The 56,721-nt window shown below is 70.8% G+C and carries 54 protein-coding genes (1 of these 54 only partly in view); 6 read left to right on the forward strand and 48 right to left on the reverse strand.

The window, feature by feature from the left end; translation table 11 throughout:
- The 13 genes from metK to pyrR form a co-directional block, all read right to left on the reverse strand.
- On the reverse strand, positions 1-830 hold an 830-nt coding region (gene metK / locus ACWDZ4_RS17170; RefSeq protein WP_451509223.1), incomplete at its 3' end, for a methionine adenosyltransferase.
- A gap of 253 nt (positions 831-1,083) precedes the next feature.
- The gene (gene coaBC, locus ACWDZ4_RS17175; protein WP_451509224.1) at positions 1,084-2,319 is read right to left on the reverse strand and encodes a bifunctional phosphopantothenoylcysteine decarboxylase/phosphopantothenate--cysteine ligase CoaBC; all 1,236 of its coding nucleotides are present in this window, start codon (positions 2,317-2,319) and stop codon (positions 1,084-1,086) included.
- Between the two features lie 103 nt (positions 2,320-2,422).
- Positions 2,423-2,695, reverse strand: a complete 273-nt coding sequence (gene rpoZ / locus ACWDZ4_RS17180) for a DNA-directed RNA polymerase subunit omega (protein WP_028814064.1) — start codon at positions 2,693-2,695, stop codon at positions 2,423-2,425.
- A 28-nt stretch (positions 2,696-2,723) separates the two neighbouring features.
- Positions 2,724-3,317 carry a guanylate kinase gene (gene gmk / locus ACWDZ4_RS17185; protein ID WP_451509225.1) on the reverse strand — a complete coding sequence of 198 codons (594 nt, stop codon included), beginning with the start codon at positions 3,315-3,317 and terminating at the stop codon, positions 2,724-2,726.
- Positions 3,318-3,356: 39 nt separating this feature from the next.
- The gene (locus tag ACWDZ4_RS17190) at positions 3,357-3,680 is read right to left on the reverse strand and encodes an integration host factor (protein ID WP_451509226.1); all 324 of its coding nucleotides are present in this window, start codon (positions 3,678-3,680) and stop codon (positions 3,357-3,359) included.
- A gap of 303 nt (positions 3,681-3,983) precedes the next feature.
- Positions 3,984-4,823, reverse strand: coding sequence for an orotidine-5'-phosphate decarboxylase (gene pyrF / locus ACWDZ4_RS17195; protein ID WP_451509227.1), 840 nt, complete (start codon positions 4,821-4,823; stop codon positions 3,984-3,986).
- Complete coding sequence (locus tag ACWDZ4_RS17200) at positions 4,820-5,929, reverse strand: quinone-dependent dihydroorotate dehydrogenase (protein ID WP_451509228.1); 1,110 nt, start codon at positions 5,927-5,929, stop codon at positions 4,820-4,822. Before ACWDZ4_RS17200 ends, pyrF begins: the two co-directional genes overlap by 4 nt.
- 84 nt (positions 5,930-6,013) lie before the next feature.
- Positions 6,014-9,325 (reverse strand): carbamoyl-phosphate synthase large subunit, encoded by a 3,312-nt coding sequence (carB, locus tag ACWDZ4_RS17205; protein ID WP_451509229.1) that lies wholly within the window; start codon positions 9,323-9,325, stop codon positions 6,014-6,016.
- On the reverse strand, positions 9,318-10,454 hold the full coding sequence (gene carA / locus ACWDZ4_RS17210) for a glutamine-hydrolyzing carbamoyl-phosphate synthase small subunit (RefSeq protein ID WP_451509230.1): 1,137 nt from the start codon (positions 10,452-10,454) through the stop codon (positions 9,318-9,320). Before carA ends, carB begins: the two co-directional genes overlap by 8 nt.
- A complete protein-coding gene (locus ACWDZ4_RS17215) occupies positions 10,451-11,032 on the reverse strand; it encodes a PH-like domain-containing protein (RefSeq protein WP_451509231.1) in 582 nt (193 codons plus the stop codon). The genes carA and ACWDZ4_RS17215 overlap by 4 nt, the downstream gene beginning before the upstream one ends.
- Positions 11,029-12,324: a dihydroorotase gene (locus ACWDZ4_RS17220; RefSeq protein ID WP_451509232.1), complete on the reverse strand. Its 1,296-nt coding sequence runs from the start codon at positions 12,322-12,324 to the stop codon at positions 11,029-11,031. Before ACWDZ4_RS17220 ends, ACWDZ4_RS17215 begins: the two co-directional genes overlap by 4 nt.
- Before the next feature lie 2 nt (positions 12,325-12,326).
- Complete coding sequence (locus ACWDZ4_RS17225; RefSeq protein WP_451509233.1) at positions 12,327-13,313, reverse strand: aspartate carbamoyltransferase catalytic subunit; 987 nt, start codon at positions 13,311-13,313, stop codon at positions 12,327-12,329.
- A 96-nt stretch (positions 13,314-13,409) separates the two neighbouring features.
- Entirely contained in the window at positions 13,410-13,985 is a 576-nt protein-coding gene (gene pyrR / locus ACWDZ4_RS17230; RefSeq protein ID WP_451509234.1) for a bifunctional pyr operon transcriptional regulator/uracil phosphoribosyltransferase PyrR, read from the reverse strand.
- A 231-nt stretch (positions 13,986-14,216) separates the two neighbouring features.
- Here pyrR and bldD point away from each other — a divergent pair, with 231 nt between their 5' ends.
- The gene (gene bldD, locus ACWDZ4_RS17235; RefSeq protein ID WP_093801867.1) at positions 14,217-14,717 is read left to right on the forward strand and encodes a transcriptional regulator BldD; all 501 of its coding nucleotides are present in this window, start codon (positions 14,217-14,219) and stop codon (positions 14,715-14,717) included.
- A gap of 183 nt (positions 14,718-14,900) precedes the next feature.
- Here bldD and nusB read toward each other — a convergent pair whose 3' ends face one another.
- The 15 genes from nusB to ACWDZ4_RS17310 all read right to left on the reverse strand — a co-directional run bounded on the left by nusB (position 14,901) and on the right by ACWDZ4_RS17310 (position 28,373).
- The gene (gene nusB, locus ACWDZ4_RS17240; protein ID WP_451509235.1) at positions 14,901-15,329 is read right to left on the reverse strand and encodes a transcription antitermination factor NusB; all 429 of its coding nucleotides are present in this window, start codon (positions 15,327-15,329) and stop codon (positions 14,901-14,903) included.
- Between the two features lie 2 nt (positions 15,330-15,331).
- Complete coding sequence (efp, locus tag ACWDZ4_RS17245) at positions 15,332-15,898, reverse strand: elongation factor P (protein WP_344489755.1); 567 nt, start codon at positions 15,896-15,898, stop codon at positions 15,332-15,334.
- 71 nt (positions 15,899-15,969) lie between these two features.
- Positions 15,970-17,076, reverse strand: a complete 1,107-nt coding sequence (locus ACWDZ4_RS17250; RefSeq protein ID WP_451509236.1) for an aminopeptidase P family protein — start codon at positions 17,074-17,076, stop codon at positions 15,970-15,972.
- A 165-nt stretch (positions 17,077-17,241) separates the two neighbouring features.
- Positions 17,242-18,141: a Pro-rich N-terminal domain-containing protein gene (locus tag ACWDZ4_RS17255; protein WP_451509237.1), complete on the reverse strand. Its 900-nt coding sequence runs from the start codon at positions 18,139-18,141 to the stop codon at positions 17,242-17,244.
- Positions 18,142-18,271: 130 nt separating this feature from the next.
- Positions 18,272-18,718: a type II 3-dehydroquinate dehydratase gene (gene aroQ, locus ACWDZ4_RS17260; RefSeq protein ID WP_451509238.1), complete on the reverse strand. Its 447-nt coding sequence runs from the start codon at positions 18,716-18,718 to the stop codon at positions 18,272-18,274.
- Entirely contained in the window at positions 18,715-19,809 is a 1,095-nt protein-coding gene (aroB, locus tag ACWDZ4_RS17265) for a 3-dehydroquinate synthase (RefSeq protein ID WP_451509239.1), read from the reverse strand. The genes aroQ and aroB overlap by 4 nt, the downstream gene beginning before the upstream one ends.
- Positions 19,806-20,288: a shikimate kinase gene (locus ACWDZ4_RS17270; protein ID WP_451509347.1), complete on the reverse strand. Its 483-nt coding sequence runs from the start codon at positions 20,286-20,288 to the stop codon at positions 19,806-19,808. The genes aroB and ACWDZ4_RS17270 overlap by 4 nt, the downstream gene beginning before the upstream one ends.
- Positions 20,289-20,326: 38 nt before the next feature.
- A complete protein-coding gene (gene aroC, locus ACWDZ4_RS17275) occupies positions 20,327-21,511 on the reverse strand; it encodes a chorismate synthase (protein ID WP_451509240.1) in 1,185 nt (394 codons plus the stop codon).
- A gap of 128 nt (positions 21,512-21,639) precedes the next feature.
- Positions 21,640-21,828 carry a hypothetical protein gene (locus ACWDZ4_RS17280; protein ID WP_451509241.1) on the reverse strand — a complete coding sequence of 63 codons (189 nt, stop codon included), beginning with the start codon at positions 21,826-21,828 and terminating at the stop codon, positions 21,640-21,642.
- 42 nt (positions 21,829-21,870) lie between these two features.
- Complete coding sequence (locus tag ACWDZ4_RS17285) at positions 21,871-22,698, reverse strand: shikimate dehydrogenase (RefSeq protein ID WP_451509242.1); 828 nt, start codon at positions 22,696-22,698, stop codon at positions 21,871-21,873.
- Positions 22,695-24,359, reverse strand: coding sequence for an endolytic transglycosylase MltG (mltG, locus tag ACWDZ4_RS17290; protein ID WP_451509243.1), 1,665 nt, complete (start codon positions 24,357-24,359; stop codon positions 22,695-22,697). The genes ACWDZ4_RS17285 and mltG overlap by 4 nt, the downstream gene beginning before the upstream one ends.
- Before the next feature lie 127 nt (positions 24,360-24,486).
- Positions 24,487-24,951 (reverse strand): Holliday junction resolvase RuvX, encoded by a 465-nt coding sequence (ruvX, locus tag ACWDZ4_RS17295; RefSeq protein ID WP_451509244.1) that lies wholly within the window; start codon positions 24,949-24,951, stop codon positions 24,487-24,489.
- The gene (alaS, locus tag ACWDZ4_RS17300; protein ID WP_451509245.1) at positions 24,951-27,620 is read right to left on the reverse strand and encodes an alanine--tRNA ligase; all 2,670 of its coding nucleotides are present in this window, start codon (positions 27,618-27,620) and stop codon (positions 24,951-24,953) included. Before alaS ends, ruvX begins: the two co-directional genes overlap by 1 nt.
- The gene (locus ACWDZ4_RS17305) at positions 27,620-27,931 is read right to left on the reverse strand and encodes a DUF6167 family protein (protein WP_451509246.1); all 312 of its coding nucleotides are present in this window, start codon (positions 27,929-27,931) and stop codon (positions 27,620-27,622) included. The genes alaS and ACWDZ4_RS17305 overlap by 1 nt, the downstream gene beginning before the upstream one ends.
- Positions 27,932-27,938: 7 nt before the next feature.
- Positions 27,939-28,373, reverse strand: a complete 435-nt coding sequence (locus ACWDZ4_RS17310) for a DUF948 domain-containing protein (RefSeq protein WP_093801854.1) — start codon at positions 28,371-28,373, stop codon at positions 27,939-27,941.
- Between the two features lie 148 nt (positions 28,374-28,521).
- Here ACWDZ4_RS17310 and ACWDZ4_RS17315 point away from each other — a divergent pair, with 148 nt between their 5' ends.
- On the forward strand, positions 28,522-30,729 hold the full coding sequence (locus ACWDZ4_RS17315; protein ID WP_451509247.1) for an ATP-binding protein: 2,208 nt from the start codon (positions 28,522-28,524) through the stop codon (positions 30,727-30,729).
- 27 nt (positions 30,730-30,756) lie between these two features.
- Here ACWDZ4_RS17315 and rpsD read toward each other — a convergent pair whose 3' ends face one another.
- Complete coding sequence (rpsD, locus tag ACWDZ4_RS17320) at positions 30,757-31,371, reverse strand: 30S ribosomal protein S4 (RefSeq protein ID WP_028814090.1); 615 nt, start codon at positions 31,369-31,371, stop codon at positions 30,757-30,759.
- A gap of 185 nt (positions 31,372-31,556) precedes the next feature.
- Here rpsD and ACWDZ4_RS17325 point away from each other — a divergent pair, with 185 nt between their 5' ends.
- Positions 31,557-32,246, forward strand: coding sequence for a DUF2470 domain-containing protein (locus ACWDZ4_RS17325; RefSeq protein ID WP_451509248.1), 690 nt, complete (start codon positions 31,557-31,559; stop codon positions 32,244-32,246).
- Between the two features lie 27 nt (positions 32,247-32,273).
- Here the strand turns inward: ACWDZ4_RS17325 and ACWDZ4_RS17330 are convergent, their stop codons facing one another.
- From ACWDZ4_RS17330 to ACWDZ4_RS17345, 4 genes are all read right to left on the reverse strand, one after another.
- Positions 32,274-33,644: a replication-associated recombination protein A gene (locus ACWDZ4_RS17330; protein WP_451509249.1), complete on the reverse strand. Its 1,371-nt coding sequence runs from the start codon at positions 33,642-33,644 to the stop codon at positions 32,274-32,276.
- Between the two features lie 39 nt (positions 33,645-33,683).
- Complete coding sequence (locus ACWDZ4_RS17335) at positions 33,684-34,319, reverse strand: vitamin K epoxide reductase family protein (RefSeq protein WP_451509250.1); 636 nt, start codon at positions 34,317-34,319, stop codon at positions 33,684-33,686.
- 383 nt (positions 34,320-34,702) lie between these two features.
- Positions 34,703-35,965: a histidine--tRNA ligase gene (gene hisS, locus ACWDZ4_RS17340; protein WP_451509251.1), complete on the reverse strand. Its 1,263-nt coding sequence runs from the start codon at positions 35,963-35,965 to the stop codon at positions 34,703-34,705.
- A gap of 13 nt (positions 35,966-35,978) precedes the next feature.
- The gene (locus ACWDZ4_RS17345) at positions 35,979-36,668 is read right to left on the reverse strand and encodes an MBL fold metallo-hydrolase (protein ID WP_344496511.1); all 690 of its coding nucleotides are present in this window, start codon (positions 36,666-36,668) and stop codon (positions 35,979-35,981) included.
- Between the two features lie 161 nt (positions 36,669-36,829).
- Here ACWDZ4_RS17345 and ACWDZ4_RS17350 point away from each other — a divergent pair, with 161 nt between their 5' ends.
- Both ACWDZ4_RS17350 and ACWDZ4_RS17355 read left to right on the forward strand, forming a co-directional pair.
- Positions 36,830-37,639 (forward strand): peptidylprolyl isomerase, encoded by an 810-nt coding sequence (locus ACWDZ4_RS17350; protein ID WP_451509252.1) that lies wholly within the window; start codon positions 36,830-36,832, stop codon positions 37,637-37,639.
- 144 nt (positions 37,640-37,783) lie between these two features.
- Positions 37,784-39,013, forward strand: a complete 1,230-nt coding sequence (locus tag ACWDZ4_RS17355; protein ID WP_451509253.1) for a DUF349 domain-containing protein — start codon at positions 37,784-37,786, stop codon at positions 39,011-39,013.
- Positions 39,014-39,089: 76 nt separating this feature from the next.
- Here ACWDZ4_RS17355 and ACWDZ4_RS17360 read toward each other — a convergent pair whose 3' ends face one another.
- The 15 genes from ACWDZ4_RS17360 to pgsA form a co-directional block, all read right to left on the reverse strand.
- Positions 39,090-41,756, reverse strand: coding sequence for a RelA/SpoT family protein (locus ACWDZ4_RS17360; RefSeq protein WP_451509254.1), 2,667 nt, complete (start codon positions 41,754-41,756; stop codon positions 39,090-39,092).
- A gap of 159 nt (positions 41,757-41,915) precedes the next feature.
- Positions 41,916-42,458: an adenine phosphoribosyltransferase gene (locus ACWDZ4_RS17365; protein WP_451509255.1), complete on the reverse strand. Its 543-nt coding sequence runs from the start codon at positions 42,456-42,458 to the stop codon at positions 41,916-41,918.
- Positions 42,455-43,576 carry a protein translocase subunit SecF gene (secF, locus tag ACWDZ4_RS17370; protein WP_451509256.1) on the reverse strand — a complete coding sequence of 374 codons (1,122 nt, stop codon included), beginning with the start codon at positions 43,574-43,576 and terminating at the stop codon, positions 42,455-42,457. Before secF ends, ACWDZ4_RS17365 begins: the two co-directional genes overlap by 4 nt.
- A 1-nt stretch (position 43,577) precedes the next feature.
- Positions 43,578-45,329 carry a protein translocase subunit SecD gene (gene secD / locus ACWDZ4_RS17375; RefSeq protein WP_451509257.1) on the reverse strand — a complete coding sequence of 584 codons (1,752 nt, stop codon included), beginning with the start codon at positions 45,327-45,329 and terminating at the stop codon, positions 43,578-43,580.
- A 144-nt stretch (positions 45,330-45,473) separates the two neighbouring features.
- Positions 45,474-45,959, reverse strand: a complete 486-nt coding sequence (yajC, locus tag ACWDZ4_RS17380; RefSeq protein WP_451509258.1) for a preprotein translocase subunit YajC — start codon at positions 45,957-45,959, stop codon at positions 45,474-45,476.
- A gap of 165 nt (positions 45,960-46,124) precedes the next feature.
- Positions 46,125-47,204 carry a Holliday junction branch migration DNA helicase RuvB gene (gene ruvB / locus ACWDZ4_RS17385; RefSeq protein ID WP_451509259.1) on the reverse strand — a complete coding sequence of 360 codons (1,080 nt, stop codon included), beginning with the start codon at positions 47,202-47,204 and terminating at the stop codon, positions 46,125-46,127.
- A 16-nt stretch (positions 47,205-47,220) separates the two neighbouring features.
- Positions 47,221-47,850 carry a Holliday junction branch migration protein RuvA gene (ruvA, locus tag ACWDZ4_RS17390; RefSeq protein WP_451509260.1) on the reverse strand — a complete coding sequence of 210 codons (630 nt, stop codon included), beginning with the start codon at positions 47,848-47,850 and terminating at the stop codon, positions 47,221-47,223.
- The gene (gene ruvC / locus ACWDZ4_RS17395) at positions 47,847-48,392 is read right to left on the reverse strand and encodes a crossover junction endodeoxyribonuclease RuvC (RefSeq protein WP_344496492.1); all 546 of its coding nucleotides are present in this window, start codon (positions 48,390-48,392) and stop codon (positions 47,847-47,849) included. The genes ruvA and ruvC overlap by 4 nt, the downstream gene beginning before the upstream one ends.
- Before the next feature lie 157 nt (positions 48,393-48,549).
- Complete coding sequence (locus ACWDZ4_RS17400; protein WP_450259177.1) at positions 48,550-49,302, reverse strand: YebC/PmpR family DNA-binding transcriptional regulator; 753 nt, start codon at positions 49,300-49,302, stop codon at positions 48,550-48,552.
- A gap of 62 nt (positions 49,303-49,364) precedes the next feature.
- Positions 49,365-49,955 carry a pyridoxal 5'-phosphate synthase glutaminase subunit PdxT gene (gene pdxT / locus ACWDZ4_RS17405; protein WP_451509261.1) on the reverse strand — a complete coding sequence of 197 codons (591 nt, stop codon included), beginning with the start codon at positions 49,953-49,955 and terminating at the stop codon, positions 49,365-49,367.
- Positions 49,956-49,963: 8 nt separating this feature from the next.
- Positions 49,964-50,812, reverse strand: a complete 849-nt coding sequence (pdxS, locus tag ACWDZ4_RS17410) for a pyridoxal 5'-phosphate synthase lyase subunit PdxS (RefSeq protein ID WP_425577264.1) — start codon at positions 50,810-50,812, stop codon at positions 49,964-49,966.
- 159 nt (positions 50,813-50,971) lie between these two features.
- Positions 50,972-51,520 carry a hypothetical protein gene (locus ACWDZ4_RS17415; RefSeq protein WP_451509262.1) on the reverse strand — a complete coding sequence of 183 codons (549 nt, stop codon included), beginning with the start codon at positions 51,518-51,520 and terminating at the stop codon, positions 50,972-50,974.
- A gap of 93 nt (positions 51,521-51,613) precedes the next feature.
- Positions 51,614-52,774, reverse strand: a complete 1,161-nt coding sequence (locus ACWDZ4_RS17420; RefSeq protein WP_451509263.1) for a glycosyltransferase family 4 protein — start codon at positions 52,772-52,774, stop codon at positions 51,614-51,616.
- Positions 52,771-53,682, reverse strand: a complete 912-nt coding sequence (locus ACWDZ4_RS17425; RefSeq protein WP_451509264.1) for a phosphatidylinositol mannoside acyltransferase — start codon at positions 53,680-53,682, stop codon at positions 52,771-52,773. Before ACWDZ4_RS17425 ends, ACWDZ4_RS17420 begins: the two co-directional genes overlap by 4 nt.
- The gene (gene pgsA, locus ACWDZ4_RS17430) at positions 53,679-54,341 is read right to left on the reverse strand and encodes a phosphatidylinositol phosphate synthase (protein WP_451509265.1); all 663 of its coding nucleotides are present in this window, start codon (positions 54,339-54,341) and stop codon (positions 53,679-53,681) included. Before pgsA ends, ACWDZ4_RS17425 begins: the two co-directional genes overlap by 4 nt.
- Before the next feature lie 268 nt (positions 54,342-54,609).
- On the opposite strand from pgsA, the gene ACWDZ4_RS17435 reads away from it, so the two are divergent.
- Positions 54,610-56,721, forward strand: the 5' portion of a protein-coding gene (locus tag ACWDZ4_RS17435) for an elongation factor G-like protein EF-G2 (RefSeq protein ID WP_451509266.1). 99 nt of this gene lie beyond the right edge of the window; 2,112 of the gene's 2,211 nt are visible here — the first part of the coding sequence; its start codon is at positions 54,610-54,612; its stop codon lies off the right edge, out of view.

The following is a 56,721-nucleotide window of genomic DNA, read 5'->3' on the forward strand; positions in this document are numbered from 1 at the left end:
CCGCCGTGGCGGGCCATGCCGCCGTACGTGTCGATGATGATCTTGCGGCCGGTGAGGCCGGCGTCACCCATCGGGCCGCCGATCTCGAAGCGCCCGGTCGGGTTGACCAGCAGCCGGTAGCCCTCGGTGTCCAGCTTGATGCCGTCCTCGACAAGACCGTTCAGTACGTGCTCGACGACGAACTCACGGATGTCGGGAGCCAGCAGCGAGTCCAGGTCGATGTCGGAGGCGTGCTGCGAGGAGACCACGACCGTGTCGAGGCGGACCGCCTTGTCGCCGTCGTACTCGATGGTGACCTGGGTCTTGCCGTCGGGCCGCAGGTACGGGATCGTCCCGTTCTTGCGGACCTCGGACAGACGGCGCGACAGGCGGTGCGCGAGGTGGATCGGGAGCGGCATGAGCTCCGGGGTCTCGTCGCACGCGTATCCGAACATCAGGCCCTGGTCGCCCGCGCCCTGCTTGTCGAGCTCGTCCTCATCGCCCTCGACCCGGGTCTCGTAGGCCGTGTCGACACCTTGCGCGATGTCCGGGGACTGCGCGCCGATGGACACCGACACACCGCACGAGGCACCGTCGAAGCCCTTCTTCGAGGAGTCGTAGCCGATCTCGAGGATCTTGTTGCGCACCAGCGTGGGGATGTCCGCGTAGGCCTTGGTGGTCACCTCACCGGCGACGTGCACCAGGCCGGTGGTGATCAAGGTCTCCACGGCGACCCGGGAGGCCGGGTCCTCCCGCAGGAGCGCGTCGAGGATCGTGTCGCTGATCTGGTCAGCGATCTTGTCGGGGTGGCCCTCGGTCACGGACTCCGAGGTGAACAGACGGCGGGACACATCGCTCCCTGGGGTTGCAGCGGCTGCTGGCTGAGCATTGATGGAACGGTCCGGGAGCTGCGCCCGGCGTCGGTCCGCGACCAGTTTATCGGTCACTTCCGGTCGGCGGACCACGTGTCTCGCTTCGTGGGAGCCCTGTGACCAGCGGCACTGCGCTGCGCAGTACGGTCGTCACCCTCCATCACAGGGCAAAATACCGGATTCGCGAGGACATTTGCGGTGTTTTGGGATGCCCGGTGGAACAGGCCGAGAATTAACCGAGTCGACTTGTCACCACGTCCCAGACGGTGTCGGCGAGGGCTTCCTTGGGGCCGTACGGCACCGGGGTCTCGCCGCCGTCGATGTCCAGCACCACGGCTTCGTTCTCCTCGGAGCCGAACGTCTTGCGCTCCCCCACCTCATTGACGACCAGCAGGTCACAGCCCTTGCGGCGCAGCTTCTCCCGGCCGTTGGCGAGGACGTGGTCGGTCTCGGCGGCGAAGCCGACGACCACCTGCCCCGGCTTTCCGCGTTCCGCCGCGATCTCCGCGAGGACGTCGGGGTTGCGGACCAGCTCGACGGCGGCGGGCTCCTGGCCGTCCTTCTTCTTGATCTTCCCCGTGGAGTACGCCGCCGGACGGAAGTCGGCCACGGCGGCCGCCATCACCACCACGTCGGCGTCCGCCGCCGCCTTCAGCACGGCCTCGCGCAGCTGCACCGCCGTTCCGACGCGGACGACGTCGGCGCCCGCCGGATCCGGCAGACCGGTGTTGGCCTCCACGAGCGTGACCCGCGCGCCGCGCGCGACGGCGGTACGGGCCAGGGCGTACCCCTGCTTGCCCGAGGACCGGTTCCCCAGGTAGCGGACCGGGTCGAGCGGCTCGCGCGTACCGCCCGCGCTGATCACGACGTGACGACCGGCGAGGTCGGGCGCGGTCGCGCCGCGCGCGAGCACCCGGCGGCAGACCTCGAAGATCTCGTCCGGGTCGGGCAGCCGGCCCTTGCCCGTGTCCACGCCGGTCAGCCGGCCCACCGCGGGCTCGATGACGACCGCGCCGCGCCGGCGCAGCGTCGCGACGTTCTCCCGGGTGGCCGGGTGCTCCCACATCTCCGTGTGCATCGCGGGCGCGAAGACCACCGGACACCGGGCGGTGAGGAGGGTGTTCGTGAGGAGGTCGTCGGCGAGCCCGTGGGCCGCCCTGGCCAGCATGTCGGCGGTGGCGGGGGCGACCACGACCAGATCGGCGGACTGCCCGATCCGTACGTGCGGCACCTCGTGCACCGACTCCCAGACCTCGGCCGAGACCGGGTTGCCGGAGAGCGCCGACCAGGTGGCGGCGCCGACGAAGTGGAGGGACGCCTCGGTCGGCACGACCCGCACGTCGTGGCCGGATTCGGTCAGCCGCCGCAACAGCTCGCACGCCTTGTACGCGGCGATGCCTCCGCTGACTCCCAGCACGACCTTCGGCCTGGTGGCCTTGTCGTCCGCCTTGCCGTCCGCCTGGTCCACTGCGTCTCCCCGCTCGCTCCGGAATTTACGTCCCTATGACACACCACAGGCCCGGCAGTCGCGCTGCCGGGCCTGTGACGAAAAAGATTCCTGCGCCTGCTGACTACTGCGCCGGGCCCTCAATGGCCTCGGAGGTCAGCAGACCCGCGTTGATCTCGCGCAGGGCGATCGAGAGCGGCTTCTCGTGGACGTGAGTGTCCACCAGAGGACCGACGTACTCGAGCAGACCCTCACCGAGCTGCGAGTAGTACGCGTTGATCTGACGCGCGCGCTTCGCCGCGTAGATCACGAGGCTGTACTTCGAGTCAGTAGCCTCGAGCAGCTCGTCGATCGGCGGGTTGATGATGCCCTCGGGCGTGGAAATGGAAGAGGACACGCTCTACCTTCCGATAAGTGAACAGAGATCAAGCAACTTCCATCAAGGCTAGCAGCTCACGCGCTACATCCTCGACGGAGGTGTTGACAAGGGTGGTGTCGAACTCCGCCTCCGCGGCGAGTTCGATCTTCGCGGCCTCGAGGCGGCGCTCGATGACATCGGGCGCCTCCGTGCCGCGGCCGGTCAGCCTGCGGACCAGCTCGTCCCAGCTGGGCGGGGCCAGGAAGACCAGTTGGGCCTCCGGCATCGACTCACGGACCAGCCGCGCGCCCTGGAGATCGATCTCCAGGAGCACGGGCTCGCCCGCTTCGAGCCGCTCGGACACGGCACGCCGGGGCGTGCCGTAGCGATTGCCGGCGAACTCGGCCCATTCCAGCAGCTCACCGTTGGCGACGAGCTTGTCGAACTCCTCGTCGCTCACGAAGAAGTACTGGATGCCGTGGCGCTCGCCGGGTCGCGGCTTGCGTGTGGTGGCCGACACCGAGAGCCATACCTCGGGGTGGACCTTGCGCATATGGGCGACGACCGTGCTCTTGCCGACCCCGGAGGGGCCGGAGAGCACGGTCAGCCGCGGACGTACGTCCGGGGGCACGGGGGTCGTCCCCCGGGATGTTGCAGCCATGGATGCGATTATCCAGGTTCTCGGGGGTGCCCGAGAACGTCAGGCGGAGCCGCCGCCGAACTCGCGCTCCAAAGAGGCGATCTGGTTGGAGCCGAGACCGCGCACACGACGGCTCTCGGAGATGCCGAGCCGCTCCATGATCTGCTTGGCCCGGACCTTGCCCACGCCCGGCAGAGACTCGAGAAGGGCGGAGACCTTCATCTTGCCGACGACGTCATTCTCCTGTCCCTGCTTGATGACCTCGTGGAGCGAGGCGCCGGAGTGCTTGAGTCGATTCTTGACCTCGGCCCGCTCCCGGCGAGCCGCGGCGGCCTTTTCGAGCGCGGCTGCGCGCTGTTCAGGGGTAAGGGGCGGAAGAGCCACGCCTACGTCACCTCGGATGTCGAACTGTCGGATACGGACCGGTGAGGAAGCTGGTCGCTCCACACCAGGCGAACAACGAACAGCGGGTCGCGAACGACAAGCTGCACGTTTGCTCTCGACGGAGACTAGCGGCCTGGGCCGCTCCAGTCAGCGAGTAGCGACGAAAAGTCCTGGTCAGCCTCGGTCGAGTACGGCATAACAGACATAACACCCTGGTTTTGGGTCAGGATTCCGTCAACATGGACCGTCCGCATGACGGAAGCCGTCGCGCGGGCGGGGTGTCGGCGCCGTGCGGGCGTCCCGTCACGCCCCCGAGACCGCCACCCTGACCTCGTCGGCGAAGCGCGAAGCGGACTCTCGCAGTCCGGAAACATCCGGACCGAAGCGGAGCACACCACGGCTCACACTCGGTACGACGTTGCCGACGGCCGCCCCGAAGACGCCCGGCAGGTCCGCAGGCGTCGCGCCCTGCGCGCCGATGCCCGGAGCCAGCAGCGGACCGTTGATGGCGAGATCCGCTCCCGCGTCGCCGAGCGTCGCGCCGACCACCGCGCCGACCGACCCGAGCGGCTCGGCGCCCTCGTTCTCGGCCGCCATGTGGTCGAGCATCAGCTGCGCGAGCGACCGGCCGTCGGCGGTGGTGGCCCGCTGGACCTCGGCGCCCTCCGGGTTCGACGTCAGGGCGAGCACGAACACGCCCGCCCCGCCGGCCCTGGCCGCGTCCAGCGCCGGACGCAGCGATTCGAAGCCGAGGTACGGCGAGACCGTGACGGCGTCCGAGAAGAGCGGCGAGTCCTTGTCCAGGTACGTCGCGGCGTACGCGCCCATGGTCGAACCGATGTCGCCGCGCTTGGCGTCCATCAGCACCAGCGCGCCGGCCGCCCTGGCCTCCTCGACCGCCTTCTCCAGTACGGCGATGCCGCGCGAGCCGAAGCGCTCGAAGAACGCCGACTGCGGCTTGAGTACGGCGACCCGGTCGGCCAGGGCCTCGACGACCGTGCGGGTGAAGGTCTCCAGGCCGCGGATGTCGTCGTTCAGGCCCCAGGAGCTCAGCAGCGAGGCGTGCGGGTCGATGCCGACGCAGAGCGGGCCGCGGGTGTCCATGGCGTGGCGCAGGCGGGCGCCGAAGGGGGCGAGGGTCACTTGGAGGTCTCCCGGGTCTCGGCGCCGACGGCGTCGGCGAGCGTGGCGTACGGGCTGGCCGCGAGGCGGGCCGCCAGGCCCCGGTGGATCGCGCGGCCCCAGAACGGACCCTCGTAGATGAACGCGCTGTAGCCCTGCACGAGCGTGGCGCCCGCGAGGATGCGCTCCCAGGCGTCGTCGGCGTTCTGGATGCCTCCGACGCCGACCAGGGTGATCCGGTCGCCCACGCGCGCGTACAGGCGGCGCAGGACCTCCAGGGAGCGGGCCTTGACGGGCGCTCCGGACAGTCCGCCGGTCTCCTTGACGAGGGCCGGGTCGGACTTCAGACCGAGGCCCTCGCGGGCGATGGTGGTGTTGGTGGCGATGATGCCGTCCAGGCCGAGCTCCAGCGCCAGGTCGGCGACGGCGTCGACGTCCTCGTCGGCCAGGTCGGGCGCGATCTTGACGAGGAGGGGGACGCGGCGGCCGGTGACCGTACGGTCGGCCGCCTCGCGTACGGCGGTCAGCAGCGGGCGCAGCGACTCGGTGGCCTGGAGGTTGCGCAGCCCCGGGGTGTTCGGGGAGGAGACATTCACCACCAGGTAGTCGGCGTGGGCGGCGAGGCGCTCGGTGGAGGTGACGTAGTCGGCGACGGCCTCCTCCTCCGGCACGACCTTGGTCTTGCCGATGTTGACGCCGACGACGGTCCTGAAGACGGGGTTGCGGGCCGCCAGGCGGGCCGCCACGGCTTCGGAGCCCTCGTTGTTGAACCCCATGCGGTTGATGAGCGCGCGGTCCTTCACCAGGCGGAAGAGGCGCTTCTTGGGGTTGCCGGGCTGCGGCTGGGCGGTGACCGTACCGATCTCGATGTGGTCGAAGCCGAGCATCGACATGCCGTCGATCGCGACGGCGTTCTTGTCGAAGCCGGCGGCGAGGCCGAACGGGCCGTGCATGCGCAGGCCGAGCGCCTCGGTGCGCAGCGCGGCGTGACGCGGCGCGAGGACGGCGGCGAGGAAGGTGCGCAGGACCGGGACGCGGGCCGCGAGGCGGATCCAGCGGAAGGCCGTGTAGTGGGCCCGCTCGGGGTCCATGCGCTTGAAGACGAGGTCGAAGAAGAGTCTGTACATGGGTGCTTTCCTCGGGACGGCCGGGAGGGCTGGGCTCATGAAGAGGGGGACACCGCATCCGGTGTCCCCCTCCTGTGCCGACTGCTAGACCTCGCGGGCCGCGGTCAGGTGCTGCGCGTGTTCCTGGAGGGAACGCACGCCCACGTCGCCGTGGGTCAGCGCGTCGATGCCCTGGACGGCGGCCGCGAGGGCCTGGACCGTCGTGAGGCAGGGGACGCTGCGGGCCACGGCGGCCGTACGGATTTCGTAGCCGTCGAGGCGGCCGCCGGTGCCGTACGGCGTGTTCACGATGAGGTCGACCTCGCCGTCGTGGATGAGCTGGACGATCGTCCGCTCGCCCTGCGGGCCCTGGCCCTCGCTCTGCTTGCGCACGACGGTGGCGTTGATGCCGTTGCGCTTGAGCACCTCGGCGGTGCCGGAGGTGGCGAGCAGCTCGAAGCCGTGGGCGACCAGCTCGCGCGCCGGGAAGATCATCGAGCGCTTGTCGCGGTTGGCGACCGAGATGAACGCGCGGCCCTTCGTCGGCAGCGGACCGTACGCGCCGGCCTGCGACTTGGCGTACGCCGTGCCGAAGACCGAGTCGATGCCCATGACCTCACCGGTGGAGCGCATCTCCGGGCCGAGGACGGTGTCCACGCCGCGGCCCTGGATGTCGCGGAAGCGGCTCCACGGCATCACGGCCTCCTTGACGGAGATCGGCGCGTCGAGCGGCAGCGTGCCGCCGTCGCCGGTCTTCGGCAGCATGCCCTCCGCGCGCAGCTCGGCGACGGTCGCGCCCAGCGAGATGCGGGCGGCGGCCTTCGCGAGCGGCACCGCGGTCGCCTTCGAGGTGAAGGGGACGGTGCGCGAGGCGCGCGGGTTGGCTTCCAGGACGTAGAGGATGTCGCCGGCCATCGCGAACTGGATGTTGATCAGTCCGCGTACGCCGACGCCCTTGGCGATGGCCTCGGTGGAGATCCGCAGCCGCTTGATGTCGAAGCCGCCGAGGGTGATCGGGGGCAGCGCGCAGGCGGAGTCGCCGGAGTGGATGCCGGCCTCCTCGATGTGCTCCATGACGCCGCCGAGGTAGAGCTCGGTGCCGTCGTAGAGCGCGTCGACATCGATCTCGATCGCGTCGTCGAGGAAGCGGTCGACCAGGACCGGCCGGGTGGGGCTGATCTCGGTGGACTCGGCGATGTACGAGGCCAGGCGGGTCTCGTCGTACACGATCTCCATGCCGCGTCCGCCGAGCACGTACGACGGGCGTACGAGGACCGGGTAGCCGATCTCGTCGGCGATGGCCTTGGCCTCGTCGAAGGTGGTCGCGGTGCCGTGCTTGGGGGCGGGCAGTCCGGCCTCGGCGAGGACGCGGCCGAACGCGCCGCGGTCCTCGGCGGCGTGGATGGCCTCCGGCGGGGTGCCGACTACGGGTACGCCGTTGTCCTTGAGCGCCTGGGCGAGGCCCAGCGGGGTCTGGCCGCCGAGCTGGACGATGACGCCCGCGACCGGGCCCGCGAGGGTCTCGGCGTGGACGATCTCCAGCACGTCCTCGAGCGTGAGGGGCTCGAAGTACAGGCGGTCGGAGGTGTCGTAGTCGGTGGAGACGGTCTCCGGGTTGCAGTTGACCATCACGGTCTCGTAGCCCGCGTCGCTGAGCGCGAAGGAGGCGTGGACGCAGGAGTAGTCGAACTCGATGCCCTGGCCGATGCGGTTCGGGCCGGAGCCGAGGATGATCACCGCGGGCTTCTCGCGGGGCGCGACCTCGGACTCCTCGTCGTACGAGGAGTAGAAGTACGGCGTCTTCGCGGCGAACTCGGCGGCGCAGGTGTCGACGGTCTTGTAGACCGGGCGTACTCCGAGCGCGTGCCGGACCTCGCGTACGACGTCCTCGCGCAGCCCGCGGATCTCGGCGATCTGGACGTCGGAGAAACCGTGCCGCTTCGCTTCGGCGAGCAGCACGGGGTCGAGCTTGTCGGCGGCGGCGAGCTCGTCCGCGTACTCCTTGATCAGGAACATCTGGTCGACGAACCACGGGTCGATCTTCGTGGCGTCGAAGACCTCCTCGGGGGTGGCGCCGGCCCGGATGGCCTGCATGACGGTGTTGATGCGGCCGTCGGTGGGGACCTTGGCGATCTCCAGGAGGCCGGCCTTGTCGCCCGGGTCGCCGGTGAAGGCGAACTGGCTGCCCTTCTTCTCCAGCGAGCGCAGGGCCTTCTGGAGCGCCTCGGTGAAGTTGCGGCCGATGGCCATGGCCTCGCCCACCGACTTCATGGTGGTGGTGAGGGTGGCGTCGGCGAGCGGGAACTTCTCGAAGGCGAAGCGGGGCACCTTGACGACGACGTAGTCGAGCGTGGGCTCGAAGGACGCCGGGGTCTTCTCGGTGATGTCGTTCGGGATCTCGTCCAGCGTGTAGCCGACGGCGAGACGGGCGGCGATCTTGGCGATCGGGAAGCCGGTCGCCTTGGAGGCGAGCGCCGAGGAGCGCGAGACGCGCGGGTTCATCTCGATGACGATGATGCGGCCGTCGTCGGGGTTGACGGCGAACTGGATGTTGCAGCCGCCGGTGTCGACGCCGACCTCGCGGATGATCGCGATGCCGACGTCGCGCAGCCGCTGGTACTCGCGGTCGGTCAGCGTCATCGCGGGGGCCACGGTGATCGAGTCACCGGTGTGCACACCCATCGGGTCGAAGTTCTCGATGGAGCAGACGACCACGACGTTGTCGTTCTTGTCGCGCATCAGCTCCAGCTCGTACTCCTTCCAGCCGAGGATGGACTCCTCCAGGAGCACCTCGGTGGTCGGCGAGAGGGTGAGGCCCTGCCCGGCGATGCGGCGCAACTCGTCCTCGTTGTGCGCGAAGCCGGAGCCGGCGCCGCCCATGGTGAAGGAGGGGCGTACGACGACGGGGTAGCCGCCGAGCGTGTCGACGCCCGCGAGGACGTCGTCCATGGAGTGGCAGATGACCGAGCGGGCGGACTCGCCGTAACCGATCTTGGCCTTGACGGCCTCGACGACGCCCTTGAACAGGTCGCGGTCCTCGCCCTTGTGGATGGCCTCGACGTTGGCGCCGATCAGTTCGACGCCGTACTTCTCCAGCACACCCTGCTCGTGCATGGAGATCGCGGTGTTGAGCGCGGTCTGGCCGCCCAGGGTCGGCAGCAGCGCGTCGGGGCGCTCCTTGGCGATGATCTTCTCGACGAACTCCGGGGTGATCGGCTCGACGTACGTGGCGTCGGCGATCTCCGGGTCGGTCATGATCGTCGCCGGGTTGGAGTTGACCAGGATGACGCGCAGGCCCTCGGCCTTGAGGACGCGGCAGGCCTGCGTGCCGGAGTAGTCGAACTCCGCGGCCTGGCCGATGACGATCGGACCGGAGCCGATGACCAGGACGGACTGGATATCGGTGCGCTTAGGCACGCTGGCCCTCCATGAGCTGTACGAAGCGGTCGAACAGGTACGCGGCGTCGTGCGGGCCCGCGGCCGCCTCGGGGTGGTACTGGACGCTGAAGGCCGGCTGGTCGAGCAGCTGGAGGCCCTCGACCACGTCGTCGTTCAGGCAGACGTGGGACACCTCGGCGCGCCCGTACGGGGTCTCGGAGACCTTGTCGAGCGGGGCGTCGACGGCGAAGCCGTGGTTGTGCGCGGTGACCTCGACCTTGCCGGTCGTGCGGTCCTGCACGGGCTGGTTGATGCCGCGGTGGCCGTACTTCAGCTTGTACGTGCCGAAGCCGAGCGCGCGGCCCAGGATCTGGTTGCCGAAGCAGATGCCGAAGAGCGGCGTCCTGCGCGCGAGGACGTCCTTGATGACGGTGAGGTCGACCGTGGACGGGTCACCGGGGCCGTTGGAGAGGAACACCCCGTCGGGGGCGACGGCGTACACGTCCTCGGCCGTGGCGGTGGCCGGCAGGACGTGCACCTCGATGCCGCGCTCGGCCATGCGGTGCGGGGTCATGCCCTTGATGCCGAGGTCGATCGCGGCGACGGTGAACTTCTTCTCACCGATCGCGGGGACGACGTACGGCTCTTCGGTGGCGACCTCGGCGGCGAGCGCGGCGCCCACCATCTGGGGTGCTTCCTTCACGCGGGCGAGCAGCGTCTCCTCGTCGGCGAGGGCGTCGCCGGAGAAGATGCCGACGCGCATCGCGCCGCGCTCGCGCAGGTGGCGGGTGAGCGCGCGGGTGTCGATGGAGCTGATGCCCACGATGCCCTGGTCGACGAGCTGCTCGTCGAGGGAGCGGCTGGAGCGCCAGTTGGAGGGGACGCGGGCGGGGTCGCGCACGACGTACCCGGCGACCCAGATCTTCTTCGACTCGTCGTCCTCGTCGTTCACGCCGGTGTTGCCGACGTGCGGAGCCGTCATCACGACGACCTGACGGTGGTACGAGGGGTCGGTGAGGGTCTCCTGGTAGCCGGTCATGCCGGTGTTGAACACCGCCTCGCCGAAGGTCTCCCCCACGGCCCCGTAGGCGCGGCCGCGGAACGTGCGGCCGTCCTCCAGGACGAGTACGGCGGGAGCCTTGGCGGCTCCCCGGGTGGAGAGGGTCATCGTGCGGTGCCTTCCGTCGAAATGCGTGTCATGGAGTTGATGGCCTCGACCCAGGCCGTGTGTTCGGCCGCGCGGTCGGAGCGGAAGCCGGAGTCGATCTGCTTCTCGCCGTGTTGCCAGGTGACGACCAGCAGGCCGCCCTCGGCGAGGACCTTGCCGGCGATGCCCTTGTCGAGCCTGGCCTCGCGCAGCGCCGCCGCGGGGACGAAGAAGTCGGCCGCCCCGGGGCGTACGACCTCCAGGCCCGCGTCGGTGAGCGTCAGCTCGGCCCTGCTGCGCGTACCGAGACCGTGGGCCACGATCCGGTCGAGCCACTGCCCGGCGGTCGTCGAGCCGTGGTAGCGGCCGCTCATGCTCAGCTTCGCCTCGCCGAGGGCCCGGGGCGCGGCGGGCAGCTCGGGCAGATCCGACTGGAGGACGGCGCGCCACTTCCAGCCCTGGCGCATCAGCCAGTACATGAGCACGACGAAGAGCAGCAGCCCGACGACCCAGCCGACGCGGGCGGCCACGTCGGTCACTTCGGCGGACTTCCGCTCCGCGGCGGCGGCCTCGGCGGCCAGATGGATGAAAGGTGTCACGCCAGATTCCCGTCGACGACCGTTGCGCGGCCCCGCAGCCAGGTGTGGGTGACGCGTCCCGGCAGCTCACGGCCCTCGTAGGGGGTGTTGCGGCTGCGGGAGGCGAAGCCCGAGGGGTCCACTGCTCCACGGTAAGCCGGATCGACCAGCGTGAGGTTGGCGGGCTCGCCTGCCGAGACGGGACGGCCGTGGCCCTCCAGCCGGCCGATGGCCGCCGGGCGGAAGGACATGCGGTCGGCGACGCCCGCCCAGTCCAGCAGGCCGGTGTCGACCATCGTCTGCTGGACGACGGACAGGGCGGTCTCCAGACCGACCATGCCCATGGCCGCCGCGGCCCACTCGCAGTCCTTGTCCTCGTGCGGGTGCGGGGCGTGGTCGGTGGCGACGCAGTCGATGGTGCCGTCGGCGAGCGCCTCGCGCAGGGCGGTGACGTCGGCCTCGGTGCGCAGCGGCGGGTTCACCTTGTAGACGGGGTTGTACGTACGGACCAGCTCGTCCGTGAGCAGCAGGTGGTGCGGGGTGACCTCGGCGGTGACGTTCCAGCCCTTGGACTTGGCCCAGCGGACGATCTCCACCGAGCCGGCCGTGGACAGGTGGCAGATGTGCACGCGCGAGCCGACGTGGGCGGCGAGGAGGACGTCGCGGGCGATGATCGACTCCTCGGCGACGGCCGGCCAGCCGCCGAGTCCCAGCTCGGAGGAGACGATGCCCTCGTTCATCTGGGCGCCCTCGGTGAGGCGGGGCTCCTGGGCGTGCTGGGCGACGACGCCGTCGAACGCCTTCACGTACTCCAGCGCGCGGCGCATGATCACGGCGTCGTCGACGCACTTGCCGTCGTCGGAGAAGACCTTCACGCCCGCGGCGGAGTCGTGCATGGCGCCGAGCTCGGCGAGCTGCTTGCCCTCCAGGCCGACGGTGACGGCGCCGACGGGCTGCACGTCGCAGTAGCCGGACTCCTTGCCGAGGCGCCAGACCTGCTCGACGACGCCGGCGGTGTCGGCGACCGGGAAGGTGTTCGCCATGGCGTGGACGGCGGTGAAGCCGCCGACCGCGGCGGCCTTCGTACCGGTCAGGACGGTCTCGGAGTCCTCGCGGCCGGGCTCGCGCAGGTGGGTGTGCAGGTCGACGAGGCCGGGCAGCAGGACCTTGCCCTCGGCCTCCACGACGGTCGCGCCCTCGGCGCTCAGGCCGGTGCCGACCGCCTCGATGGTCTCGCCGTCGATCAGGACGTCCTGCGGCTCGCCGCCCAGCACCCTCGCACCGCGGAGCAGAATCTTCGTCGTCTCACTCATGGTTACTTGCTCTCCTCGGTGCGCGCGGGGGTGGGGCTGATGGCGGACTCGTTGCCGCCCAGAAGCAGGTACAGGACGGCCATCCGGGTCGAGACGCCGTTGGCGACCTGCTCGACGGCCGTGCAGCGGGCGGAGTCCGCGACCTGCGCGGTGATCTCCATGCCCCGGTTCATCGGGCCGGGGTGCATGACGATGGCGTGCTCGGGCATCCGGGCCATCCGGTCGCCGTCCAGGCCGTAGCGGCGCGAGTACTCGCGCTCGGTCGGGAAGAAGGCGGCGTTCATCCGTTCGCGCTGCACACGCAGCATCATCACCGCGTCGGACTTCGGCAGCACCTTGTCGAGGTCGTACGAGACCTCGCAGGGCCACTGCTCGACGCCGATCGGGACCAGCGTGGGCGGCGCGACGAGCGTCACCTCGGCGCCGAGGGTGTGCAGCAGGTGGACGTTGGAGCGGGCGACCCGGCTGTGCAGTACGTCGCCGACGATCGTGATCCGGCGGCCGTCGAGGTCACGCCCGATGCCGGCGTCGGCCCCGACGAGCCTGCGGCGCATCGTGAAGGCGTCGAGCAGCGCCTGGGTGGGGTGCTCGTGCGTACCGTCGCCCGCGTTGACGACCGCGCCGTCGATCCAGCCGGAGGTCGCGAGGCGGTAAGGGGCGCCGGAGGCGCCGTGCCGGATGACGACGGCGTCGGCGCCCATCGCCTCCAGGGTGAGCGCGGTGTCTTTGAGCGACTCGCCCTTGGAGACGGACGAGCCCTTCGCGGAGAAGTTGATGACGTCGGCGGAGAGGCGCTTGGCGGCGGCCTCGAAGGAGATGCGGGTGCGGGTCGAGTCCTCGAAGAAGAGGTTGACGACCGTACGTCCGCGCAGGGTCGGCAGCTTCTTGATCGGCCGGTCCGCGACGCGGGCCATCTCCTCGGCGGTGTCGAGGATCAGTACGGCGTCGTCGCGGGTGAGGTCGGCGGCCGAGATGAGGTGACGCTTCATCTGGTGCTCCGTGGTTCGTGAGGGGCGCGTGTGTGGAGGCGGGCAGGAGGGCAGGCCGGCGCGCGGACCCGGCGCGCGGGTCCGTACGGGTGGGCGCTACTGCTCGCCGGCCGGAGCGGTCTGGCGGAGACCGAGCAGCACGGCGTCGCGGCCGTCCTCCTCGGAGAGCTGGACCTTGACCGCCTCCCGCAACGACGTGGGGAGGTTCTTGCCGACGTAGTCGGCGCGGATCGGCAGTTCGCGGTGGCCGCGGTCGACGAGGACCGCGAGCTGTACGGCGCGGGGGCGGCCGATGTCGCCCAGGGCGTCCAGCGCGGCCCGGATCGTACGGCCGGAGAACAGCACGTCGTCGACGAGGACGACGAGCCGGCCCTCGATGCCGTCACCGGGGATCTCCGTACGCGCGAGGGCACGCGCGGGGCGCATGCGCAGGTCGTCGCGGTACATGGTGATGTCGAGGGAGCCGACCGGGATCGTGCGGCCGGTGATCTGTTCGAGCCTGGCGGCCAGCCTGCGGGCCAGGAAGACGCCGCGGGTGGGAATGCCGAGGAGCACCACGTCGTCGGCGCCCTTGGCGCGCTCGACGATCTCGTGGGCGATGCGGGTCAGTACCCGCTCGATGTCAGGGCCCTCGAGTACAGGGCGCGGAGCATCGGAATTCACCGTGTCCATTGGAAACGGACCTCCTTCTCCGCCTCACGGGACGGACCTTAAAGGACGTCGGAATTGCGCCACCCACGGTACCAGCAGTATTCGACCGGCCTTGCCGGACCCCCCGCGTAGGCGGTCTGGACCCATTCGGCTTGACGCACCCAAGTAACGCTGCGTAACCTCACAGTGAGTTACCAAGTGAGACCAGCCGCGCGGCGGAGCCGCACGTCGTCACAGCGTCCGGGGAGCCATATGTCCAGCGAATACGCAAAACAGCTCGGGGCCAAGCTCCGTGCCATCCGCACCCAGCAGGGCCTTTCTCTCCACGGTGTCGAGGAGAAGTCCCAGGGCCGCTGGAAGGCCGTCGTGGTCGGATCGTACGAGCGCGGCGACCGTGCCGTGACCGTGCAGCGCCTCGCCGAGCTGGCGGACTTCTACGGCGTCCCGGTGCAGGAGCTCCTGCCCGGTACGACGCCCGGCGGCGCCGCCGAGCCGCCGCCGAAGCTCCGCCTGGACCTGGAGCGCCTCGCCCACGTCCCGGCCGAGAAGGCCGGCCCGCTCCAGCGCTACGCCGCGACGATCCAGTCGCAGCGCGGCGACTACAACGGCAAGGTCCTGTCGATCCGCCAGGACGACCTGCGCACCCTGGCCGTCATCTACGACCAGTCGCCTTCTGTCCTGACCGAGCAGCTGATCAGCTGGGGCGTGCTCGACGCGGACGCGCGCCGTGCGGTCGCCCACGAGGACGCCTGAGGCCGGGCAGCGCCAGCAGAAACGTAACGCCGGGAACGGCGGAAGCTTTCAGGTTTCCGCCGTTCCCGGCGTTTTTCTCGCATGTCGAGCGGCGACCGCGACGAAAGGGCCCGCAGTACGCCCAGAAGCGTGCTGCGGGCCCTTTCGGCCGTTGAATAAATCCCGGCCCGGGAGAGACCGAGCCTATCCGCGACGCAGATTCGGCTTGAGGTCCTTGAAACGGCCGAGGAGGCCGTTCACGAAGGACGGGGACTCCTCCGTGGAGAACTCCTTGGCGAGTTGCACCGCCTCGTCGATCACCACCGCGTCGGGCGTCTCGTCCATCCACACCAGCTCGTACGTGCCGAGCCGCAGGATGTTCCGGTCGACGACCGGCATCCTGTCGATCTCCCAGTCGACCGCGTACGTCGCGATGAGGTCCTCGATGCGGTCCGCGTATACGGCGTACCCCTCGACGAGCTGCATCGTGTACTCGCTGACCGGCGGCTGGCGGGTGTCGGTCCTGGCGTGCCGCATCCAGTCCGCGAGGACCGTCTGCACGGGCTCGCCGCGCTGGTCGGCCTCGAAGAGGATCTGGAAGGCGCGCTTGCGCGCCGTGTTCCGGGCAGCCACGGTTAGCTGTTCACCCGGCCGAGGTAATCGCTCGTGCGGGTGTCGACCTTGATCTTCTCACCGGTGGTGATGAAGAGCGGGACCTGGATCTCGTGGCCGGTCTCCAGCTTCGCCGGCTTGGTGCCGCCGGTGGAGCGGTCGCCCTGGACGCCCGGGTCGGTGTGCTCGATGGTGAGCTCGACCGCGGCCGGGAGCTCGACGTAGAGCACCTCGCCCTCGTGCTGGGCGACGGAGGCGGTGAAGCCCTCGATCAGGAAGTTGGCGGCGTCGCCGACGGACTTGCGGTCGACCATGAGCTGGTCGTATGTGTCCATGTCCATGAAGACGAAGTACTCGCCGTCCATGTACGAGAACTGCATGTCACGGCGGTCAATGGTGGCCGTCTCGACCTTGACGCCGGCGTTGAAGGTCTTGTCGACGACCTTGCCGGACAGCACGTTCTTGAGCTTGGTGCGCACGAAGGCAGGGCCCTTGCCGGGCTTGACGTGCTGGAACTCGACGACGGACCAGAGCTGGCCCCCGTCGAGCTTGAGCACCATGCCGTTCTTGAGGTCGTTCGTGGAAGCCACGGTTGCGGAATCTCCTGGACTGAAGGCTGGTGGGGCTGCGGTGACCTCGGGGGTCGCGCTGCGGCTGACGGCTACAGCGCGAGCAGCTCCTTGGTCGTGATGGTGAGTAGCTCGGGTCCGCCGTCCGCCTCGGGGCGCACGACGAGCGTGTCATCGATCCGGACACCGCCCCGGCCCGGGAGGTGGACCCCCGGTCCGACGGTGACCGGCACACAAGCGTCCAGTTTACCCATGGTCCCAGGTGCCAGCTGCGGGTCCTCCTCCATTTCGAGCCCGACACCGTGCCCGGTCCGCGGTGCGAGGCCCTCGCCGTGGCCCGCCGCGGCCAGCACCTGACGTGCCGCACGGTCGACTTCGCGGTACTCGGCGCCGGGCACGAGGGCCTCCCGGCCGGCCCGCTGAGCGGCGAATACGACGTCGTACAGCTCGATCTGCCAGTCGGCGGGCGTCGTACCGATGACGAAGGTACGGCCGATCTCGCAGCGGTAGCCGCGGTAGTTGGCGCCGAGGCAGACGGAGAGAAAATCACCTTCCTCGACCCGCCGGTCCGACGGCCGGTGCCTGCGCAGGCCCGAGTTCGGCCCGGTGGCCACCGAGGTGGCAAAGGCGGACCCGTCCGCGCCGTGGTCGACCAGACGGCGTTCGAGCTCCAGCGCGAGGTGCCGTTCCGTGCGGCCGACCAGGATCGATTCGAGCAGCTCGCCCAGGGCCTGGTCGGTGATCTCGGCCGCGATCCGCAGGCACGCGATCTCCTCCTCGTCCTTGACGATCCGCAGTTGCTCGACGGCGCCGGCGAGGTCGCCCAGGCGCAGTCGCGGCGCGACCGAGCCGAGTGCCCGGTGCCTGGCGACGGTCAGGTGGTGCTCCTCGACGGCGAGGGACTCCGCGCCGGCCGCCGTGGCCATCCCGGCCGCCGCGACGACGGCGTCGCCGTCCGGCTCCGGCAGGACCGTGGTCCGCAGCTGCTCGTCGGGGCGGCCGTCCGCGGGGTCGGCGACCGGCGTACGGGGGCAGATCAGCACGTCCTCGTCCGGCCCGAGCAGCAGCACGGCGCCGGGCGGCGCCCCGCCCGCGAGGTAGCGGACATTGGCGGGGCGGGAGACCAGTGCGGCGCCGCTGCCGGCAGCGGCGCACCGGTCGCGCAGCCGTCCGCGGCGGACCGCATACAGCTCTGACATGTTTCGAGCGTACGAGCGGAGCGGCCGTCCGGCCGTTTCAGCGCGTCCGACCGGGCGGCGCGGCGGCTCGGCGCGGCGGCTCGGCGGTGCGACTCGACGGCACGGCTCGACGGCACGGCGCGGCCGTGCGGGGGCGTCCGGCTGTCGCGCGGCGCCGCCCGGGGCCTACCAGGCCGGCGGGCTGGCTATGGAGCGGGCCAGCACCTCGTCCAGTACGCGGGCCGTGGTCTCCACGTCGTACTGCGAGTTGTCGATGATCGGCAGCCCCGAGCCGTACCAGCCGGCCATCCGGCCGTGGATACGGGCGACCTCCTCGTCCGACAGGCGCCGGTTGCCGCTGCGCTGGGCGTTGCGCTCCAGCACGATCTCCAGGCCGGGGAGGATGACCACGGGCAGCAACCCGGGCCCCACGTGGCGCTTCCAGCCGCCGAGCCCGACGACGGGACGGTCCGGGAAGACGGCGTCGTCGACGATGCACGAGATGCCGTTGGCCAGGAAGTTGCGGGCGGCGAAGCCGCAGGTGCGGCGGGCGAGGCGGTACTGGGCCTCGGACTGGTCGTTCCAGCCGGACTGCGGGTCGGCGAATCCCGAGCAGACCCATTCGCGTACGTCGTCGAGGCTGATGTGCGCGGTCGGCACCCGGCGGTGCCTGGCCCAGTGCTTGGCGACGGTCGTCTTGCCCGCGCCCGCGGGGCCGATGAGCAGCACCGCCAGCGTCGTGCTCCCGGTGTCCGTGGGCGCGGTGGCGGGCGGCGGCGCGGGGACGGGGACCGGTCCCCCGGGCGGCAGCTGGATGTGTCCGGTGACGTCCCGGGCCGGCGGCCCCGGCGTGTGCTGCGGGGCCGGGCCGCTCCAGCCGGGAGCCGGGGCATGGTGGGCGGGCGCGTGGCCGGGCCCGTGGCCCTGTGGGGTGCCGGGAGCGGTTCCCGGGGCCCCTGGGACCTGCGGAGGCCCCTGGGGAGCCGGTGGCCCGGCGGGGGGCCCTGCGGGGTGCGGGGCGCCGTGCGTCCATCCGGCGCCGGGCCTGTGGGGTGGTGGCAGCGGAGCCCCCACTGCGTGCTGCATCCGGTGCCACTCCGTCTCGTACAGGCGACTCGTACTGGGCCAGGGCGGTTTCGGCAGGCCCGGGCCTACCGAAAGGTACCTGCCCCCGCCGCATTGGTGTGAACGGCCGGGGCAGGTCCAGAGTGCCCTGTCAGTCGCCGGGTTCCTCGGCCAGGGCCCGCAGGGCGAGCCGGTAGGAGCCGATGCCGAAGCCCGCGATCGTGCCGCTGGCGACGGCGGCGATCACCGAGGTGTGCCGGAATTCCTCACGTGTGTACGGGTTCGAGATGTGCACCTCGATGAGCGGCGCGGTGCGCTGGGCCGCCGCGTCCCTCATTCCGTACGAGTAGTGCGTGAAGGCACCCGGGTTGATAACGACCGGAATCGACCCGTCCGCGGCCTCGTGGAGCCAGCGGATCAGCTCGCCCTCGTCATTGGTCTCGCGTACGTCGACGTCGAAGCCGAGCTCCTTGCCGAGCCGTCCGCACTCCTCGACGAGCCCGGCGTACGACGTCGCGCCGTACACGTCGGGCTCGCGCGAGCCGAGCCGGCCGAGGTTGGGCCCGTTGAGGACGTAGACCCGTCGGAGGTCCGTCACTTGGACACCTCGCCGTACGCGGCGAGCAGCACCGCCGGATCCGGGCCCTCGAGCACGGTCGGCTTGGCGAGGCCGTCGAGGACGATGAAGCGCAGCAGGTTGCCGCGCGACTTCTTGTCGACCTTCATGGCCTCCAGGAGCTTGGGCCACTGGTCGCCGCGGTAGGCGAGCGGCAGCCCGACCGACTCCAGCACCGTGCGGTGCCGGTCGGCGGTCGCGTCGTCGAGACGGCCCGCGAGCCGGCCGAGTTCGGCGGCGAAGACCATGCCGATGGAGACGGCCGCGCCGTGGCGCCAGTTGTAGCGCTCGTTCTTCTCGATGGCGTGCGCGAGCGTGTGGCCGTAGTTCAGGATCTCGCGCAGACCGGATTCCTTCAGGTCGTTCGACACGACGTCGGCCTTGACCCGGATGGCGCGCTCGATCAGCTCGGCGGTGCGCGGCCCCTCGGGCGTACGGGCCGCCGCCGGGTCCTCCTCGATCAGGTCGAGGATCACCGGGTCGGCGATGAAGCCCGCCTTGATGATCTCGGCGAGGCCGCTGATGTAGTCGTTGACCGGCAGCGAGTCCAGCGCGGCCAGGTCACAGAGCACACCGGCGGGCGGGTGGAAGGCGCCGACGAGGTTCTTGCCCTCGGCGGTGTTGATGCCCGTCTTGCCGCCGACGGCCGCGTCGACCATGCCGAGCACGGTCGTCGGTACGGCGATCCAGCGCACTCCGCGCAGCCAGGTCGCCGCGACGAAACCGGCCACGTCGGTGGTGGCTCCGCCGCCGACGCCCACGATCACGTCGGTGCGCGTGAAGTTGGTCTGCCCGAGCGCCTTCCAGCAGTACGCCGCGACCTCGACGGTCTTGGACTCCTCGGCGTTCGGCAGCTGGATCGCGATGGCCTCGTAGCCCTGACCGGCGAGGTCCTCGCGGATGGCCTCCCCGGTACCGGCGAGCGCCTCCGGGTGCAGGACGGCGACGCGCTGCGCCCGGTCGCCGATCAGCCCGGGGAGCTCACCGAGCAGCTGCCGGCCGACCAGCACCTCGTAGGGCTCCGCGCCCTCGCTGCCGCCGATCTGGATACGGGTGACTGCCTGCTCCGTCATGCTTCCTTCAATTCGAGTGCGTCGAGGACCGCCTGGGCGACCTCTTCGGGGGTGCGGTCGTCGGTCTCGACGATCGCGTCGGCCACCTCGGCGTACAGGTGACGGCGCGCTTCCATCAGTTGCTTCCACTGCTGGCGCGGGTTGACGGCCAGCAGCGGGCGCGCGGTGTTCAGCCCGACGCGTTTGATCGCCTCGGTGACGTTCATGGAGAGGCAGACGACGGGCAGCGGGGCCAGGGACGCACGCGTGCCGTCGTCGAGGACCGCGCCGCCGCCGAGCGCGAGGACGCCCGTGTGCTCGGCGAGGGCGGCCCGCACGGCCTGCCGCTCCAGCTCACGGAAGTGCGCCTCGCCCTCGTCGACGAAGATCTCGGCGATCGGCCGGCCCTCGGCCTCGACGATGTCGGCGTCCGTGTCCCGGTAGGCCACGCCCAGCCGCTCGGCGAGGATCTCGCCGACGGTGGACTTGCCGACCCCCATGGGTCCGACGAGTACGACCAGGGGGCCGCCCGCCCCGCTCACCGGACGACCAGGTTGTCGAGGTAGCTCCGCACGTTGCGCCGGGTCTCGCCGACGCTGTCGCCGCCGAACTTCTCCGCGACGGCGTCCGCGAGGACCAGCGCGACCATGGCCTCGGCCACGATCCCGGCGGCGGGCACGGCGCACACGTCGGAGCGCTGGTGGTGCGCGGCCGCGACCTCGCCGGTGGCGGTGTCGATGGTGGCGAGCGCGCGCGGCACGGTGGCGATGGGCTTCATGGCGGCCCGTACGCGGAGCAGCTCACCGGTGGACATGCCGCCCTCGGTACCGCCGGCGCGCCCGGAGGTGCGGCGTACGCCCTCGGCGGTCGGCACGATCTCGTCGTGCGCCTTGGAACCGGGCACGCGCGCGAGATCGAAGCCGTCGCCGACCTCGACGCCCTTGATGGCCTGAATGCCCATCAGCGCGGCGGCGAGCCGGGCATCGAGGCGACGGTCCCAGTGCACGAACGACCCGAGCCCGACGGGCACGTTGTACGCCAGCACCTCGACCACGCCACCCAGCGTGTCGCCGTCCTTGTGGGCCTGGTCGATCTCGGCCACCATCGCCTTCGACGCGTCCGCGTCCAGGCAGCGCACGGGGTCCTCGTCGAGCTTCGCCTCGTCGGCGGGCACGGGCAGGACGCCGTACGGCGCCTTGGCGGCGGCCAGCTCCACGACGTGCGACACGATCTCGACGCCGGTGGTCTGCCTCAGGTACGACCGGGCGACGGTACCGAGCGCCACGCGGGCCGCGGTCTCGCGAGCACTGGCCCGCTCCAGCACCGGCCGGGCCTCGTCCAGCGCGTACTTCTGCATGCCGGCGAGGTCGGCGTGGCCGGGGCGGGGACGGGTCAGCGGCGCGTTGCGCGCGAGCTTGGCCAGTTCCTCGGGGTCGACCGGGTCGGCCGACATGACCTTCTCCCACTTGGGCCACTCGGTGTTGCCCACCATGATCGCGACGGGGCCGCCCATGGTCAGTCCGTGCCGTACGCCGCCGAGGAAGGTGACCTCGTCCTGCTCGAACTTCATGCGCGCGCCGCGCCCATAGCCGAGCCGCCGCCGGGCCAGCGCGTCCGCCACCATCTCCGTGGTGAGGGGGACACCGGAGGGAAGGCCCTCCAGCGTCGCGACGAGTGCGGGGCCGTGGGATTCTCCCGCGGTCAGCCAGCGCAACCTGCTCAACGGTGCTCCTCATGCTCGCGCCTGGAACTGCAACGGCGCGACCGGGTGCGCGGCCCTGGCCCGCCACCCCCGATCCTCCCACGGCAGGGCGCGCGACCGGCCCCCGGTCCAGCAGACGGACGGCTTTCTCAGTGCGCGGGACGCTGTGACCTGAGCCTGCGCGCCGCCGCGACACGCCACAGTCTGCGGGCGCCGCCCGCGAGCAGCAGGAGCAGAACGGCCGCGCCGAGGGTGATACGCAGCCACTCCGGCAGGAAGTGCAGCGCCGGTTTCAGCAGGTCCGGCGCTGCCAGGGCCTGCTCCATCGGCATGCCCACGATCGAGCGCTCCCTGTGGTGACCTGTGATTCTCCGCAGACTCTAAGGGGCGGCGAGCGCCCGTTCCCCGGCAGTCCGCATCACGCCGAGCGGCGCGGTGGCGCAGCCCGTCATCTGCTCCACCTGGAGCACGGCCTGGTGTACGAGCAGGTCGAGCCCGCCGACGACCGCGCCGCCGCGCGCCGACCAGGCGGCGGCGAGTGCGGTCGGCCACGGGTCGTACAGCACGTCGAAGAGGGTGCCGGGGCGGTCGGGGACGGCCTGCGCGAGGGCGTCGGTGGTGCCGGCCGGGGTGGTGGCGACGACGAGCGGTGCGTCGAACGCCCGCGCCGCCTCCGCCCAGTCGGCGATGCGTACGTCGACTCCGAGCCGTTCGCCCCACTGCCGCATCTCGTCGGCGCGGGCGGAGCTGCGGACGTACGCGGTGACCGGGCCCGTGCACAGGCGGGAGAGGGCGGCGAGCGCGGACGAGGCGGTGGCCCCCGCGCCGAGAACCGCGGCGGAGCCGACCTTCTCGATGCCGCGTTCGCGCAGGGCGGCGATCATGCCGGGGACATCGGTGTTGTCGCCGAGGCGGCGGCCGTCCTCGGTGAGGACGACGGTGTTGACCGCCTCCACGGAGGCCGCCGTCCCACTGACCTCGTCGAGCAGCGGGACGACGGCCCGCTTGAGCGGCATGGTCAGGGACAGTCCGGCCCAGGACGAGTCGAGCTCCGCGAAGAAACCGGGGAGGGCGGCCTCGTCCACTTCGAAGCGGTCGTACGACCAGTGGGCGAGGCCGAGCGCCTCGTACGCGGCGCGGTGCAGCACCGGTGAGAGCGAGTGGGCGATGGGCGAGCCGAGGACGGCCGCACGTCGGGGTGTGCTCACTGTCCGGACTTCTCCAGCTCTTCCTCGTACTGACGCCGGTTCTGCTCGTGCTCGGCGTTGGTCACCGCGAAGAGGGTCTTGTCCGCCGTGACCGAGACGAAGTAGTACCAAGGACCGGGCTTCGGGTTGATCGCGGAGTGCAGGGCATCGGCACCCGGGTTGCTGATCGGGCCGGGCGGCAGACCCTTGATGTCGTAGGTGTTGTACGGGTCGTCGATCTTCCTCAGATCGTCGACGGGCCCGATGTCGAGCTTACTGTCGGCCTTGATGTAGTTGATCGTGGAGTCGAACTCGAGCCGGCCGACTGTCTCGGTGTTGTTCGGCTTGAGACGGTTGAAGACGACCCTCGCCACCTTGTCGAAGTCGTGCTTGTACTTTCCTTCGACCTGGACGAGGCTCGCCACCGTGATCAGTTCCATCGGGGATCTCAGGCCAAGCTTGCCCGCGGCGCCTTCGATGTCCTGCTTGTCGTACTCCGCGTTGGCCCGGGCGACCATCTTCTTGAGTACGTTCTCGGGCTTCGCGCCCTTCGCGACCGGGTAACTCGCGGGGAACAGGAAGCCTTCCAGCGGGTCCTTGACGTCCGGGTGGCCGGTCGCCCAGTCCGGCAGTCCGAGGTCCTCGGACTGCGCCTGTGCGACGGCCTCGGTGGTCCCGGCCTTCACTTCCAGGCGCTTGTCGATCTGCTCGTAGACCCAGGCGTTGCGTTTGCCCTCGGGGATGATCAGGGCGTTGCGGCTGCTCGGTTTGAGCATTTCCGAGACGGCGTTGTCCGCGGACATCTTCTTGTTGAGGGTGTAGACCCCCGCCTGGATGTTCTTGCCCTGCGGATTCCTGTTCTGAGCGGCGACGAAGGCGCCCTGGCTCCTGACCACGCCGGCCTTCTCCAGGAGGCTGCCGATCTCGTAGCCGCCGGCGCCCTGGGGGATCTCCACCTGGGTGGGATCGGACCCCTTGCCCGCATAGTCCTCGGGCGCGCCGAACTGGTCCTGCCAGAACTGGTAGCCGAAGTAACCGATGCCGCCCACCCCGCCGACCAGGACCACCGCGACGATGAGACACGCCGTGCCGTTGCGGCTCTTCTTCTTTTTCGGTTTTCCGCCGCGGCGGTCACCGCCCCGGCCGCGGCGGGACTCGCGCGGCTCGTCGGACTCGTCGTCGTCACCGGCGTCGCCGCCCGTGAAGAAGGGGTGCTCCTCGGGCGCTTCCGGCTCGGACCCGGGCGTCCACTCGGGGGCCTGCTCCGGCTCGGGGCCGCGCTGGTTCGGGGGCTGCGGCGGGGGGTACGCGTCCGGCGCGGCGTAGTAGTCGGGGCTCTCGGCGCCGTAGCCGGGCTGCTGGCCGGTGTAGGGGTCGGCGGCCGGGTTCATGCCGTACGGCGCCGGGTCCTGCCGCTGGTGCCCGCCCGTGTCCCAGCCGCCGCCATGGCCGTAGTGCTGCTGCTCCGGGTACCCGGGCTGCTGCGGGTGCTGCTGCTGCCGGCCGTCGTAGTACGGCTGCTGCGGTTGTTGCGGCTGCTGCTGGTAGTGCTGCGGCTGCGGCTGGTCTCCGTACGGACCCTGACCATGTGCGGCCTGCTGTCCTGCCCATCCCTGGTCCCCGTACAACGGGTCCTCGGGATGCCACGGTTCGTGGCCTGCGCCCCGGCCATACTCAGTCATCAAACCCCATAGTGTGCCGCGAGGCGGCGACTGCTTCGCGCGTGGGGCGCGGCAACCGTTCCGCCTCTTCTTTGTGCGGCAGCTGTTCGAACACCGCCGCATCGCGCGGAACGTTACCGTATCGCGATCAGACAACCACTTCGACGCCCTCGCCCGGGGGGTTGCCTGAGACCCGTTCGGCCTCAAGCGCGTTCTGAAGAATGACAATTGCCGCCGCCTGGTCGATGACTGACCTGCCCTTCTTGGACTTCACGCCCGAAGCGCGCAGGCCCTGACTGGCCGTCACTGTGGTCATCCTCTCGTCCACCAGTCGTACCGGAACGGGTGCGACGGAGCGGGCGAGCTCCTGGACGAAGGCGCGGACCTTGACCGCCGCCGGGCCCTCGCCCCCACTGAGGGAGCGAGGGAGACCGGCCACGACCTCGATCGGTTCGTACTCCTCGACGAGCTGCTTCAGCCGCCGGTGGGCGGCCGGGACGTCACGTCCCGGCACGGTCTCCACCGGCGTGGCGAGGACCCCGTCGGGGTCGCACGAGGCGACCCCGATCCGGGCGTCCCCGACGTCGATCGCGAGGCGACGGCCGCGTCGCATCAGGCGCTCTCGCCGACGGCACGCTCGACGGCGGCCACGGCGTCGCCGATGGCCTCCGGGTTCTGGCCGCCGCCCTGGGCGACGTCCGGCTTGCCGCCACCGCCGCCACCGAGGGTCTTGGCGGCCGTACGGACCAGCTCGCCGGCCTTGAGACCGCGCTCGCGGGCGGCCTCGTTGGTGGCGATGACGGTCAGCGGGCGGCCGTTGGCCGTGGTGAAGAGGGCCACGACCGTCGGGCGGTCGGCCGGCATCCGGCCGCGTACGTCCAGGACCAGCCTGCGCAGGTCGTCGGCCGAGGTGCCGTCCGGCACCTGGCCGGTGACAACGGCTGCGCCGCGTACGTCCTTGGCACCGGAGGCGAGACCGGCGGCGGCCTGGAGGACCTTCTCCGCGCGGAACTTCTCGATCTCCTTCTCGGCGTCCTTGAGCTTGGCGAGCATCCCGGAGATCTTCTCCGGCAGCTCCTCCGGACGGCCCTTGACCAGCTCCTGGAGCTGGGCGACGACCGTGTGCTCACGGGCGAGGAAGTTGTACGCGTCCACGCCGACCAGGGCCTCGATGCGCCGCACGCCCGAGCCGATCGACGACTCGCCGAGCAGCTTCACCAGACCCAGCTGGGCGGTGTTGTGGACGTGCGTACCGCCGCACAGCTCCTTGGAGAAGTCGCCGATGGTCACGACGCGCACCCGCTCGCCGTACTTCTCGCCGAACTCCGCGATGGCGCCCTGCTTCTTGGCCTCGTCGATGGACATGACCTCGGCCTGGACGTCGAGTTCCCGGGCGAGCACTTCGTTGATCTTGTGCTCGACGTCGGTGAGGACCGTGCCGGGTACGGCGTTCGGCGAGCCGAAGTCGAAGCGGAAGCGGCCCGGCGCGTTCTCCGAACCGGCCTGGGCGGCGGTCGGGCCGAGCGCGTCGCGCAGCGCCTGGTGCGTGAGGTGCGTGGCGCTGTGGGCGCGGGCGATGGCCCGACGGCGCTTCAGGTCGATGGCGGCGTAGGCGGAGGCACCCACGGTCACCTCGCCGACCTGGACCGAGCCCTTGTGGACGGAGACGCCCGGGACCGGCTGCTGTACGTCGCGCACCTGGATGACGGCGCCCGTGTCCAGCTTGATGCGGCCGGTGTCGGCCTGCTGGCCGCCGCCCTCGGCGTAGAAGGGCGTGCGGTCGAGGATGACCTCGACCTCGTCGCCCTCGGTGGCGGCCGGGGAGGGCAGGCCGTCGACGAGCAGGCCGACGACGGTCGACTCGCCCTCGGTGTGGGTGTAGCCGGTGAACTCGGTCGTGCCGGAGTTGTCGGCGACCTCGCGGTAGGCGGAGACGTCGGCGTGGCCGGTCTTCTTGGCCCTGGCGTCGGCCTTGGCCCGGTCCCGCTGCTCCTTCATGAGGCGGCGGAAGCCGTCCTCGTCCACGGAGAGACCCTGTTCGGCGGCCATCTCCAGGGTGAGGTCGATCGGGAAGCCCCAGGTGTCGTGGAGCAGGAACGCCTTGTCGCCGGGCAGGACCTTGCCACCGGCGGCCTTGGTCTCCGAAACGGCCGTGTCGAGGATGTTCGTGCCGCCCTTGAGGGCCTTCGTGAAGGCGGCTTCCTCGGCGAGGGCGACGGTCTCGATGCGCCCCCGCTCGGTCAGGAGCTCCGGGTACTGCCGGCCCATCGAATCGATCACGGTGTCGACGAGTTCGGCGACGACGGGGCCGGTGGCGCCCAGGAGGCGCATGTTGCGGATGGCGCGGCGCATGATGCGGCGCAGGACGTAGCCGCGGCCCTCGTTTCCGGGGGTGACGCCGTCGCCGATGAGCATCACCGACGTACGCATGTGGTCGGTGACGACGCGCAGCGAGACGTCCGAGGCGTGGTCGGCGCCGTACCGGACACCGGTCAGCTCGGTGGCCTTGTCGATGACGACCATCGAGGTGTCGATCTCGTACAGATTCTGCACGTCCTGGAGGATCATCGCCAGGCGTTCGAGACCGAGGCCGGTGTCGATGTTCTTCGACGGCAGGTCGCCGAGGATCGGGAAGTCCTCCTTGCCGTCGCCGGCGCCCCGCTCGTACTGCATGAAGACCAGGTTCCAGATCTCCACGTACCGCTCGTCGTTGACGGCGGGGCCGCCCTCGGCGCCGAAGGCCGGGCCACGGTCGTAGTTGATCTCGGAGCACGGGCCGCACGGTCCGGGCACGCCCATGGACCAGAAGTTGTCCTTCTTGCCCAGGCGCTGGATGCGCTCGGCCGGTACGCCGATCTTGTCGCGCCAGATCTGCTCGGCCTCGTCGTCGTCGAGGTAGACCGTGATCCACAGACGCTCGGGGTCGAGGCCGAAGCCGCCGTCCGCCACGGAGCTGGTGAGCAGCTCCCAGGCGTACGAGATGGCGCCTTCCTTGAAGTAGTCGCCGAACGAGAAGTTGCCGCACATCTGGAAGAACGTGCCGTGGCGGGTGGTCTTGCCGACCTCTTCGATGTCCGGCGTACGCACGCACTTCTGCACGCTGGTGACGCGCGGGGCGGGCGGCTTGACCTCGCCGAGGAAGTACGGCTTGAAGGGCACCATGCCCGCGGGGACCAGCAGCAGGGTCGGATCGTCCGCGATGAGCGACGCCGAAGGCACGACGTTGTGTCCGCGCTCCTCGAAGAAGCGCAGCCAGCGGCGGCGGATTTCAGCCGACTCCATCAGTGGTCCTCATTCCGGTTGTACGAGTGCTTGGTGTGGTCGAGAGCGGCGAAACGCCGGTGTTCGAGAGCTGCGGGGTCGTCCTGCGGGTCGAGACCGAGGGCTTCGCCGAGTTCGGCCTCGCGCTGCGCCATTCCCGCCTTGACGTCGAGCGCGAAGTCCTTGAGCCGGTGACCTGCTTCGACCGCCTTGTCGGCGGCCTGCGCGGCGAGGCTCTCGGGCGTCAGCTGCTTGAGCTTGCGGTTGACCTTGGTGGTGGCCCACACACCGGCTGCGGCGCCTGCGGTGAACCAGAACGTACGGCGGAACATTGCGGCTTCAGCCCTTCCGCTTCCTGCGCCGGGCGGACGGCACGGTCCGGCCGACGATCACAGTGCGACGCGACGGCTGCTCCGCCGCCGGAGCGTCCTTGCCGCGGCCGAGCGCCCGGCGTACGCCGTACCCGAAGGCGGCGACCTTGACGAGCGGGCCGCCGAAGGTGGACGCGACGGTCGTCGAGAGCGCGGACGCGTTGGAGGTGACTTCCTGGACGTCGGTCGCGATGGCGTCGACCCGCTCCAGCTGGGTCTGCGCGGACCGGACGGTCGCGGAGGCGTCCGCCAGCAGCGGGACCGCCTGCTCGGTCACGTCCGCCACCAGCTTGGTCGTCGCCCTGAGCGTCTGGGCCAGCCTCACCAGCACCACGGCGAGGAAGGAGACCAGGATCGCCCAGAAGACGGCCACCAGGATGCCGGCCACCTCTCCACCGGACACTTTGCACCGCTCCCTGCCGTCGAGAAAAGTCGTTCTGCGAGCCTATCGCGCCAGGGCTCCGGGTCCGTACCGCATTACGGGCGCGCGGGGACGGGAGTACGCGGGGTGATTGTACGGAGTGCTTACAGATCGGTACGCTCCGTGTCCTATGCGACGCACTCCCCGCCCCGTCTCCCCACCCCCCGCGCACGGCAGCCTCCCGGCGGAGCTGAATCCGTTCGTCGGACGGCGCGAGGAGCTGGCAGAACTCGGCCGCCTGCTGGAGAACGCCCGGCTGGTCACCGTGACCGGGGTCGGGGGCGTCGGCAAGACCCGGTTCACGCTGCGTGCCGCGAACGATGTGCAGGAACGGTACTGCGACGGGGCGTGGCTCGCCGAGCTGTCCGCTCTCGCCGATCCCGGTCTGCTGGAGCACGCGGTCGTCGAGGCACTGGGGCTCACCGACCACACCAGCAAGCCGCCGCGCCGTGTGCTGGTGGAGCACCTCGCGGAACGCCGGCTGCTGCTCGTGCTCGACGGCTTCGAGCATCTCGTCGACGCCACCGCCGGGCTGGTCAGGGAGTTGCTCCGGCGCGCGCCCGGACTGACCGTGCTGGCCGCCGGACGGCTGCCGCTGTGCGTCGAGGGCGAACAGACCTTCTCCCTCCCGCCGATGCCCGGCCCGGACGCGGTCCGGCTCTTCACCGACCGGGCCGCCGCGGGGCGGCCCGGCTTCCGGCTGACGGACGCCAACCGCGACGCCGTGCACGAGCTGTGCCGTCGCCTGGACGGGCTTCCGCTCGCTCTGGAACTGGCGGCCGGGCGGCTGAAGGCGCTCTCCGTCGAGCAGCTGCTCGACCGGCTCGACGACCGTTTCCGGCTGCTGACCGGGTCCACCCGGGGCGCCCTCCCCCGCCACCAGACCCTCCGTACCGCGATCGGCTGGAGCCATGAGCTCTGCACGCCGGAACAGCGGCTGCTGTGGGCACGGCTTTCGGTGTTCGCGGGGCAGTTCGACCTGGAGGCGGCCGAGTACGTCTGCGGCGGTCCGGAACTCCCGGGAGACAGCGGCCCCAGCGTGCGCAGCATCCTCGATGTGCTCACTGATCTGATCACGCAGTCCGTCGTGGTCCGCGAGGACACCGCGTCGGGGGTCCGCTACCGGATGCTGGACACCGTCAGGGAGTACGGCGCCGACTGGCTGGCGGCCATGGGCGACGCGGAGCGCGTGTGCCGCAGGCACCGCGACTGGTACCTGGGGCTCGCGACCTGGTGCGAGCTGGACTGGTTCAGCCCCCGGCAGGCCGAGGTGGCGGCGCGCGTCGACAGTGAACTGCCCAACCTGCGCAGGGCGATGGAGTACTCGCTGGAACACCCGCAGGACGTGCACCTGGGGCAGTACCTGGCGGGCACCCTCTGGTTCTACTGGGTCGGCTGCGGACGACTGTCGGAGGGGCGGCACTGGCTGGACCACGCCCTGGAGGCGGAGAGCAGGCACGAGCCGCACCGGCTGAAGGCGCTGTGGGTGCTCGGTTACGTGGCCGTGCTGCAGGGCGACGCGATCGGGGCGCTCGCCGCCCTGCAGGAGTGCCGCGAGGGCGCCGAACTCAGCGCGAACCCCGTCGCGGCGGCGTACGCCGTGCACCGGTCGGGCTGTCTCGCCCTGGTCTCCGACGACATGCGGCGGGCGGAGGAGCTGCTGCGCGACGCGCTCTCGCGGTACGAAGAGATCGGCGAGCTCAACAGCAACGTGCTGATGGCCCAGGTCGAGCTGGCGATGGCGGTGGCCTTCCGCGGCGACCTGGCCCAGGCCGTCGCGATCTGCGAGGAGGTCACCGCGGTCTGCGAGGACCACGGGGAGCGTTGGACCCTCGCGTACGCGCTGTACGTCCTGGCCTATGCGGCGCATACGCACGGCCGGCCGGACCGGGCCCGGGAGCTGCTGGCGGAGTGCCTGGCCATCGACCACGCGTTCAACGATCTGCTGGGCGTGGTGCTCGCTCTGGAGCTGCTGGCGCTGGTCACCCTGGACGAGGGCGACCCGGCGGAGGCGGCGGTGCTCCAGGGGGCGGCCGGGCGGATCTGGCCGTCGGTGGGGCTGCCGCTGTTCGGTTCGGCGTACTACAACACGCCGCACGCGCTGTGCGAGGAGAAGGCGCGCGGGCGCCTGGGCGACGGCCCGTACGAGAAGTTCCGGTGCCAGGGCGCCTCGCTCGGCCTGGACGCGGTGGTGGCCAGGGCGCTCGAAGGGCCGGCCCGTCCGGCGCCGGACGCCCCGCCCCGGCCGCGCGGGGCGTCCGCGCCCGGGAGCAGCGCCCCGCACACGCGCGAGCCCGCCGCCTCCCGTTCCGTACGGAACGAGGAGACGACGGGCTGAGGCACTTGCCCGACTACGGCCGCTGGATCAGCGGGCGTAGTACTCGACGACGAGCTGCTCGTCGCAGATGACCGGGATTTCCTTGCGGTTCGGGTCGCGGTCCAGGCGGAAGGCCAGGGCCTTCAGGTTCACCTGGAGGTAGCGCGGCGTCTCACCGTCGGTGTCGTAGCCACCCTCGCGGGCAACCTGGAAGGGGTGCTTCTCGCGGCTGCGCTCGCGGACCATCACGACGTCGTCGGGACGGACGCGGAACGACGGCTTGTCGACCTTGCCACCGTTGACCTCGATGTGGCCGTGGACGACCATCTGACGGGCCTGGTAGATCGTGCGGGCGATGCCCGAACGAAGAATGAGGGCGTCGAGGCGGCGCTCGAGCTCGATGACCAGGGCCTCGCCGGTCTTGCCTTCGGCCTTCTTGGCGCGGTCGTAGGCGCGGGCCATCTGCTTCTCGCTGATGTCGTACTGGGCGCGCAGACGCTGCTTCTCGAGCAGACGGACCTTGTAGTCCGAGTTCTGCTTGCGTCCACGGCCGTGCTCGCCCGGCGGGTAGGGGCGGGCCTCGAAGTACTTGACAGCCTTCGGCGTCAGCGCGATGCCGAGCGCACGGGACTTCTTGACCTTGGGACGCGACTGGTTAGGCACGTTCTCCAGACCTCCGTTGTAGGTTAGGTTAGGCTCACCTTACTCAAGGAGATCGCATGTCTCGTCCGGGGAACACCAGTCACGTCACGGACAACACAAAGAAGGCCGACATCAGAAGTGTCGACGCGACGGAGGTCCGATCAGATCGTGGTCAGCCGCGTCCCAGCGGACTTGAAATCGCGCGGATGCCGTCAGCAGCCGAGCGCACACGAACTCTCGTACAGAGTACCTGCTCCGCGGTAGTGCTTCTCCCCGGTCCTGTGGTGGCCCACCCCGAACAGCTGGTGCCGCAGGAGCGGAGCGTGGGGCCCGACGGTGAAGTGCTGCTGGTCTTCCCCGCGGATTCACCGGTCGTACGGGCCGCCACGCACGCACAGGACGACGAGCTGGCCGTGGTGCTGGAGATCACCGATGTCGCACCGGTCTCGGTGCCCAACCGGATCCGCGGCCGCGCCTGGGTCTCCGGCTGGCTCACCTGCGTTCGCGGGGTGGCCGGGCCGGGGCGGATGCTGCTGCGGCTCGAGGTCGGCGAGGCGCGCGTGGACGATCTGTGGGGGACGGGGATGGTCGAGGCCGAGGCGTTCGTGGCGGCGGCCGCGGATCCGCTCGTCGAGCACGAGGCGGAGCTGCTCCAGCATCTGCACGCGGCCCACGGCGACCAGGTGCGGCAGCTGTGCGGTCTCGCGGGCGACCGCGCCGCCGGGACCAGGGCGGTACCCGTGGCGATGGACCGGTTCGGGCTGCGGGTGCGTTTCAGCGGCGGCGCCGCAGGGCGCGTCTTCGACGCGCGGTTCGACTTCCGTGAACCGGTGCGCGACATCGCCGGGCTGCGCCGCGCCATGCACCAGCTCTTCGAGGCGGCCGCGTCGCAGTGAAGTCGCAGTGAAGCGGCCGACCGGCGGTCAGGGACGGGTTTCGGGCGGGCCGTCGCCGCGCAGCCGGCCGCGCACCTTCTCGACGACGTCGGCGTAGCGGGCTTCCGCTCCGTAGCGCGTGGGTTCGTAGTAATGGCGGCCGTGCACGGCGTCCGGGGCGTACTGCTGGGCGGCGATCGCGCCCGGCACGTCGTGCGGATACACATAGCCCTGCGCGTGGCCGAGCTTGGCCGCGCCCTTGTAGTGGCCGTCGCGCAGATGCGCGGGGACCGGGCCGGCCAGACCCTTCCGTACATCGGCCTGGGCGGCGGAGATCGCGTTCGTCGCGGCGTTGGACTTGGGCGCGAGGGCCAGCGCGATCGTGGCGTGGCCGAGGGTGAGGGCGGCTTCCGGGAAGCCGATCATGGCCACGGCCTGGGCGGCGGCGACGGCCGTCGGCAGGGCGGTCGGATCGGCGAGGCCGATGTCCTCGCTGGCCGAGATCATCAGCCGCCGCGCGATGAACCGGGGGTCCTCCCCCGCCTCGATCATGCGGGCCAGGTAGTGCAGCGCGGCGTCCACGTCGGAGCCCCGGATGGACTTGATGAGGGCGCTCGCCACGTCGTAGTGCTGGTCGCCGTCGCGGTCGTACTTCACCGCCGCCCGGTCGACCGTCTCCTCGACCGTTTCGAGAGTGATCTCCTCCTCGCCCTTGGAGATCGCCGCGCCCGCCGCCGCTTCGAGCGCGGTCAGGGCGCGCCGGGCGTCGCCGCCCGCGATCCGCAGCAGGTGCGCCTCGGCGTCCCCGGCGAGCGTGACCGCGCCGCCGAGACCGCGCTCCTCGGTGAGGGCCCGGTGGAGCAGGGCACGCAGATCGTCGTCGGTGAGCGATTCCAGCGTGAGCAGGAGGGAGCGGGAGAGCAGGGGGGAGATGATCGAGAAGTACGGGTTCTCGGTCGTCGCCGCGATGAGCGTGACCCAGCGGTTCTCGACGGCGGGCAGCAACGAGTCCTGCTGGGCCTTGCTGAAGCGGTGGATCTCGTCGAGGAAGAGGACGGTCTCCTTGCCGTACCCCCCGGAGGCGCGGCGGGCGCCGTCGATGACGGCCCGCACTTCCTTGACGCCCGCGGTGATGGCGGAGAGCTCGACGAAGCGCTTCTGGGTGGCGAGGCTGACGACGTACGCCAGAGTGGTCTTCCCGATGCCGGGCGGGCCCCACAGGATCACCGAGGAGGGCCCGGTGGGACCGCCGCTGCCCTCCCCGACCAGCCGGCGCAACGGGGCCCCCGGCTTCAGCAGATGCTGCTGGCCGACGACCTCGTCGAGGGTGCGCGGGCGCATCCGTACGGCCAGGGGGCTGCTGGACGGATCCTTGAGCTGGCGGTCTTCCGCGGCTGCGGTGAACAGATCGGGCTCCACGTGTGAAGCCTATGTCAGCCCACTGACGACGCCGGCGGCTCAGCTGGTCCAGAAGTCCCACCAACGGGTCAGGATCAGCATCCCGATGACACCGATCCACAGGACCGGCGGCACCCAGTGGAACTCGACGAGAGCACTGCGCAGGCCGCTGGGGGCCGGGATGATCCGGTGCTTGATGTTGTGGGTGGTGACGTAGCAGAACATCACGATGGTGGCGACCCAGGCCAGACAGCACCACAGGCAGAGCGAGTTGATGTTGTACAGCGACTGGTACTGGAGCCAGGTGCAGAAGGCGACGCCGAAGAGGGTGCCCGCGTTCAGGCCGAGCCAGAACCAGCGGCGGTAGCGCGCGCCGGCCAGCAGGCCCATGCCGATGCAGACGACCATCGCGTAAGTGACGAGGCCGAGCATCGGGTTGGGGAACCCGAAAGCCGCCGCCTGCTCGCTCTTCATGATGTTGCCGCACGCGACCACGGGGTTGAGGCTGCAGCCCGGGGTGAAGTTCGGGTCCTCGAGCAGTTTGAACTTGTCGATCGTGATGACCCACGAGGCCAGCAGCCCGGCCAGACCCGTGATCACCAGCAGCAGGGCGAAGGGGCGACCGCTGCCGGTCGTGCCCTTCTGGCCCTCCTGCACGCCGTTGGAAGTGCGGTCGTCCACCGCTGCAGTCGTCATATCGCCGTTCCGTCGCTGAGTCAGCCGAGTGGGCTGAGTGACCTGCCGGGAAGGCCATTCTGCCGCACCGCCACCCGTGGCCACCGTTCGACGGACATAAGGAGGTACGCACCACAGCGCCCCCGCCATCGCCGCGACAGGGCCGTGACCGGGGCGAAACAACGATTTCGGGCACCGGACCGTCCAGAGCCGGCATCGTCGTCCGACAAGACGAATCCACTCCCACGGGGTTGACCGCCCGCGCAAGCGTGCGAGCGGACGGGGTGGCGGCTCCGGACGGTCCGCCGCTCCGGCCGGCGGGACCGGACGCGACGGGGCCCGGCCGTCCTGGTGGACGGCCGGGCCCCGTGCGTGCGTCAGACGCGTGCCACACGTGCCGCAGGTCAGGCCAGGCGGCGCTGGATCTCCGCCGTGAGCGCGTCCAGGGCGACCGCCGCCTGCTCGCCGGTCTCCATGTCCTTCAACTGGACCTGGCCGTCGGCCAGATCCCGCTCGCCGGCGACGATCGTGTAGCGGGCGCCCGAGCGGTTGGCGTTCTTCATGGCGCCCTTGAGGCCCTTGCCGCCGTAGGCGAAGTCGGCAGCGATCCCCGCCCTGCGCAGCTCGGTGACCGTACCGAAGAGGACGCGGCGCGCCTCCTCGCCGAGCGGCACCGCGTACACGCTGGTGGTGGCGGGCAGGTCGAGCTCGACGCCCTCCGCCTCCAGCGCCAGCACCGTGCGGTCCACGCCGAGCGCCCAGCCGACGGACGGCAGCGCGGGGCCGCCGATCATCTCGGACAGACCGTCGTAGCGGCCGCCACCGCCCACCGCGGACTGCGAGCCGAGACCGTCGTGGACGAACTCGAAGGTGGTGCGGGTGTAGTAGTCGAGGCCGCGCACCAGCTTCTCGTCGTCCTCGTAGGCGACGCCCGCCGCGTTCAGCAGCTCGCGGACCTGCTCGTGGTACGCCTTGCACGCGTCGCACAGGTAGTCGCGCAGCATCGGCGCGCCCACCAGCTGCTTCTGTACGCCGTCCCGCTTGTCGTCCAGGACCCGCAGCGGGTTGATGTCGATGCGGCGCCGCGTGTCCTCGTCGAGGTCGAGGCCGCGCAGGAAGCCCTGGAGTGCCTCCCGGTAGACGGGACGGCACTCCTTGTCGCCCAGCGAGTTCAGCAGGATGCGGAACCGCGACAGGCCCAGCGAGCGGTACGCCTGGTCCGCCAGGATGATCAGTTCGGCGTCCAGCGCCGGGTCCTCGGCTCCGATCGCCTCGGCGCCGACCTGCGAGAAGTGGCGGTAGCGGCCCTTCTGCGGGCGCTCGTAGCGGTAGTACGAGCCGGAATACCAGAGCTTGACGGGGAGGTTGCCGCTCTTGTGCAGGTTGGCTTCCAGGGCCGCGCGCAGGACGGACGCGGTGCCCTCCGGACGCAGCGCCAGCTTGTCGCCGCCCTTGGTCTCGAACGCGTACATCTCCTTGGAGACGATGTCGGTGGACTCACCGACGCCGCGCGAGAAGAGGGCCACGTCCTCGAAACCGGGCGTCTCGATGTAGCCGTAGCCGGAGCCCCGCAGCGGCGCGGAGATCGCCTCGCGCACCGCCAGGAACTTCGCGGAGTCCGGCGGGACCAGGTCGTACGTGCCCTTGGGGGCCTTGAAGGTGCTCATGGGGCTTGTCTCGTCACATTCCTCGTCGGGGAGCGGCGGCCAGACCGTTCAGGTACGGGTTGGTGGCGCGCTCGCGGCCGATGGTCGTCTGGGAGCCGTGGCCGGACAGCACCACGGTCGAGTCGTCGAGCGGCAGGCACACGCGGGCCAGCGACTCGAGCAGCTCGGCGTGGTCGCCGCCGGGCAGGTCGGTGCGTCCGACGGAGCCGGCGAACAGCAGGTCGCCCGAGAAGAAGACCGACGGGATGTCGGCCTGCTCGGGCAGCCTGAAGGTCACCGACCCCTTGGTATGGCCGGGCGCGTGCGAGACGGTGAAGTCGAGACCCGCCAGCTTCAGCTCCGCGCCGTCCGCCAGCTCCTTGACGTCGTCCGGCTCGCCCACGGTCAGCTCGCCCATCAGCGGCATGCCGATCGAGCGTCCGAGCGCCTTCTCCGGGTCGCTCATCATGTACCGGTCGGCGGGGTGGATCCACGCCGGTACGTCGTGCGCTCCGCACACCGGGACGACCGAGGCGACATGGTCGATGTGGCCGTGGGTGAGCACGACGGCGACGGGCTTGAGCCGATGCTTCGCGAGGGCTTCCTCGACGCCCGCGGCGGCCTGGTGGCCCGGGTCGATGATCACGCACTCCTCACCCGCGGCGGGGGCGACCAGGTAACAGTTGGTCCCCCAGGCCCCGGCGGGGAACCCGGCAATAAGCACGATCGTCCTCACTATGTCGTCCGGCGGGAGATTGCTGTGCGCAATTGCAGCAGATCAGAGCCTACCGGGGCCGCTCATCCCCCAGCGAACCCATATACGGTACGGGCAAGCTCGGCTCGGCCGGACAGCAGTGACAGACGAGACGCACGAGGAGAACACCGGTGGTCAGCAACGATCAGCGGCGGCGCCAGCTCGCCCGGGAGAAGTACGAACGGCAGCAGCAGCGCCGCACCGAGGCCCGGCGCACGTCGCGCCGCCGCAACGCCGTGATCGCCTCGGCGCTCGCCGTGGTGCTCGCGGGAGGAGCGGTGGTGTACGCCACGGGCGCTCTGGGCGGCGACGACAAGGACGCCACCGTCGCCGACGCGGCGCCCAGTGCCACGCCGTCGAAGAAGGCTCCCGACCCCTGTGACAAGCCCGCCCCGGGAGCGGTCAAGAAGCTCTCGTACAAGAAGGAGCCGGCGCTCACCATCGACAAGTCCGCGTCGTACACGATGAAACTGCGGACCACCTGCGGCGACATCACGCTCGGCCTGGACGCGGCGAAGGCCCCGCGCACGGTGAACTCGTTCAACTTCCTCGCCGGGAAGGGCTACTTCGACCACACGAAGTGCCACCGGCTGACGACCGGCGGCATCTACGTCCTGCAGTGCGGCGACCCGACCGCGCAGGGGTCCGGTACGCCCGGCTACAAGCTGCCGGACGAGAACCTGAAGGACCCGAAGCTCAAGGGCGACGTCTACCCGGCGGGCACGGTCGCGATGGCCAACGCGGGCCCGGGCACGGGCGGCAGCCAGTTCTTCCTCGTCTACCAGGACAGCAAGCTGCCCCCCAACTACACGCCGTTCGGGACCATCAAGGGCGGCATGGACGTGCTGAAGAAGATCGCCGGTGCGGGTGAGGCCAGCGGGCAGGGCGACGGGGCGCCGAATGCCACCGTCGTCATCGACAAGGCGACCGTCACCAAGTAAATCCGGAAGTGCGGGATGCGGACAGCCGCCCTGCCGTTCGCCTATGTTGGCGGTGTGCAGGGCGTCTGTGGCCCCGCGAAAGAAACTGTGGACGATGCCCGGGGGGCGAGCAGCCCCTCGCAGGCGTCATGTGGAGGAGGCGCTGTGAGCAGCGACCCGTGGGGCCGTGTCGACGAGACCGGCACCGTGTACGTGCGTACGGCCGAGGGCGAGAAGGTCGCCGGATCCTGGCAGGCGGGCTCTCCCGAGGAGGCCCTGGCCTACTTCGAGCGCAAGTACGAGGGCCTGGTTGTCGAGATCGGCCTCCTCGAGCGGCGGGTGAAGACCACCGACCTGTCGGCCAAGGACGCCCAGACCGCCATCGACCACCTGCGGGGGCAGGTCGACGAGCACCATGCGGTCGGTGACCTCGACACGCTGAGCAAGCGCCTCGACGCGCTGGTCGCGACGGTCGAGTCGCGCCGTGAGGAGCGCAAGGCCGAGAAGGCCAAGCAGACCGACGAGGCGAAGCACGCCAAGGAGGCGCTGGTGGTCGAGGCCGAGGAGCTGGCCCGGAGCGACCAGTGGCGGGCGGCCGGTGAGCGGCTGCGGGCGCTCGTGGACATCTGGAAGGGCCTGCCGAGGCTCGACCGGAAGTCCGACGACGAGCTGTGGCACCGCTTCTCGCACGCCCGCTCGGCGTTCTCCAAGCGGCGCAAGGCCCACTTCGCCTCGCTGGACGCCCAGCGCGAGGAGGCCCGCAAGACCAAGGAGAAGCTGGCGGCGGAGGCCGAGAGCCTGTCGAACTCCACCGACTGGGCCGCGACGGCCGCCCGCTACCGCGATCTGATGGCCGAGTGGAAGGCCGCGGGCCGCGCCCAGCGCGAGGTCGAGGACGGTCTGTGGAACCGCTTCCGCGGCGCCCAGGACGTCTTCTTCGCGGCGCGCAGCGCGGTCTTCGCGGAGCGCGACGCGGAGCAGGCCGAGAACCTCAAGCTCAAGGAGGAGCTCGCGGCCGAGGCCGAGAAGCTGGTGCCGGTGAAGGACCTGAAGGCGGCCCGGGCCGCGTTCCGCTCCCTCAACGAGCGCTGGGAGGCCATCGGCCATGTGCCGCGTGACGCCCGCCCGAAGGTCGAGGGGCGGATGCACGCGGTGGAGAAGGCTCTTCAGGAGACCGAGGAGAACGAGTGGCGTCGTACGAACCCTGAGGCGCGCGCCCGCGCCGCGGGTCTGACGGGCCAGCTCCAGGACGCCGTCGACAAGCTGCGCGGACAGATCGACGCGGCGCGCGCGGCGGGCAACAACGCCAGGGCCGACAAGCTCGCCCGCGAGCTCGAAGGCCGGCAGGCGCTGCTCGACCAGGCGATGAAGGGCCTGGAGGAGTTCGGCGGCTGAGAGCCGGAGCTCGGAGCTGCCTGCGCGTGAGGGCCCCGGTACGGATGTCCGTACCGGGGCCCTCACGCGTACGGCGTTACGGCCGGCGGGCCGAGGTGACGCGGTAGACGTCGTACACGCCCTCCACGCCGCGCACCGCCTTCAGGACGTGTCCGAGGTGCTTCGGGTCGCCCATCTCGAAGGTGAAGCGCGAGGTGGCCACCCGGTCGCGGGAGGTCTGGACCGCCGCCGAGAGGATGTTGACGTGCTGGTCGGACAGGACGCGGGTGACGTCCGAGAGCAGCCGGGACCGGTCCAGCGCCTCGACCTGGATGGCGACCAGGAAGACCGAGGACTGGGTCGGGGCCCACTCGACGTCGAGGATGCGTTCCGGCTCCTTCGACAGCGACTCGATGTTGACGCAGTCGGCGCGGTGGACCGACACGCCGCTGCCGCGGGTGACGAACCCGATGATGGGGTCGCCGGGGACGGGCGTACAGCAGCGGGCCAGTTTGACCCACACGTCGTCGACGCCCTTGACCACGACGCCGGGGTCGGCGTTCGAGCGTCGCTGGCCGCGCCCGCGTGAGGGCGGCGAGCTCTCGGCGAGGTCCTCGGTGGCGGCCTCTTCACCGCCCAGGGCCTGCACGAGCTTCTGCACGATGCTCTGCGCGGTGACATGGCCCTCGCCGATCGCGGCGTACAGCGAGGAGATGTCGCTGTAGCGCATCTCGTGCGCGAGCGTGACGAGCGAGTCGCCGGTGAGGATGCGCTGGATCGGCAGGTTCTGCTTGCGCATGGCCCGCGCGATGGCGTCCTTGCCCTGTTCTATGGCCTCGTCGCGGCGCTCCTTGGAGAACCAGGCGCGGATCTTGTTACGGGCGCGCGGCGACTTGACGAAGCCGAGCCAGTCCCGGGACGGGCCCGCGCCGGCCGCCTTGGAGGTGAAGACCTCCACCAGGTCGCCGTTGTCGAGGGTCGACTCGAGCGGTACGAGCCGCCCGTTGACCCGCGCCCCTATGGTCCGGTGGCCGACCTCCGTGTGGACGGCGTACGCGAAGTCGACGGGTGTGGCGCCGGCCGGCAGCGCTATGACGTCGCCCTTGGGCGTGAAGACGAAGACCTCGTTGCGGGAGAGGTCGAAGCGCAGGGACTCCAGGAACTCGCTGGGGTCCTCGGTCTCCTTCTGCCAGTCCAGGAGCTGGCGCAGCCACGCCATGTCGTTGACGGTGTCCTGGCCGCGCCCGGTGTGCTTGGGGATGTCGGTACGGACCTTGGAGGCGCCGGCGACGGCTTCCTGCTTGTACTTCCAGTGCGCGGCGATGCCGTACTCGGCGCGGCGGTGCATGTCGAACGTACGGATCTGGAGCTCGACCGGCTTGCCGCTGGGGCCGATGACCGTCGTGTGCAGCGACTGGTACATGTTGAACTTCGGCATCGCGATGTAGTCCTTGAACCGGCCGGGGACCGGGTTCCATCGCGCGTGGACGGTGCCGAGGGCGGCGTAGCAGTCGCGGACCGTGTCGACGAGGACGCGGATGCCCACCAGGTCGTAGATCTCCGCGAAGTCACGGCCGCGGACGATCATCTTCTGGTAGACGCTGTAGTAGTGCTTCGGCCGGCCGGTGACGGTGGCCTTGATGCGGGCGGCGCGCAGGTCGGACTGGACCTCGTCGGTCACTATGGCGAGGTACTCGTCGCGCTTGGGCGCGCGCTCGGCGACGAGCCGCACGATCTCGTCGTACATCTTGGGGTAGAGGATCGCGAAGGCGAGGTCCTCCAGCTCCCACTTGATGGTGTTCATGCCCAGGCGGTGGGCCAGGGGCGCGTAGATCTCCAGCGTCTCGCGGGCCTTCTTCTCCTGCTTCTCCCGCTTGAGGTAACGCATGGTGCGCATGTTGTGCAGGCGGTCGGCGAGCTTGATGACCAGGACGCGCGGGTCCTTGGCCATGGCGACGACCATCTTGCGCACGGTCTCGGCCTGCGCGGCCTCGCCGAACTTGACCTTGTCCAGCTTGGTGACGCCGTCGACGAGGAGCGCGACCTGGTCGCCGAAGTCGCGGCGCAGGGTGTCCAGGCCGTACTCGGTGTCCTCGACGGTGTCGTGCAGCAGACCGGCCATCAGCGTCGCCGGGTCCATACCGAGCTCGGCGAGGATCGTCGTCACGGCGAGCGGGTGGGTGATGTACGGGTCGCCGCTCTTGCGCTTCTGGCCGCGGTGCCAGCGCTCGGCGACCTGGTAGGCGTGCTCGATCTGGCGCAGCGTGGACGTCTCGATCTTCGGGTCGTTGCTGCGCACTATGCGCAGGAGCGGCTCCAGGACCGGGTTGTACGGCGACGAGCGCTGCACGCCGAGCCGGGCGAGCCGGGCCCGTACACGGTTGGAGGAGCCGCCGCCGGTACGCGGGGCGGAACCCTGGGCCGGCTTGGGGGCGGAGGCGGGCGGCCGCGTGGGGCCCGTGGCGCCGGCGGCCCGCTCGGGGGCGGTCTTCGGCTTGCCGGTGGGCTCGGGGTTCCTGGCGGGAGGGCCGCTCCTGGCGGGGGTGGTGCCGCTCGCGGGAGGGCCGCTCCTGGCGGGGGTGGCGTCGCTCGCGGGGGGGCCGCTCCTGGCGGGAGCGCCGCTCTTCGCGGGCGTGGCCGGCGTGCCGGACGCGGGCGTGGCCGGGCTCGCCGCGGCCTCGGCGGCCTGCTGCCGGTCGGGCTGCGCGGCTGCTTGGTCCCCCGGACGGGAGCTGGGGGAGAGTGGCTGGGCCTCGTCTGGCAAGAGCGCTCCTCGTGCGGGTCCGGGTCCCCCGGTCAGGCCCGGAAATCCCATGGTATCGACCCCCGGCCTCCGGTTCGCCCCGGGCCGGACACCAGAGGGAACGCGGAAGGCGGGTCCCGGAATTCCTCCGGGGCCCGCCTTCGCGTACAGCCGTACTGGTCAGACCGTGATCAAGGCCTCCAGCGGAGCGCCCCGGAGCGCCGGTTCCAGCCGGCCGCGGCCGCCCAGGAATCCGAGCTCCATGAGGACCGCGACACCGGCGACCTGGGCGCCGGCCCGCCGGATGAGCTCCAGCGAGGCCTCGGCGGTGCCGCCGGTGGCGAGGACGTCGTCGATGACCATGACGCGGTCGCCGTCGGCCAGGTCCTCGGCGTGGATCTCGATCTCGGCGGTGCCGTACTCCAGCTCGTACGCCTGCGAAAGCGTCGCACCCGGCAGCTTCCCCGCCTTGCGCACGGGGATGAAGCCGAGGCCGGCGCGGACCGCGACGGGCGCGGCCAGGATGAAGCCGCGCGCCTCCAGACCGACGATCTTCGTGGCGCCGCACCGTACGCACAGCTGCGCGAGGGCCTCCGTCAGCGCCGTGAACGCCACCGGGTCCGCGAGCAGCGGGGTGATGTCCTTGAACACCACGCCCGGCTGCGGATAGTCCGGTACGTCCCGGATGCGGCTGAGCAGGAGATCCTGCGTGCTCGTCGTCATCGCCGCTTCCCCGGGGACTTGCCGCGGCCGCTGTGGCCACGGTCGGCCGGACGCTGGCCGACGACCGCACCGGCGGGTGCGGCGGCGCCCGGGAGCCGGTCCTGCGGCTCGTCGGAGCCGTCGGCGTCGTCCGGCGACTCGCCCCGGGCTGCGGCGGCCGCCCGCTTGGCGAGCACGCGCTTCTTCAGGGCCTTCATCTGCGGATCGCGTTCCTTCAGGTCGGCGACGAGCGGAGTGGCGATGAAGATCGAGGAGTACGCACCGGCGGCCAGGCCGACGAAGAGCGAGAGCGAGATGTCGTTGAGCATGCCCGCGCCCAGTACGCCGCCGCCGATGAACAGCAGGCCCGCCACCGGGAGCAGCGCCACGACGGTGGTGTTGATGGAACGCACCAGGGTGCCGTTGAGGCTGCGGTTGGCGATCTCGCTGTACGTCCAGCGCGTCTGCTTGGTGATGTCCTTCGACCCCTCCTTGAGACCGTCGAAGACGACGACGGTGTCGTAGAGGGAGTAACCGAGGATCGTCAGCAGACCGATCACGGTGCCCGGGGTGACCTCGAAGCCGACCAGCGCGTACACACCGACGGTGATCGTGAGGTCGTGGATCAGGGCGATGAGGGCGGCGACGGCCATGCGCCACTCGAAGGCGATGGCGAGGTAGACGACCACCAGCACCATGAAGACCGCGAGGCCGGTCCATGCCTTGTTGGCGATCTGCTCACCCCAGCTGGGGCCGACCAGATCGGCGTTGATCTTGTTCGCCGGGACGCCGAGGTCCTTGGCGAGCTCGTCCTGGACCGGGGTGGCGGTCGAGGTGTCCAGACCACTGATCTGGATGCGCATGCCGCCGTTGCCGAGCTCCTGGGCGATCACCTCGTGTCCGGACGCCTCCTCGGCGTACTCCTGGACCTGGGCGACGGAGACGTCGGTCCTGGGCGTGGTGAAGACGGCGCCGCCCTCGAACTCGATGCCCATCACCAGACCGCGCACCGCCAGGCCGACGATGGCCGTGATGGTGATCAGGACCGAAAGGCCGTACCAGATCTTCCGCTTGCCGACGAAGTCGTAACCGACCTCACCGTTGTAGAGGCGGGCGCCGAGACTGCCGAGTCGGGACATCTCAGGCCTCCTTCGGGTCGATGGGGGCGGCGATACGACGGGTACGGCGCAGCGGGGGCTGTACGCCGAGCCGCTTCGGGTCCAGGCCGGACCACGGGTGGCCCTGGCCGAAGAACTTCGTACGCGCCAGCAGCGTCATCAGCGGCTTGGTGAAGAGGAACACCACGACCACGTCGAGCAGGGTGGTCAGGCCGAGCGTGAACGCGAAGCCCTGCACCTTGCCGACGGTCACGACGAACAGCACCGCCGCGGCGAGGAACGACACGAAGTCGGAGACCAGGATCGTGCGCCGGGCACGCGGCCAGGCACGCTCCACCGCGGGCTTGAGCGTACGGCCGTCGCGGATCTCGTCGCGGATGCGCTCGAAGTACACGATGAACGAGTCCGCGGTGATACCGATGGCGACGATCGCACCGCACACCGCGGGGAGGTTCAGCGCGAAGCCGATGCCCGGGCCGAGCAGCGTCATGATCGTGTAGGTCAGGACCGCCGAGACGATGAGGCTGACGATCGCGACGAACGCCAGGCCCCGGTAGTAGGCCAGCAGGTAGATGACGACCAGCGCGAGACCGATCGCACCGGCGATGAGGCCGGCCTTGAGCTGCTCGCCGCCGAGCGCGGCGGTGACGGTGGTGACGGTCTCCTCGTCGAAGGAGAGCGGCAGCGCGCCGTACGACAGCATGTTGGCCAGTTCCTGGGCCGATTCCTGGGTGAAGCTGCCGGAGATCTCGGCGTTGGCGCTCAGGGTCTGGTTGACCGAGGGGGCCGAGACGACTTCACCGTCGAGGACGATGGCGAACTGGTTCTGCGGGGGCTGCTGCTGCGAAAGCTTGCCGGTGATCTTCCCGAACTTCTTGGACCCACCGTCGGTGAAGTCCATGTTGACCTTCCAGCCGCCACCGCGCTGGGTGTCCAGCTGGGCACTGGCGTCCTCGACGTCCTTGCCGTTGACCTCGGCCGGGCCCAGGATGTACTTCTCCCACTCGCCGGCGTTGTTCTTCCCGCAGGCGATTGTGGGGTCCTCGGGCTTGACGTTCTCGCCGGCCCTGGAGCGCTGGGTCTCCTTGGTGCAGTCGAGGGCCTCGAACCGCTTCTGCAGCGCCGAGACCTCGGGGTCGGCCGAGGGGGCGGCCGACGGCTCGCCGCTCTTGTCCGGCTTGTCCGGGCTCTTGGACGCGCTGTCCGTCGGGGTCGGCGTCGGCGTCTCGTCCTTCTTGAGTCCGTCCGTCACGGCGCGCCCCTGGGTGGTGGCGCCGGCCGACGGCGTCGCGGGCGGCGTGGACTTCTCGTCCTTGCCGCCGGCGGTGGCGTCCGGGGAGGGAGTGGCGGCGGGCGTCGGCGTACCGGCGGTGTACGTCAGTACGGGCCGGAAGTAGAGCTGGGCGGTGGTGCCGACCTGCTCGCGGGCCGACTTGTCGTTCGATCCCTTGGGGATATTGACGATGATGTTGTCTTCGCCCTGGGTCTGGACCTCGGCCTCCGAGACGCCCAGACCGTTGACACGGCGCTCGATGATGCCGACCGCGGTGTCCATGTTGGTCTTGTTGACCGCGTTGGGCTTGCCGGGCTCGCTCTTCGCCTTGAGCGTGATGCTCGTACCGCCGGCGAGGTCGATGCCCAGACGCGGCGTGACATGACCGGACCAGAACATCCCGCCGGTGAGCGCGACCATGGCGATCAGGATCAGAGCCAGGGCGCGCCCCGGCCTGCCCGGAGCCCCCGCGGGCCTGCGGCCCTTCTTCGGTGCTGCCACCTTCTCGTTTCTCCCTGTCCAACCGCCCCCGCGCCGGGTGAGCGCCGAGGCGGCCACGAAGTATGTGGGGCCCAGCCCCGCGGAAGTCGACACGATCCGGGGACCGGGGTACGCCGGTGGGCGCGCCGCGGTCCCCCTACGTGACTACTTCGCGTCGCCCTCGCCGTCGGTCTTCCTGTCCTTCGCCTCGTCGCCGGCCGCGTCGGCCTTGCCCGCCTCGCCGGCCTCGTCCGCCTCGGGCTTCTTGCCGAGGTCGATGCGTGCGACGTCGTCGGCGCCCGGGTCCGTGGACCCGGTCAGCGAGGAGGCGTCGTCCGGGACGACCGGAGTGTCGAGCGCGAGGTCACCGTCGCCGTGGACGATGCGGTTGTACTCCTCGTCCTCGAGAACGGCACCGACGGCGTTCTTGGCATAGAGGGCGTGCACGCCGGGAGCGACCTCGAGGAGGACCGTGTCGTCGTGAACTTCCTTGACGGTGGCGTACATGCCCCCGATCGTCCGGACGCCGGTGCCGGGCTGCATGTCGTCGCGCATCTGCGCAGCCGCCTGCTGCTTCTTCTTGGCGGACCGGGTCATCAGGAACATGGCCCCGATGAGCACGATGAAGGGGAGGAGGGTCACGATATTCACGGGACGGAAATTCCTTCGCACGACCGCGCCGGGGAGCGGCCTGATCTACGGGGGTGGGCGCGCCGACCTGGAAGGGCGGCATCGGCGGAGTCTAAGCGAGTCCGCATCAATGGAACAACGCCCAGCATCGCACCGTGGTTCCTGACCGGGCCACCGTCCGCGCCGTCACGCCCTGAACAGGCCCGGTTGTCCGCTTCCGCCCCGGCCCTGCTGCGGCGGTACGAGTCCGAGGTGCGCCCAGGCGGCGGGGGTGGCCACCCGGCCCCTCGGCGTACGGGCCAGCAGGCCCTCCCGTACGAGGAAGGGTTCGGCGACCTCTTCGACCGTTTCGCGCTCCTCCCCCACGGCCACCGCCAGGGTGGACAGTCCCACGGGGCCGCCGCCGAAGAGCTTGAGCAGCGCGCCGAGGACGGCACGGTCGAGGCGGTCGAGGCCGCGGGCGTCGACCTCGTACACCTTGAGGGCCGCGGCGGCGATGTCACGGTTGATGACGCCGTCGGCCTTGACCTGCGCGTAGTCACGGACGCGGCGCAGCAGCCGGTTGGCGATACGGGGCGTGCCGCGGGAGCGACCGGCGATCTCCGCGGCGCCCTCGACGTCGATCTCGAGGTCGAGGAGGCGGGCGGAGCGGTGGATGACCCGCTCCAGCTCGGCCGGTTCGTAGAACTCCATGTGCCCGGTGAAGCCGAAGCGGTCGCGCAGCGGGGGCGGCAGCAGGCCGGCCCTGGTGGTGGCGCCGACGAGGGTGAAGGGCGGCAGGTCGAGGGGGATGGCGGTGGCGCCGGGGCCCTTGCCGACGATGACGTCGACGCGGAAGTCCTCCATCGCCATGTAGAGCATCTCCTCGGCCGGCCGGGACATCCGGTGGATCTCGTCGAGAAAGAGGACCTCGCCCTCCTGGAGGGAGGAGAGGATCGCGGCGAGGTCGCCGGCGTGCTGGATGGCGGGGCCCGAGGTGATGCGGATCGGGGCGTTCATCTCGGCCGCGATGATCATCGAGAGGGTGGTCTTGCCGAGTCCGGGGGCCCCGGAGAGCAGCACGTGGTCGGCGGTGGCGCCGCGCGCGCGGGCCGCCTTCAGGACCAGGTCGAGCTGTTCGCGGACCTTCTCCTGGCCCACGAACTCGTCGAGGTCCTTGGGGCGCAGCGCGGCCTCGACGGCCTGGTCCTCGCCGTCGGCGCCGGAGCCGACGAGCCGCTGGTCGGCTCCGGTGTCGGTGTCGGGTCCGGTCTCGTCCCAGTTCATGTACGGATCTCTCGAATCAGCGGGCACGGTTGAGGGTCTGGAGCGCGGCGCGCAGCAGCTGCGGCACCGGCGGCCGGCCGCCTTCGGCAAGGGCGGCCTCGGCCTGCGGCGCGACCGCCGCGACCGCTTCCTCGGCCTCCCGGGGCGCGTACCCGAGACCGATGAGCGCGCTCTGGAGCTGTTCGCTCCACGGGGCGGGTCCCGACGCGACGCGCTGGGCGCCCACGGAAGCGCCGGTTCCGAGCGGCTCGCCGAGGCGGTCCCTGAGCTCCAGGAGCAGCTTCTGCGCGCCCTTCTTGCCGATGCCCGGAACGGCGGTGAGCGCCTTCTCGTCACCCGTCGCGACCGCCAGGCGCAGCGCGTCCGGCGCGTGCACGGCGAGCATGGCCTGGGCGAGCCGGGGGCCGACGCCGCTGGCGGTCTGGAGCAGCTCGAAGACCTGCCGCTCGTCGTCGTCGGCGAAGCCGTAGAGGGTCAGTGAGTCCTCCCGGACGACCAGGGAGGTCGCGAGCTTCGCCTCCTGGCCGATACGGAGGGCGGACAGTGTGCTGGGCGTGCACTGCACGGCCATGCCGATGCCGCCGACCTCGACCACCGCGGTGGTCGGGGCGAGTGCGGCGACCGGGCCGCTGACGAACGCGATCATCGCGTGACCTTCCGTACGGGGATGCGGGGCGTGCGGGCCGCGGCGTGCGCCTGCTGGAGGCGGTTGAGCGCGGGAGCGCGCCAGATGTGGCAGATGGCGAGCGCGAGGGCGTCGGCGGCGTCGGCGGGTCTGGGCGGGGCGTCCAGCCGCAGCAGCCGGGTCACCATCGCGCCGACCTGGGCCTTCTCCGCCCGGCCGCTTCCGGTGACCGCCGCTTTGACCTCACTCGGCGTGTGCAGGGCGACGGGCAGTCCGCGGCGGGCCGCGCAGAGCATCGCGACCGCGCTGGCCTGGGCGGTGCCCATGACCGTACGGACGTTGTGCTGGCTGAAGACCCGCTCCACGGCGACGTACTCGGGCCGGTACGTGTCGAGCCACTCCTCGATGCCGCGCTCGATGGCGACCAGACGCTCCCCCAGCTCCGCGTCCGACGGCGTACGCACGACGCCGACCCCGAGCATCTTCAGGGGGCGGCCCGCGACGCCTTCGACCACGCCGACGCCGCACCGGGTCAGTCCCGGGTCCACGCCCAGTACCCGCATCGTGCCCCTCCCCTCACGCTTTCGGCCGTCTGTTCCTGTGTTCCTGCCTGATCAGCACAGTAGCGGCTGGGTCCGACAACGCACGGACGGGCCGCCGGGAGTGCGTCCCGTCGGCCCGTCCGTACGTGCAGGGCACTGTCGCCGTGCTGATCAGCCCTCAGGCGTCGACCTTCTCCATGACCTCGTCCGAGACGTCGAAGTTGGCGAAGACGTTCTGCACGTCGTCGCTGTCCTCCAGCGCGTCGATCAGCTTGAAGATCTTCCGCGCGCCTTCCTCGTCGAGCTCGACCTGCATGGTCGGGACGAAGTTGGCGTCCGCCGAGTCGTAGTCGATGCCGGCGTCCTGGAGCGCGGTACGGACCGCGACCAGGTCGGTGGCCTCGCTCAGGACCTCGAAGGAGTCACCGAGGTCGTTGACCTCCTCGGCACCCGCGTCGAGCACCGCGCCGAGCACGTCGTCCTCGGACAGCTCGCCCTTGGGGACGACCACGACGCCCTTGCGGTTGAAGAGGTACGAGACGGAGCCCGGGTCGGCCATCGAGCCGCCGTTGCGGGTCATGGCGACCCTCACGTCGGAGGCGGCACGGTTGCGGTTGTCGGTGAGGCACTCGATGAGCACCGCGACACCGTTGGGGCCGTAACCCTCGTACATGATCGTTTCGTAGTCGACGCCGCCCGCCTCGAGACCGCCACCGCGCTTGACCGCGGAGTCGATGTTCTTGTTCGGGACGGAGCTCTTCTTCGCCTTCTGAATGGCGTCGAAGAGGGTCGGATTGCCGTCGATGTCGGCGCCACCGGTGCGCGCCGCGACCTCGATGTTCTTGATCAGCTTCGCGAAGAGCTTGCCGCGCTTGGCATCGATCACGGCCTTCTTGTGCTTCGTCGTAGCCCATTTAGAGTGGCCGGACATCCGCCTGTCTCCTTCGCGTCACCAACACTGCTGCGTTCGGCAGAGATCCTACCGGGGTCCGGTCAGCGTACGGCGCGCACCATCTCGGTGAAGAGCTGATGCATCCGGTGGTCACCCGTCAGTTCGGGGTGGAACGACGTGGCGAGGGCATTGCCCTGGCGTACGGCGACGATGTGGCCGTCGTGCTCGGCGAGCACCTCGACCTGGGCACCGACCGACTCGACCCACGGCGCGCGGATGAAGACTCCCTCGACGGGGCCGTCTCCTACGCCTTCGACCTCGACCTCCGCCTCGAACGACTCGTTCTGACGTCCGAAGGCGTTGCGGCGCACGATCATGTCGATGCCGCCGAACGTCTCCTGGCCCGAGCGCGGGTCCAGGATCTTGTCGGCGAGCATGATCAGGCCGGCGCACGTGCCGTAGACCGGCATGCCGTCCTTGATGCGCTCGCGCAGCGGCTCCCGCATGCCGAAGAGCGTGGCCAGCTTGGACATGGTGGTGGACTCGCCACCGGGGATGACCAGGCCGTCGAGCTCGGCGAGCTCCTCGGGGCGCCGGACCGGCCTGGCCGTGGCGTCGGCCACGGCCAGGGCGACCAGGTGCTCCCGTACGTCGCCCTGGAGAGCCAGGACTCCGATCACAGGGTTGCTCATGTCCGGCACTACCAGCCGCGGTTGGCGTAGCGCTCGGACTCGGGGAGGGTGTCGCAGTTGATGCCGACCATGGCCTCGCCCAGGTTGCGGGACGCGTCCGCGATGATCTTCGGGTCGTCGTAGAAGGTGGTGGCCTTCACGATCGCGGCGGCGCGGGCGGCCGGGTCGCCGGACTTGAAGATGCCGGAGCCGACGAAGACGCCCTCGGCACCGAGCTGGCGCATCAGCGCGGCGTCGGCGGGGGTGGCGACGCCGCCCGCGGAGAACAGCACCACGGGGAGCTTGCCGAGCTCGGCGACCTCCTTGACGATCTCGTACGGGGCGCGGAGCTCCTTGGCGGCGGCGTACAGCTCGTTGTTGTCGTAGCCGCGCAGCTTGGCGATCTCGTTCTTGATCTGGCGCAGGTGACGGACGGCCTCGACGACGTTGCCGGTGCCGGCCTCGCCCTTGGAGCGGATCATGGCCGCGCCCTCGGCGATACGGCGCAGGGCCTCGCCCAGGTTGGTGGCGCCGCAGACGAAGGGGGTGGTGAACGCCCACTTGTCGGAGTGGTTGACCTCGTCGGCCGGGGTCAGGACCTCGGACTCGTCGATGTAGTCGACGCCGAGGGACTGGAGGACCTGGGCCTCGACGAAGTGGCCGATGCGGGACTTCGCCATGACCGGGATCGACACGGCCTCGATGATCTCTTCGATCATGTTGGGGTCGGACATCCGGGCCACGCCGCCGTCCTTGCGGATGTCGGCGGGCACGCGCTCCAGCGCCATGACGGCCACGGCGCCCGCGTCCTCGGCGATCTTCGCCTGCTCGGCGTTGACGACGTCCATGATCACGCCGCCCTTGAGCTGCTCCGCCATGCCGCGCTTCACGCGTGCGGTGCCGGTTTCGGGGGCCTGGAAGTTGCTGGTGCTGGACACGGATGGACCTCACTCGGAGAAAGAAGGTTCTTGCTGTCTCCGAGAGAACATCTTCCGACCAGTCCACTGCAAGGGCCAATGTGCAGCCGGTGGATCGTTTTACTGGCTGCCGGGGCGATCGGCCAGCGCCACGGGAGGCTCGTCGTCCATCTCGAACGCCAGCGGGAACGGGGCGTGGCCGGCCAGCCGGAACCAGCGGACCTTGCGGTGGCGGCGCAGGGCGCGGGCCGCGCGTACGGAGTCGTTGTGGAAGCGCCGGGCCATCGGGACGCGGCGTACGGCCGCCGCCAGCTCCCACGCGGCGTCCTCGCCGCCGGGCGCCTCCTTCACGGCGTCGACCTGCGCCGTCTCACCGAAGACCGCCCGCAGCGCCTGGCTGAGCTCGCTCTCCGCGACTTCCCGGTGGTCCTCCTCGGCCTGGCGGGCGGCGTGCGCGGCCTGGTAGAGCACGATCGAGGCGGCGGGATCGAGCACACCGGAGGTCGCCAGTTCCTGGGCGACCGAGGCGCGGCGCAGCAGCTGGGCGTCGAGCGCGGCGCGGGAAGCGTCGATGCGGGCGTGCAGGCGGTCCAGACGGCCCGCGGTCCAGCTGAGGTACAGCCCGACGGCGACGAGGGCCACGACGATCCAGATGAGGGTTACGGTCACGGGCGGCAAGGTTACCGGGGCCGCGCGGGGCCCCGCGCGGCCCCGGGAGCGGGCCGTTCCGGGGGCGGCGCCCGGAACCGCTCACCCCCCGGGTCAGTCCCGGGCCAGGCCGAACCGGGCCCGCAGCCCCGTCCGCTCGTCGGTGTCCACCGACGCGGCCCCGTCCGTCACCGTCTCGTACACCGACAGGATGTCCGCGGCCACCGTCGACCAGTCGAAGCGCCGTACGTGCGCCGAACCCCGCAGCCGCAGCTCGTCCAGCCGCTCCGGGTCCCCCAGCAACCGCACCGCCGCCGAGGCCAGCGCGTCCGCGTCCTCGTTGGCGAAGAGCTCGCCCGCCGCCCCCTGGTCCAGCACCTGCGCGAACGCGTCCAGGTCGCTCGCCAGCACCGCCGCGCCCGCCGACATCGCCTCGACCAGGATGATGCCGAAGCTCTCGCCGCCGGTGTTCGGGGCGACGTACAGGTCGACGCTCCGCAGCAGCCTCGCCTTGTCCTCGTCGCTCACCATGCCGAGGAACTCGACGCGGCCCCGCATCTCCGCCGGGAGGGAAGCCACCGCCTCCTCCTCGTCACCGCGTCCCGCGACCAGCAGCCGGGTGTCCGGGCGCTCGGCCAGGATCCCGGGGAGGGCGCGCATCAGGACGGGCAGTCCCTTGCGCGGCTCGTCGATGCGCCCGATGAAGCCGATGGTCTGCCCCTGCCACTCGGCCTTCGGATCGGCCTTCGCGAAGAAGTCGACGTCGACGCCGTTGGGGATGACGACCGCGTCCCCGCCGAGGTGCTCGACCAGCGTGCGCCGCGCGTACTCGCTCACCGCGATACGGGCGCTGATCTTCTCCAGCGCGGGCTGCAGGATCGGGTACGCCGCGATCATCGCCCGCGACTTCGGGTTGGAGGTGTGGAAGGTGGCGACGATCGGCCCCTGCGCCGCCCAGCACGTGAGCAGACCCAGCGAGGGCGCGGTCGGCTCATGGATGTGGATCACGTCGAAGGTGCCGTCGTGCAGCCAGCGCCGCACCCGCGCGGCGGAGAGGAACCCGAAGTTGAGACGGGCGACCGAGCCGTTGTACGGGACGGGGACGGCCCGGCCCGCGGACACGACGTACGGCGGCAGCGGCGTCTCGTCGTCGGCGGGCGCCAGGACGGAGACCTCGTGCCCGAGCCGGATCAGGTGCTCGGCCAGGTCCCGGATGTGGAACTGGACGCCGCCCGGCACGTCCCACGAGTACGGGCAGACGATGCCGATCTTCACGAGGACTCCCGACGCGGCTCGAGGTCGTCGAGCCACAGCCGTTGCAGCATGTGCCAGTCCTCCGGGTGCTCGGCGATCCCGGTGGCGAAGGCGTCCGCCACCGCCTGCGTCATGACGGACGTCTTCTCGGCCCGCGTGCCCGTCTGCGGTACGTCGACGGGCGCGTGGATGCGGCCCCGCATCACCGGCGAGTCGTCGTACCAGAGGGTCGCCGGCAGCAGCAGCGCCCCGGTCTGCTGCGCCAGCATCGCCGGCCCTCCCGGCATGCGCGCCGTCCCGCCGAAGAACTTCACCTCGGTGCCGGTCGCCGACAGGTCGCGGTCGGCGACCAGGCAGACGAGGCCGCCGGCCCGCAGCCGCCGCGCCAGCGTCCCGAAGGCGCTGCCGCCCGTGTGCGGGAGGACCTCCATCCCGAGGCCCTCCCGGTACGCGACGAAGCGGTCGTACAGCGACTCGGGCTTGAGCCGCTCCGCGACGGTGGTGAAGGGGATCCCCAGCCCGGTGGTGGCCCAGGCGCCCGCGAGATCCCAGTTGGCCAGGTGCGGAAGCGCCAGTACGACGCCCCGCCCCGAGGCGAGGGTGTCCGTCAGGATGTGGATGTCCTTGATCTCGACACCGGCCCTCACCCGCTCCGCGCTCCAGGCGGGCAGCCGGAAGGACTCCATCCAGTAGCGCATGTACGAGCGCATGCCGGCCCTGGACAGCTCGGCGAGGCGCTCGGGGCCCGCGTCCGGCACCACCCGGGCGAGATTGGACTCCAGCCGCAGCACGCTCGGGCCGCGCCGCTTCCACACCGTGTCGGCGATCGTGCGCCCGAGGGCGACGGACACCGGCTCGGGCAGCTTCTTCACGCCGGCCCAGCCGAGGCCGTACAGCGTGTCCGTCAGCCGTTCCCTGGCACCGCTCACGAGGTGGCCTCGCTGCCCGGCGCGGCCGCCGCGTCGGCCTCCGCCGATTCCCGGCGTACGGTGACGACCCGCTGTCCGAGCGTCACCAGGCTGCCCGCCGCCACGACCCACAGGGCGATCGGCAGCAGTACGTCGATGCCGGGCACGCCGAAGCCGTGCAGGCCGGCGAGCCCCGCGGCGACGAGCGTGATGACGAGCCGCTCGGCTCGCTCCACCAGGCCGTTCACCGCCACCGGCAGGCCGATCGACTCGCCGCGCGCCTTGGTGTACGAGACGACCTGGCCACTGGCGAGGCAGAAGATGGCGACGGCGCACAGCGCGTTGTCGTCGCCGGTGCCCGCGTACCAGAGCGCGATCCCGCCGAAGATCGCCGAGTCGGCGACCCGGTCGAGCGTCGAGTCCAGGAAGGCGCCCCAGCGGCTCGACACCCCGGCCTGCCTGGCCATGTTGCCGTCGACGAGGTCGGAGAAGACGAAGAGGGTGATGACGATCGTGCCCCAGAAGAACTCTCCCCGGGGGAAGAAGACCAACGCACCCGCCATCACTCCGGCCGTACCGACGAGGGTCACCGCGTCCGGGCTCACCCCGCGACGGAGCAGAAACGCGGCGAACGGTGTGAGGACACGCGTAAAGAATGCACGCGCGTACTTGTTCAGCATGGCCTTCCCGAGGGTCGGTGGCCGGTCCAGCCCCTGTGGCCGCCGGCTGGCCCATCGTAGCGACGCCGGAGCCGCCACACCGCCGGGGCACCGGCGAGCCACCGGCGGGGCCCCGGTGCCCCGGGGGCCGCGCGTCACGTATGGACGGGACGTGGCCGGAGTGGAAAGCTCGAATGACCGCGGGCGTCACCGGTGTCGCCTCGCCACTGCGGCTCCCACATGTCCGCGCCCCCTCTCCTCACCGTGCTCGGAACAGGGAGGCAAGATCATGGGCGACAAGACACACGCGCACCACCCCGGAGCCGCCGGCAGGGCAGCGGCGGTCGACCGGCCCTCGTCCGTACGCAACGTCGTGCTGGTCGGCCACAGCGGATCGGGAAAGACCACCCTGGCCGAGGCCCTCGCGCAGACAGCGGGAGCGGTCAACAGGGCGGGCCGCGTCGAGGACGGCACGACCGTCTCCGACCACGACGAGATCGAGCACCGGCAGCAACGCTCGGTGCAGTTGTCGCTGCTCCCCGTCGAATGGGGCGGCGTGAAGATCAATCTGATCGACACCCCCGGATACGCCGACTTCGTCGGGGAGCTCAGGGCCGGTCTGCGGGCGGCGGACGCGGCCCTCTTCGTCGTCTCGGGGTCGGACGGCGTGGACGGCTCGACCCGGATGGTGTGGGAGGAGTGCGCCGCGGTCGGCATGCCGCGGGCGATCGTCTTCACCCACCTCGAAGCGGCCAGGTCCGACTTCGACGGGATGACCCGGGTCTGCGCGCAGACCTTCGGGGGCGACGACCCCGACGCCGTACTGCCGCTGTACCTGCCGTTGTACGGGCACCGGGGACCCGACGGGCACGCCCCGGTCGAGGGGCTCGTCGGCCTGCTGTCGCAGCGGGTCTTCGACTACTCCTCCGGCGAGCGCGAGGAGACACCGCCGGACGGCGAGCAGGTCCCCCGGATCGAGGCGGCCCGTGGCCGGCTGATCGAGGGGATCATCGCCGAGAGCGAGGACGAGACCCTCATGGACCGCTATCTCGGCGGTGGGGAGATCGACCACAGGACACTCGTGGACGACCTGGAACGGGCCGTCGCGCGCGGCACCTTCCACCCCGTGCTCGCCGCCGCGCCGGCGGCCGGCGGGGGCCGCCAGGGCATCGGCACCGTCGAGCTGCTGGAGCTGATCACGCGAGGCTTCCCGTCCCCCGTCGAGCGCGAGGCGCCCGCGGTCACGACGCCCGACGGCAGGCCGCGCCCGCCGGTCGCCTGCGATCCCGACGGTCCGCTGGTCGCCGAGGTCGTCAAGACGGCGTCCGACCCGTACGTCGGGCGGGTCAGCCTGGTGCGGGTCTTCTCCGGCACCCTGCGGCCCGACGAGACGGTGCACGTGGCGGGGCACAGCCTCACGGACCGGGGCCACGAGGGGCGGGACCTGCACGAGCTGGACGAACGGATCGGCGCGCTGTCCTCCCCCTTCGGCAAGCACCAGCGCCCCCTGAACCGCTGCATCGCGGGCGACATCGCCAGCGTCGCCAAGCTGATGCGCGCGGAGACCGGGGACACCCTGTCCTCGAAGGACGACCCGCTGCTGATGGAGCCGTGGACCATGCCCGACCCGCTGCTGCCGCTCGCCGTCCGGGCGCACAGCAAGGCGGACGAGGACAAGCTCTCCCAGGGGCTCGCGCGGCTGGTCGCCGAGGATCCGACGATGCGCCTGGAGCAGAACCAGGACACCCGCCAGCTGGTGCTGTGGTGTCTGGGCGAGGCCCACCGCGACGTGGCGCTGGAGCGCCTGCGCAGCCGGTACGGGGTGCGGGTGGACGCCGTACCCCACAAGGTGTCGCTGCGCGAGACGTTCGGCGCCGGGTCGGCCGGCCGCGGCCGTCATGTGAAGCAGTCCGGCGGCCACGGACAGTACGCGATCTGCGAGATCGAGGTGGAGCCGCTGCCGCCGGGCAGCGGGATCGAGTTCGTCGACAAGGTCGTGGGCGGCTCGGTGCCGCGCCAGTTCATCCCGTCCGTCGAGAAGGGAGTACGCGCCCAGGCCGGGCGCGGTGTCGCCGCGGGCTACCCGCTCGTGGACATACGCGTGACGCTGCTCGACGGAAAGGCGCACTCGGTGGACTCCTCCGACGCGGCGTTCCAGACGGCGGGCGCGCTGGCGCTGCGCGAGGCCGCGGCCGACGCGAAGATCCACCTGCTGGAGCCGGTCGCCGAGGTGCTGGTGCTGGTGCCCGACCACTACGTCGGGCCGGTCATGAGCGACCTGTCGGGGCGGCGGGGACGGGTGGTCGGAACCGAGCAGGCGGGACAGGGCCGCACGCTCGTACGGGCCGAGGTTCCGGAGATCGAGATGGAGCGGTACGCCCTGGACCTGAGGTCGGTCACG

It is taken from the genome of Streptomyces sp. NPDC003016, from assembly GCF_053591455.1.

What these genes read in the sequence shown, in the direction of transcription:
- pyrR (WP_451509234.1), bottom strand. Translation starts at nt 13,985, where the DNA reads ATGGACACGGTGAATTCCGATGCTCCGCGCCCTGTACTCGAGGGCCCT.
- ACWDZ4_RS17365 (WP_451509255.1), bottom strand. Translation starts at nt 42,458, where the DNA reads ATGACGACGAGCACGCAGGATCTCCTGCTCAGCCGCATCCGGGACGTA.
- mltG (WP_451509243.1), bottom strand. Translation starts at nt 24,359, where the DNA reads ATGACTGAGTATGGCCGGGGCGCAGGCCACGAACCGTGGCATCCCGAG.
- bldD (WP_093801867.1), top strand. Translation starts at nt 14,217, where the DNA reads ATGTCCAGCGAATACGCAAAACAGCTCGGGGCCAAGCTCCGTGCCATC.
- pgsA (WP_451509265.1), bottom strand. Translation starts at nt 54,341, where the DNA reads ATGCTGAACAAGTACGCGCGTGCATTCTTTACGCGTGTCCTCACACCG.
- ACWDZ4_RS17220 (WP_451509232.1), bottom strand. Translation starts at nt 12,324, where the DNA reads ATGAGTGAGACGACGAAGATTCTGCTCCGCGGTGCGAGGGTGCTGGGC.
- ACWDZ4_RS17325 (WP_451509248.1), top strand. Translation starts at nt 31,557, where the DNA reads ATGCCGTCAGCAGCCGAGCGCACACGAACTCTCGTACAGAGTACCTGC.
- carA (WP_451509230.1), bottom strand. Translation starts at nt 10,454, where the DNA reads ATGACCCTCTCCACCCGGGGAGCCGCCAAGGCTCCCGCCGTACTCGTC.
- ruvX (WP_451509244.1), bottom strand. Translation starts at nt 24,951, where the DNA reads ATGCGACGCGGCCGTCGCCTCGCGATCGACGTCGGGGACGCCCGGATC.
- ACWDZ4_RS17335 (WP_451509250.1), bottom strand. Translation starts at nt 34,319, where the DNA reads ATGACGACTGCAGCGGTGGACGACCGCACTTCCAACGGCGTGCAGGAG.
- ACWDZ4_RS17315 (WP_451509247.1), top strand. Translation starts at nt 28,522, where the DNA reads ATGCGACGCACTCCCCGCCCCGTCTCCCCACCCCCCGCGCACGGCAGC.
- ACWDZ4_RS17305 (WP_451509246.1), bottom strand. Translation starts at nt 27,931, where the DNA reads ATGTTCCGCCGTACGTTCTGGTTCACCGCAGGCGCCGCAGCCGGTGTG.
- ACWDZ4_RS17270 (WP_451509347.1), bottom strand. Translation starts at nt 20,288, where the DNA reads ATGGGGGTCGGCAAGTCCACCGTCGGCGAGATCCTCGCCGAGCGGCTG.
- aroB (WP_451509239.1), bottom strand. Translation starts at nt 19,809, where the DNA reads ATGACGGAGCAGGCAGTCACCCGTATCCAGATCGGCGGCAGCGAGGGC.
- ruvB (WP_451509259.1), bottom strand. Translation starts at nt 47,204, where the DNA reads ATGAACTGGGACGAGACCGGACCCGACACCGACACCGGAGCCGACCAG.
- ACWDZ4_RS17250 (WP_451509236.1), bottom strand. Translation starts at nt 17,076, where the DNA reads ATGTCAGAGCTGTATGCGGTCCGCCGCGGACGGCTGCGCGACCGGTGC.
- pdxT (WP_451509261.1), bottom strand. Translation starts at nt 49,955, where the DNA reads ATGAGCAACCCTGTGATCGGAGTCCTGGCTCTCCAGGGCGACGTACGG.
- alaS (WP_451509245.1), bottom strand. Translation starts at nt 27,620, where the DNA reads ATGGAGTCGGCTGAAATCCGCCGCCGCTGGCTGCGCTTCTTCGAGGAG.
- ruvA (WP_451509260.1), bottom strand. Translation starts at nt 47,850, where the DNA reads ATGATCGCGTTCGTCAGCGGCCCGGTCGCCGCACTCGCCCCGACCACC.
- hisS (WP_451509251.1), bottom strand. Translation starts at nt 35,965, where the DNA reads ATGAGCACCTTCAAGGCCCCCAAGGGCACGTACGACCTGGTCCCGCCG.
- pdxS (WP_425577264.1), bottom strand. Translation starts at nt 50,812, where the DNA reads ATGGCGGAGCAGCTCAAGGGCGGCGTGATCATGGACGTCGTCAACGCC.
- ruvC (WP_344496492.1), bottom strand. Translation starts at nt 48,392, where the DNA reads ATGCGGGTACTGGGCGTGGACCCGGGACTGACCCGGTGCGGCGTCGGC.
- ACWDZ4_RS17225 (WP_451509233.1), bottom strand. Translation starts at nt 13,313, where the DNA reads ATGAAGCGTCACCTCATCTCGGCCGCCGACCTCACCCGCGACGACGCC.
- ACWDZ4_RS17200 (WP_451509228.1), bottom strand. Translation starts at nt 5,929, where the DNA reads ATGTACAGACTCTTCTTCGACCTCGTCTTCAAGCGCATGGACCCCGAG.
- ACWDZ4_RS17255 (WP_451509237.1), bottom strand. Translation starts at nt 18,141, where the DNA reads ATGCAGCACGCAGTGGGGGCTCCGCTGCCACCACCCCACAGGCCCGGC.
- secF (WP_451509256.1), bottom strand. Translation starts at nt 43,576, where the DNA reads ATGTCCCGACTCGGCAGTCTCGGCGCCCGCCTCTACAACGGTGAGGTC.
- gmk (WP_451509225.1), bottom strand. Translation starts at nt 3,317, where the DNA reads ATGGCTGCAACATCCCGGGGGACGACCCCCGTGCCCCCGGACGTACGT.
- ACWDZ4_RS17400 (WP_450259177.1), bottom strand. Translation starts at nt 49,302, where the DNA reads ATGTCCGGCCACTCTAAATGGGCTACGACGAAGCACAAGAAGGCCGTG.